The organism is Hydrogenophaga sp. (genome assembly GCF_019635465.1).
Lineage (GTDB): Bacteria > Pseudomonadota > Gammaproteobacteria > Burkholderiales > Burkholderiaceae_C > Hydrogenophaga.
In genome coordinates this window covers 1-55273 of the sequence record NZ_JAHBZK010000022.1, presented here as the reverse complement: position 1 = coordinate 55273, position 55273 = coordinate 1, and the positions used below count along the sequence as shown (strand labels likewise).

The window sequence follows — 55273 nt, the reverse complement described above, 5'->3', positions numbered from 1 at the left end:
CTTCGCGCTTTCTCGTCGGCGGATCACCTTCGTTGGAGGCCCAGTTGTGCAATCTCGCCGACGAGATCGCCTACAACGCACATGACATCGACGACGGCGTGCGCTCCGGTCTCATCACCCTCGAACAACTTGAAGCCGTCGATCTGTTTGAATCCCATCGGTGCGAGGCCTTGCACGAGCATCCCTCGCTGGTGGGGCGGCGCCTGTTGTTCGAGGCCATTCGCCGCATGTTGAGCGCTCAGGTGTATGACGTGATCGATGCCACCCGCACGCGATTGGCTGTAGAAGGCGTCCAGACGCTGGATGAGGTGCGCCAGGCGCCTGTGCTGGTCACCTTCTCCGATGACATGCGCGCCAGGAGTCAGGCTCTCAAGTCCTTCCTCTTTCGCAATCTGTACCGGCATCCTCAGGTCATGGAAACCACAGGCCGCGCACGCCAGATCATTGGTGATTTGTTTCAGCGTTATCTGGAAGAACCGGGTGAGCTTCCAGCGGCTTACCAACGCCCAGCAGGACAACCGCGCGCGGTCGCCGACTACATCGCCGGCATGACAGACCGCTTCGCGATCCGTGAGCATGAGCGCTTGTTTGGCGAGGTGATGTTCCCATGACTGGCATGGCCAGTCCGCGCCGAATTGCAGCCTTGGTCGTGCTGGTCGGCGTGACCTGTGCGCTGCACATTGGCAAATTGCCACCGGCGGTTCGCGCCTTGCAGGTCGATCTGCACATTTCCCTGATCCAGGCCGGATTCCTTCTGTCGCTGGTGCAGTTGGCCGGCATGTTCCTGGGGCTGGTCGTCGGGCTAGGCGCCGACCGCTATGGTCCACGCCGCGTCAGCCTGGTGGGTTTGCTCATCATGTCGCTGGGCAGCGCCTGGGGCGGGCTTGCACATTCCACCGAATCGCTGCTGATCTCGCGGGCAGTCGAAGGTCTGGGGTTCTTGCTGGCGGTACTGCCCGCACCCGCGTTGATCCGTTTGCACGTACGGCACGACGATCACCTCCTGGTCAAGGCGTTGGGCTGGTGGGGGGCCTACATGCCTTTGGGTACAGCCCTGGCCTTGCTGCTGGCTGCGCCAGTGATCGACGCCTGGGGCTGGCGTGCCGTGTGGTTTGGGCTCGCCGCACTGTCCCTTGTCGCCGCATGTCTGATGGCGTGGGGAGTGCCCTCGACGTCTGCGGGTGAAAGGGGCGGCGCTGCGCTGTGGCCGCGACTGCGCAAGACCTTGTCGACCACCGGACCCTGGCTGGTCGCGGTTGCGTTCTTGCTTTACTCCGGGCAGTGGCTGGCCGTGGTGGGGTTCCTTCCCACCATATTCGTTGACGCCGGCTTGGGCGGTGTCGCAGCGGCGTGGCTCAGTGCACTGGCTGCCGCGGTGAACATGGTCGGCAACATCGGGGCAGGCCGCTTGGTGGCGCACGGTGTCCGGCCACTTGTGTTGCTGAGGGTGGCTTACGCTTGCATGTTGGTGGGGGCGGTGCTGGCCTTCGCGCCAGGTGGGCCGTTCCTGGTGCGGTACCTGGGTGTGCTGGCGTTCTCGGGCGTGGGGGGGCTGATTCCCGGTACCTTGTTCGGTTTGGCCGTGCGTCTGGCGCCGGGCGACGACACCGTGTCGACCACCGTCGGCTGGATGCAGCAGCTCTCGGCGCTCGGTCAGTTTTCAGGGCCACCCATCGTGGCGTGGTTGGCCACGCGGGTCGGCGGGTGGCAGTGGAGTTGGGTGGTGACCGGGGCGTCCAGCCTGCTGGGTCTGTGGGTCGCTCAGCGGATCCATGCGGCCCTGGCGGTGCACGCCAAGCGCTGACGCAACGATTGCCCTCATGGCCCGCCTGCCTCGTCTGACCTTGCCCAATGTGGCACATCTCGTCTCACAGCGAGGCAATGGGCGCCAGGCCATCGTCCTGGACAACGAGGATCGCGAAGCGCTGGTGGGCTTGATATTGCAGCAAGCGAAAGGGCTGGGCGTGGCACTGCACGCCTGGGCCTTGCTCGAAGATCGTTTGCTGCTGTTGGCGACGCCCACGACCCCAGACGGTGTGCCGAAGATGATGCAGGCCATCGGTCGAAGTTACGTCCGCCGCTTCAATCAGCGGCACCAGCGCCGGGGCACCTTATGGGAAGGGCGATACCGTTCCACGGTGGTGCAGGCTGAGCGCCACATGATCGATTGCATGGCATATGTCGAGTGGCAGCCGGTGCGCGCAGGCTTGGCGGCAGAAGCAAGGGACTACGCCTGGTCCAGTCACCGGCAGTTGGTGGGGCTGGAGCAAAGCCGTGGATTGAGCCCGCCTGCCGCCTACTGGGCGCTGGGCAACACCCCATTCGCGCGAGAAGAAGCCTATCGGGAGCGGGTTCGCGCAGGCCTGCCGCAAGCGCTCGAACGGCAGATTGCCGATGCGGTCGAACACGGATGGGCCTTGGGCGATGAGGCTTTTCTCCAGGCACTGCAGCGCGTCACACCACGGCGTCCGACCCGCGCGCGCCGTGGTCGCCCGCCGGCGCAGACCCCCGAGACAGTCAGCCGTTGATCGCTGCTGTCACGCCTCCATTCGCGGGTGCGGGCGTGCCTTCGATTTGATGTGTCCCTATTAAAGGGTTTTCCGTTTGTACTCCGTATTTAAATGGGGTCAGAACCCATTTAAAATGCTTGGCACGCATGGTGCAATGCAATAAGCTCGCACTCCCCCTCGACAGTCAGGCCCTAGACAGAAGGACGCACCATGAACACGGTCGCCGAGCAGCAGCATCTCCAGCAACACGGTCTGTACGACCCCGCCAACGAACACGACGCCTGTGGCGTCGGCTTCGTCGCCCACATCAAGGGCGAGAAGTCCCATGCCATCGTCGAGCAGGCCCTCAAGATCCTGGAGAACCTCGACCACCGTGGCGCCGTCGGCGCCGACAAGCTGATGGGCGACGGTGCAGGCTTGCTGATCCAGATGCCCGATGCGTTGTACCGCGAGGAGATGGCAGCACAAGGCGTGACGCTGCCGCCCGCCGGTGAGTACGGCGTCGGCATGATCTTCATGCCCAAAGAGCACGCCAGCCGACTGGCTTGCGAGCAGGAAATGGAGCGCGCCGTGGCGGCCGAGGGCCAGGTGCTGCTGGGCTGGCGCGACGTGCCGGTCAACCTCGACATGCCGATGTCGCCGACGGTGCGCGCCAAAGAGCCCATCATCCGCCAGGTGTTCATTGGCCGCGGCAATGACGTGATCGTGCAGGACGCCCTGGAGCGCAAGCTCTACGTGATTCGCAAAACCGCCAGCGCGGCCATTCAGCGACTCAAGCTCACGCACTCCAAGGAGTACTACGTGGTGAGCATGAGCAGCCGCACCGTGGTCTACAAGGGCTTGCTGCTGGCCGATCAGGTCGGTACCTATTTCAAGGATCTGCAGGACCCGCGCTGCGTCTCGGCCCTGGGCCTGGTGCATCAGCGCTTCTCCACCAACACCTTCCCCGAGTGGCCGCTGGCGCACCCGTACCGCTATGTCGCCCACAACGGCGAGATCAACACGGTCAAAGGCAACTACAACTGGATGAAGGCGCGCGAAGGCGTCATGTCTTCTCCGGTGCTCGGCCCCGACCTGCAAAAGCTCTACCCCATCAGCTTTCCCACGCAGTCGGACACGGCGACTTTCGACAACTGCCTGGAGCTGCTGACCATGGCGGGTTACCCGCTGTCGCAGGCGGTGATGATGATGATCCCCGAGCCGTGGGAGCAGCACACCCTCATGGACCCGCGTCGTCGCGCGTTCTATGAGTACCACGCCGCCATGCTGGAGCCCTGGGATGGCCCAGCGTCCATCGTGTTCACCGACGGCCGCCAGATTGGCGCCACGCTCGACCGCAACGGCCTTCGCCCCTCGCGTTACTGCGTGACTGACGATGACCTGGTCATCATGGCGTCCGAGTCGGGCGTGCTGCCGGTGCCCGAGAACAAGATCGTGCGCAAGTGGCGTTTGCAGCCGGGCAAGATGTTCCTGATCGATCTGGAGCAGGGCCGCATGATCGATGACGAGGAGCTCAAGGCCAACCTCGCCAACAGCAAGCCCTACAAGCAGTGGATCGACAACCTGCGCATCCGCCTCGACGACGTCGAGCAGCCGGTGGCGGGCGAAGACGCGCGCGAACTGCCCATCGTCAGCACCGAGCCGCAAGGCGCGGGTGTCGAGCGCGTATCGCCCGAACTGCTCGACATGCAGCAAGCCTTCGGGTACTCGCAAGAAGACATCAAGTTCCTGCTCAGCCCCATGGCCGCCAACGGCGAAGAGGGCATTGGCTCCATGGGCAACGACAGCCCACTGGCCGTGCTGTCGGACAAGAACAAGGCGCTCTACAACTACTTCAAGCAGCTGTTCGCGCAGGTCACGAACCCGCCGATCGATCCGATCCGCGAGGCCATCGTGATGTCGCTGGTGTCCTTCATCGGACCCAAGCCCAACCTGCTCGACATCAACCAGGTCAACCCGCCGATGCGCCTGGAAGTGAGCCAGCCCGTGCTCGACTTCCGCGACATGGCCAAGCTGCGCAACATCGAATCGGTGACGCAGGGCAAGTTCCGCAGCGTCACGCTCGACATCACCTACCCGGTGAGCTGGGGCCGCGAAGGCGTGGAGGCCAAGCTGGCCTCGCTCTGTGCGGCCGCCGTCGACGCCATCAAGGGTGGCAAGAACATCCTCATCGTGAGCGATCGCGGTGTGGGCCCCGGTCAGGTGGCCATTCCCGCCTTGCTGGCACTGTCCGCCATTCACCAGCACCTGGTCCGCGAAGGCCTGCGCACCAGCGCCGGTCTGGTGGTTGAAACCGGTACCGCGCGCGAAGTGCACCACTTCGCGGTGCTGGCGGGTTATGGCGCAGAAGCCGTCCACCCCTATCTGGCGATGGAAACCCTGACCGCCATCCACAAGGACATGCCCGGCGCGCTCAGCGCCGACAAGGCGATCTACAACTACATCAAGGCGATCGGCAAGGGCCTCTCCAAGATCATGTCCAAGATGGGCGTGAGCACCTACATGAGCTACTGCGGTGCCCAGCTCTTTGAAGCGATCGGCCTCAACACCGACACCGTGGCCAAGTACTTCACCGGCACTGCCAGCCGGGTCGAGGGCATTGGCGTGTTCGAGATCGCCGAAGAGGCCATCCGCATGCACAGGGCAGCCTTTGGCGACGACCCGGTGCTGGCGGGCATGCTCGACGCCGGTGGCGAGTACGCCTGGCGCACGCGCGGCGAAGAGCACATGTGGACGCCGGATGCCATTGCCAAGCTGCAACACAGCACGCGCGCCAACAACTGGAACACCTACAAGGAATACGCCCAGATCATCAACGACCAGAGCCGTCGTCACATGACGCTGCGCGGCCTGTTCGAGTTCAAGCTCGACCCGGCCAAGGCGATTGCGTTGGACGAAGTTGAGCCCGCCAAGGAGATCGTCAAGCGCTTCGCCACCGGCGCAATGTCGCTGGGATCCATCTCCACCGAGGCGCACGCCACGCTGGCAGTGGCCATGAACCGCATCGGCGGCAAGAGCAACACCGGCGAAGGTGGTGAAGACGAGAACCGTTACCGCAACGAACTCAAGGGCATCAAGATCACCAAGGGTGAGACGCTCAAGTCCATCATTGGCGACAACGTGGTCGAGGTCGACCTGCCGCTCGAAGACGGTGACAGCCTGCGTTCGAAGATCAAGCAAGTGGCCTCCGGCCGTTTCGGTGTCACGGCCGAATACCTGCAAAGCGCCGACCAGGTGCAGATCAAGATGGCCCAGGGCGCGAAGCCGGGCGAGGGCGGTCAGCTGCCCGGCGGCAAGGTGTCGGAGTACATCGGCAAGCTGCGTTACAGCGTGCCCGGTGTGGGCCTCATCAGCCCGCCGCCGCACCACGACATCTACTCCATCGAAGACCTGGCCCAGCTGATTCACGATCTCAAGAACGTGGCACCGCACGCCAGCATCAGCGTCAAACTGGTGTCCGAAGTGGGCGTGGGCACCATCGCCACCGGCGTGGCCAAGTGCAAGGCCGATCACGTGGTGATCGCCGGCCACGACGGCGGCACCGGCGCATCGCCCTGGTCGTCCATCAAGCACGCGGGCAGCCCCTGGGAGATCGGCCTGGCCGAGACCCAGCAGACCCTGGTGCTCAACCGCCTGCGCAGCCGCATCCGTGTGCAGGCCGATGGTCAGATGAAGACCGGCCGCGACGTCGTCATCGGTGCGCTGCTGGGGGCCGACGAATTCGGCTTTGCCACCGCGCCGCTGGTGGTCGAGGGTTGCATCATGATGCGCAAGTGCCACCTCAACACCTGCCCGGTCGGCGTGGCCACGCAGGACCCCGCGTTGCGCAAGAAGTTCTCGGGCAAGCCCGAGCACGTGGTGAACTACTTCTTCTTCATCGCCGAAGAGGTGCGCCAGATCATGGCCCAGCTCGGCATGCGCAAGTTCGACGAGCTTATCGGCCGCGCCGACCTGCTCGACATGCGCGCCGGCATCGAGCACTGGAAAGCGCGCGGACTGGACTTCAGCCGCCTGCTGGCCACGCCGGCCATGCCGGCCGACGTGCCGCGCCTGCACACCGAAACGCAGGAGCACGGCCTGGAGAAGGCCCTTGACCAGGTGTTGATCGAGAAGTGCCGCCCGGCCATCGACAAGGCCCAGCGTGTGCAGTTCATCGAGGTGGCGCGCAACGTCAACCGCTCGGTGGGCGCCATGTTGTCGGGTGAGCTGACCAAGCACCACCCCGAAGGTCTGCCCGACGACACCATCCGCATCCAGCTCGAAGGCACGGGTGGGCAGTCGTTTGGCGCCTTCCTGGCGCGCGGTATCACGCTGTACCTGATTGGTGACGCCAACGACTACACCGGCAAGGGGCTGTCCGGCGGCCGTGTGGTGGTGCGCCCCAGCATCGACTTCCGCGGCGAACCCACCAAGAACATCATCGTGGGCAACACGGTGTTGTACGGCGCCACCACCGGCGAAGCCTTCTTCTCCGGCGTGGCCGGCGAGCGTTTCGCGGTGCGCCTGTCCGGTGCCACCGCGGTCGTGGAAGGTACGGGTGACCACGGCTGCGAATACATGACCGGCGGCACGGTGGCGGTGCTCGGCAAGACCGGGCGCAACTTCGCGGCCGGCATGAGCGGCGGCGTGGCCTATGTCTACGACGAGGATGGCCAGTTCGCCAAGCGCTGCAACACGGCAATGGTGGGTCTGGAGCCGGTGCTGCCGGCCAAGGTGCAGGAGACGTCCGTCGACCGCGCCACCTGGCACCGTGGGCAGACCGACGAAGCCCAGCTCAAGAAACTGCTGGAAGACCACAACCGCTGGACCGGCAGCAAGCGCGCGCGTGAGTTGCTGGATAACTGGGAGCAGGCCCGCACCAAGTTCATCAAGGTGTTCCCGACGGAGTACAAGCGCGCGCTGGCCGAAATCCACGCCCGCCAGACCGCCTCCGATGCCACGACCAAGGCCAAAGGCTCGGCCAAGAAGGCCGCGGTCGCGCCCGCCAAATAACCAGACCCACGACATCGAAGGAAGCACACCATGGGAAAAGTCACCGGCTTCATGGAATTCGAGCGCCTGGAAGAGGGCTACGCGCCCGTCAAGGACCGCCTCAAGCACTACAAAGAGTTCGTGGTCGGGCTCGATGACGCGCAGGCCAAGGTCCAGGGCGCGCGCTGCATGGACTGCGGCACGCCGTTCTGCAACAGCGGCTGCCCGGTCAACAACATCATTCCGGACTTCAACGACCTCGTGTACCAAGGCGACTGGAAGAACGCGAGCGCCGTGCTGCACAGCACCAACAACTTTCCCGACTTCACCGGCCGCATCTGCCCCGCACCCTGCGAGGCCGCCTGCACGCTCAACGTCAACGACGATGCGGTCGGCATCAAGTCGATCGAGCACGCCATCATCGACAAGGCCTGGGCCGAAGGCTGGGTGCAGCCGCTGCCGCCCAAACACAAGACGGGCAAGAAGGTCGCCGTTGTCGGCTCCGGCCCGGCCGGCATGGCGGCGGCTCAGCAGCTCGCGCGTGCCGGTCACGACGTGACGGTGTTCGAGAAGAATGACCGCATCGGCGGCCTGCTGCGCTACGGCATTCCCGACTTCAAGATGGAGAAGTCGCACATCGACCGTCGCGTGGCGCAGATGGAGGCCGAGGGGGTGACGTTTCGCACCGGCGTGCTGGTGGGCGCCATGCCCACGGGCAGCAAGGTGACGAACTGGGCCAAGGAGACGGTCAGCGCCGATCAGCTCAAGGCCGACTTCGATGCCGTGGTGCTGACCGGAGGCTCCGAGCAAAGCCGCGACCTGCCGGTGCCGGGGCGCGACCTCGAGGGCATTCATTTCGCAATGGAGTTCCTGCCGCAACAGAACAAGATCAACGCCGGCGACAAGCTCAAGGGCCAGCTGCGCGCCGACGGCAAGCACGTGATCGTGATCGGCGGTGGCGACACCGGCTCCGACTGCGTGGGCACCAGCAACCGCCACGGCGCGGTCAGCGTCACGCAGTTCGAAGTGATGCCCCAGCCGCCCGAGCAGGAGAACAAGCCCCTGGTGTGGCCCTACTGGCCGCTCAAGCTGCGCACCAGCTCCAGCCACGACGAGGGCTGCACGCGCGAGTTCGCCATCTCAACCAAAGAGTTCCTGGGCAAGAACGGCAAGGTCACCGGTCTCAAGACCGTGCATGTCGAATTCAAGGACGGCAAGTTCGTCGAGGTCCCCGGTTCCGAGAAGGAATACCAGGCCGACCTCGTGCTGCTGGCGATGGGCTTCGTGAACCCGGTGGCGACCGTTCTGGATGCCTTTGGCGTCGACAAGGACCCGCGTGGCAACGCCAAGGCCAGCACCGACTTCACTGGCGGCTACGCCACCAACGTGCCCAAGGTGTTTGCCGCTGGCGACATGCGCCGTGGCCAATCCCTGGTGGTGTGGGCGATCCGTGAGGGCCGCCAGGCCGCTCGCGCGGTCGACGAGTTCCTGATGGGTTTCTCCGACCTGCCGCGCTGAAACGTCGGCGGGCGCCGTCCGGTCGCGCGCAGCGACCGTCCGCGCGGCGCCCGACATTGGATTACCGCAACGTAAGGAAGTGCGGGGGTGGGCAAACCCCCGATTCCCGTATCATGCGGCGGCCGGGTTCTGCCCGGCCTTTTGTTTCATGAGTGCCGACCCGTCTCCCCCTCTTGTCGAACTGCGCGATCTCACCTTCGGCTACGGTGAGCGGGTCATCCTCGACAAGGTGTCGCTCACCGTCCCCCGTGGCAAGGTCACGGCGCTCATGGGCGCCTCCGGTGGTGGCAAGACCACGGTGCTGCGCCTCATTGGCGGGCAGATCCGCGCACAGAGCGGGCAGACCCTGTTCGATGGCAACGACGTCACCGCCATGGACCAGCGCACGCTGTACGCGGCACGACGGCGCATGGGCATGCTGTTCCAGTTCGGCGCGCTGTTCACCGACATGAGCGTGTTCGACAACGTGGCCTTCCCCCTGCGCGAACACACCCACCTGCCCGAGTCCCTGGTGCGCGACATCGTGCTGATGAAGCTCAACGCCGTGGGTTTGCGCGGTGCGCGCGGGCTCATGCCCAGCGAACTCTCTGGTGGCATGGCGCGGCGCGTGGCATTGGCCCGCGCCATCGCGCTCGACCCCGAGCTGGTGATGTACGACGAACCCTTTGCCGGGCTGGACCCCATCTCGCTGGGCACCGCGGCGCGCTTGATCCGCGAGCTCAACGATGCGATGGGCCTGACCAGCATCGTGGTGTCGCACGACCTCGACGAAACCTTTGGCATTGCCGATCAGGTGATCGTGCTGGCCAACGGCGGCATTGCCGCTCAGGGCACGCCCGACGAAGTGCGCCACAGCACCGATCCGCTGGTGGCGCAGTTCGTCAACGCCCGGCCCGACGGTCCGGTGCGCTTCCATCACCCCGCGCCGTCGCTGGCCGAGGACTTCGGTGGCGGAGGCCGGCGATGAACCCCCTGCATCCCACCCGCGTCGGCGCGGCCGTGCGGCGTCACCTGACGGCGCTGGGATACGGCGCCCGGCTGTTCATGCGGCTGGTGGCCCTGGTTGGCGTGGCCATGCGGCGCTTTGGTCTGGTGCGCGACCAGATCCACTTTCTGGGCAACCACTCCCTGTCGATCATCGGCGTCTCGGGCCTGTTTGTGGGCTTCGTGCTGGGTTTGCAGGGCTACTACACCCTGCAGCGCTATGGCGCGACCGATGCGCTGGGGCTGCTGGTGGCACTGTCCCTGGTGCGCGAACTCGGCCCGGTGGTCAGTGCCCTGCTTTACGCCGGTCGGGCGGGCACCTCGCTCACGGCCGAGATCGGTCTCATGAAGGCGGGCGAGCAGCTCAGCGCCATGGAGATGATGGCGGTCGACCCGGTGCGGCGCGTGCTCGCGCCGCGGTTCTGGGCGGGTGTCATCACCATGCCGCTGTTGGCAGCGGTGTTCAGTGCGGTGGGCATCATGGGTGGCTGGTTGGTCGGCGTGGGCCTCATCGGTCTCGACAGCGGCGCCTTCTGGAGCCAGATGCAGGGCGGTGTTGACGTCTGGGCCGATGTGGGCAATGGGGTGCTCAAGAGCGTCGTCTTCGGATTCGCCGTGACCTTCATTGCCCTGTTGCAGGGTTACCTGGCGCATGCCACGCCCGAGGGCGTGTCCCGGGCCACCACACGCACGGTGGTCATGGCATCGCTGACGGTGCTGGGCCTCGACTTTGTGCTGACCGCCATGATGTTCAGCATCTGAACCGGATTCGGAGAACCACCATGACTACCTCCAAGAACGACTTCTGGGTGGGCCTGTTCGTCCTGATCGGCGGCGCGGCCATCCTGTTCCTGGCCTTGCAGTCGGCCAACCTGCTGAGCTTGAACTTCGAGCCGACCTACCGGGTGACTGCGCGCTTTGACAACGCCGGCGGGCTCAAGCCGGGCGCAGCGGTGCGCAGCGCCGGCGTCGTGGTGGGTCGGGTCGAAAAAATTGCGTTTGACGACCAGACCTTTCAGGCCAGCATTTCCCTGTCCCTGGAAAAGCGTTACGGCTTTCCCAAGGACAGCTCGATGAAGATCCTCACCAGCGGCTTGCTGGGTGACCAGTACATCGGGATCGAACCCGGCGGAGACCCTGCCAACCTTGCGGACGGCGCGGTGGTGACGCAGACGCAGTCGGCGCTGGTGCTGGAAAATCTCATCGGCCAGTTTCTGTTCAGCAAGGCGGCCGAGGGCGGTGACAAGCCGGCCGGCGAGAAGGCGCCCTGAGCGCGTCGGGCCATCGAAGGGACGTATTCATGCTGTCGAATCAACAACCGTGCGCGCTACGAATGCCCGCGGCCATTCTGGTGACGGCCGCTTTGCTGGCTGGATGTGCCACCGGGCCCGATGCCAACCCGCGCGACCCGCTCGAGCCGTTCAACCGCGGCGTGCAGAAGTTCAACGATGCCGCCGACGAAGCCGTGTTCAAGCCGGTGGCCACCGCGTATGTGAATGTGGCGCCCAGCCCGCTGCGCACCGGGGTCAACAACTTCTTTGGCAACCTGGGTGACCTGTGGTCAGCGGTCAACGCCGGCTTTCAGTTGCGTCCTCGCGAAACCACCGAGAACCTGCTGCGTTTCAGCATCAACACGGTGCTGGGCTTCGGGGGGGTGCTCGACATTGCCAGCGAAGCCGGCATTCCGCGCACGCGCATCGACTTCGGTCAGACGATGGGCCGCTGGGGTGTTCCGTCGGGTCCCTACCTTGTGCTGCCGATATTCGGGCCCTCCACCGTGCGCGATACCGGCGGCTTGGTGGTGGATGCCGTGGGTGACCCGGTGGGCTACGTCGACCACGTGCCAACCCGAAACAGCCTGTACGCGCTTCGCGCGGTCGATACCCGTGCCCAGTTGCTGCGTGCTTCCAACCTGCTGGAGGGGGCGGCGCTGGACAAATACAGCTTCACGCGCGACTTCTACCTCAACCGCCGTCAGCGCCAGATCGACGACATGATCGACAAGGGCATCGGTCTCGGCGATGGGGAATAGCGAGTAAGTGAGCGCAAACCCACGATACGAATCGCTACCTTTCCACCGGAACCCGACACAGTCCCTGCGCCTCCGAGGCCTAGGATGTCCCCCGTTGGGTGGCACCACCTGGAGAAACCAATGAAACAACTTCTGTCCCGCCGTACCTGGTTTGCTTCGCTGGCGCTGATGCTGGCCGCCTGGACGCTCCCGGCTGCGGCCGCCGAGGCGCCCGACGCCATGGTCAAACGCCTGTCCACCGAGGTGCTGGACACCATCAAGGCCGATCCGGCCATCCAGGCCGGCGATGTCAACAAGATCGTGGCGCTGGTCGACGCGAAGATCATGCCCAACGTCAACTTCACGCGCATGACGGCGTCGGCGGTCGGGCGCTACTGGCGTCAGGCCACGCCGGAGCAGCAAGAGCGTCTGCAAACCGAGTTCAAGTCCTTGCTGGTGCGCACCTACTCGGGCGCGCTTGGCGAGGTCAAGGACCAGACCCTGAGCTTCAAGCCCATGCGCATGCGGCCCGAAGACACCGAGGTGGTGGTGCGCAGCGAAGTGCGCGGCAAGGGCGAGCCCATTCAGCTCGACTACCGCCTCGAGAAATCGGGCGACGCCTGGAAGATCTACGACCTCAACGTGCTGGGCGTGTGGCTGGTGGAGACCTACCGCACCCAGTTCGCACAGGAGATCGGTGCCAAGGGCATCGACGGGCTCATCGCGTCGCTGGCCCAGCGCAACAAGGGTGGCGCCACCGCCAAGGCCAATTGATGGCTGCGCCGCACCTGCCCGCGCGCCTGATGCTCGACGACGCCGCGGCAACGCTGGCGTCGTTGCGGCAGGCGCTGGCGCTGGAGCAGGGCGCGCAGGTCTGCGTGGCGGCGGGTGAATTGAAGCAGTTCGATTCCTCGGCCGTGGCTGTGTTGCTTGAGCTGCGCCGGGACCTTCAGGCCCAGGGCCGTACCCTGACCGTGAGCGATTGGCCCCCCCGATTGCGCGACCTGGTGCAGGTCTACGGCGTGGAGTCACTGCTGGGCGCCTGAGCGCATCACAGCCCTGCGGCCCGTGGGGGCGGGCCCCCGCCGTAAAATCCCCGGTTCGCCGCCGCCCCGGATGTCCCGTGGGCTGCGCGCGCTTCAGCGGTGTTGCTGCGCATGCCTGCCGTCTCATTCCAGAACGTTTCCAAGACCTACACCACCGCCCGTGGCCCCCTTCACGCCCTGCGATCGGTGTCGTTCGACATCGAGCCGGGCGAGTTCTTTGGCCTGCTGGGTCCCAACGGTGCCGGCAAGACCACGCTCATCAGCATCCTGGCCGGGCTGGCGCGGGCCAGCGAGGGCCGTGTCATGGTGCACGGCCACGACGTGGTGAGCGACTACCAGGCGGCACGCCGTCAATTGGGGGTGGTGCCGCAAGAGTTGGTGTTCGACCCGTTCTTCAATGTGCGCGAGACCTTGCGCATCCAGTCGGGCTACTTCGGCATCAAGCACAACGACGACTGGATCGATGAACTCCTGGCCGGACTGGGCCTGGCCGACAAGGGAAGCGCCAACATGCGCCAGCTCTCGGGTGGCATGAAGCGGCGCGTGCTGATTGCGCAGGCCTTGGTGCACAAGCCCTCCGTCATCGTGCTGGACGAACCGACGGCGGGGGTGGATGTGGAGCTGCGGCAGACCCTGTGGCAGTTTGTCTCCGGTCTCAACAAGCGTCTGGGCAGCACCGTGTTGCTGACCACGCACTACCTCGAAGAGGCCGAAGCCCTCTGCAGCCGCATCGCCATGCTCAAGCATGGCCAGGTGGTGGCGCTGGAGTCCACGTCCGAACTGTTGGCGCGGGCCGCCTCCAACGTGTTGCGCTTCAAGACGGACGCGGCGCTGCCGGCCGATCTGGCCGCGCAGGCGCGCATCACCGGCCGAGTGGTGCAGATGCCGGCGCTGGACGCACACGCGGTCGAGCATGTGCTGTCGCGCCTGCGCGAGGTGGGTGTCATGCCCGAGGACATCGAGGTGCGTAAAGCCGATCTGGAAGATGTGTTCCTCGACCTCACCGGCAGTGGCCCCCAGCGGCTGCCCCAGGCCCAGGGCACGGAGGTGACGCCATGACCGGCTGGCAGACCCTGTTCTACAAGGAGATCCTGCGCTTCTGGAAGGTGGCCTTCCAGACCGTGGCAGCGCCTGTGATGACCGCGCTGCTGTACCTGTTGATCTTTGCCCATGTGCTGGAAGACCGGGTACAGGTCTACGACTCGGTGAACTACACGGCCTTCCTGCTGCCTGGCCTGGTGATGATGAGCGTGCTGCAGAACGCGTTTGCCAACAGCAGCTCGTCACTGATCCAGAGCAAGATCATGGGCAATGTGGTGTTCCTGCTGCTCACACCCCTGTCTCATCGTGCCTGGTTCGTGGCCTATGTCGGGTCGTCGGTGGTGCGCGGGCTGGTGGTTGGCGCCGGCGTGATGGTCGTGGCCTGGTGGTTTGCCCGCCCGACATTGGTGGCGCCGTTGTGGATCCTGGTGTTTGCCTTCATGGGGGCGGCCTTGCTGGGCACGCTGGGGTTGATCGCGGGCCTGTGGGCCGAGAAGTTCGACCAGATGGCGGCGTTCCAGAACTTCATCATCATGCCCATGACTTTTCTGTCGGGCGTGTTCTATTCCATCCATTCGCTGCCTGAATTCTGGCAACGGGTCAGCCACCTCAATCCCTTCTTCTACATGATCGACGGCTTTCGCTATGGCTTCTTTGGTCGCAGCGACGTGTCACCTTGGCTGAGCCTTGCGCTCGTGGGTGTGGCCCTGGCCTTCGTGAGCGCGATCGCCCTGCACCTGCTGCGCACGGGTTACAAAGTCCGCCATTGATTCCTTAGCGACGGCGGGCTGTCTCGCCGTCCGAGTACCACCTTGCCCATGACTGCCGAAGAACTGCAATCCTTGATCGCCGCTGGTCTGCCCTGCGACCATGTCGACGTGACCGGCGACGGCCGCCATTGGTCGGCCGTCATCGTGTCGACCGCTTTTGAAGGCAAGCGCGCGATCCAGCGCCACCAGGCGGTGTACGCCACCCTGGGCCAGCGCATGCACACGGACGAGGTGCACGCCTTGTCGATGAAGACCCTCACGCCGGCCGAGTGGGCCGCGCAGAACTGATCACCCATGGACAAGCTTCTCATTCGTGGTGGCCGCCCGCTCAGCGGTGAAGTCACGATCTCCGGTGCCAAGAACGCGGCCCTTCCCGAGCTGTGTGCGGCCTTGCTGACCGAAGACACGGTCATGCTGACCAACGTACCGCGCCTGCGCGACGTGGCCACCATGCGCCAGTTGCTCAGCCACATGGGTGTGCACACCGAGACGCATGGCGAGCGCGGTGGCATGTCCTTGCGTGCGCCGCACGGGCTCAAGCCCGAGGCGCCCTACGACCTGGTCAAGACCATGCGGGCCTCAGTGCTTGTGCTCGGCCCCTTGCTGGCGCGTTTCGGCAAGGCCAAGGTGTCGCTGCCCGGTGGCTGTGCCATCGGCTCACGCCCGGTGGACCAGCACATCAAGGGCATGCAGGCCATGGGCGCCGAGATCGTTGTCGATCACGGCTACATGGTGGCGACCCTGCCCAAAGGCCGCAAAAGGCTGCACGGCGCGCGCATCGCCACCGACATGGTCACCGTGACCGGCACCGAAAACTTCCTGATGGCCGCGGCCCTGGCCGAAGGCGAGACGCTGCTCGAAAACGCGGCCCAGGAGCCGGAGGTCACCGATCTGGCCGAAATGCTCATCAAGATGGGCGCACGGATCGAAGGCCATGGCACCAGCCGCATCCATGTGCAAGGCGTGGAGCGCCTGAACGGCTGTGCGCACGACGTGGTGGCCGATCGCATCGAAGCCGGCACCTTCCTGTGTGCGGTCGCCGCTGCGGGCGGCGATGTGCTGCTGCGACAGGCCCGTGCCGACCACCTGGACGCCGTCATCGACAAGCTCACCGAGGCGGGTGCCGAGGTCGAGGCGGGCGCCAATGCCGCGGGCCCGTTCATCCGCGTGCGCGCCAACCGACGCATGAAGGCGCAGTCGTTCCGCACCACCGAGTACCCGGGGTTTCCGACCGACATGCAGGCCCAGTTCATGACGGTCAACTGCGTGGCCGAAGGGGCCAGCAAGGTCACCGAGACCATCTTCGAGAACCGCTTCATGCACGTGAACGAACTGGTTCGCCTGGGCGCGCGCATCCAGACCGAAGGCAAGGTGGCGATGGTCGAGGGCGTGCCGCGCCTGTCGGGTGCCACCGTCATGGCCACCGATCTGCGCGCCTCCGCCAGCCTGGTCATTGCGGGCCTGGTGGCCGAGGGTGAAACCACCGTCGACCGCATCTACCACCTCGACCGCGGCTACGACCAGATGGAAGTGAAATTGCGCGCCCTGGGCGCCGACATCGAGCGGATCAAATGAGCCCGACCATCACATTGGCCCTGTCCAAAGGGCGCATCTTCGACGAGACCCTGCCACTGCTGGCCGCGGCCGGCATCGAGGTGCTGGAAGACCCGGAGAAGTCGCGAAAGCTGATCCTGCCGACCAACCAGCCCGACGTGCGTGTGGTGCTGGTGCGCGCCACCGACGTGCCCACCTATGTCGAGCACGGTGGCGCCGATCTGGGCGTGACAGGCAAGGACACGCTCATCGAGCACGGTGGCCAGGGCTTGTACCAACCGCTCGACCTGAACATTGCCCGCTGCCGCGTCAGCGTGGCCGTGCGTGCCGACTTCGACTACGCCTCTGCGGTGCGCCAGGGTTCGCGCCTGCGGGTGGCCACCAAGTACACCAGCATCGCGCGCGACTTCTTCGCGGCCAAGGGCGTGCACGTGGACCTGATCAAGCTCTACGGCAGCATGGAACTGGCGCCGTTGACCGGTCTGGCCGATGCCATCGTCGATCTCGTGTCCACCGGCAACACGCTCAAAGCCAACCAGTTGGTCGAGGTCGAGCGCATCATGGACATCAGCTCCCGCCTGGTGGTCAACCAGGCGGCCCTCAAGCTCAAACAGGCGCGCCTGCGCCCATTGCTCGACGCCTTTGCCAAGGCCGTTACGCCCATCCCTGCATGAACCCAGTTGCCACGCCCCTTCGCCTGTCCACCGCCCAGCCCGACTTCGAGGCGCGCTTTGCCGAGCGCTTGCACTGGTCGAGCGAGACGGACCATGCGATCGAACAGCGGGTGGCGGACATCCTGGCCGACGTGAAGCAGCGCGGCGATGCGGCGGTGCTGGACTACACCGCCCGCTTCGACGGCCTGCAGGCTGCCAGCATGGGCGAACTCGAACTCACGCAGGCGGACTTCAAGTCGGCGTTTGATGCCTTGCCCGCTGCGCAGCGCGAGGCGTTGCAAAACGCCGCTGCGCGCGTTCGCCGCTACCACGAGGCGCAGAAAAAGGCGAATGGCGAAAGCTGGAGCTACCGCGACGAGGACGGCACCCTGCTGGGCCAGAAGGTCACGCCGCTGGACCGCGTGGGCATCTATGTGCCGGGCGGCAAGGCGGCCTATCCGTCCAGTTTGATCATGAATGCCGTGCCGGCACACGTGGCCGGCGTGCCCGAGATCATCATGGTGGTGCCAACGCCGGTGCGTGGCAGCGTGGCCACGGGCGGTGTGGAAGGTGGTGGCGCTTCGGCCACGTCCACGCGGGGCGAGCGCAACGAGCTGGTTCTCGCTGCCGCCTACGTGGCCGGTGTCACGCGCGCCTTCACCATCGGCGGCGCCCAGGCCGTGGCGGCGCTGGCCTACGGCACCGCCACCGTGCCCAAGGTTGACAAGATCACCGGCCCGGGCAACGCGTACGTCGCCAGCGCCAAGAAGCGCGTGTTCGGCACCGTGGGCATCGACATGATCGCCGGCCCGAGCGAGATCCTGGTGCTGGCCGATGGCAGCACACCGGCCGAGTGGGTGGCGATGGACCTGTTCAGCCAGGCCGAACACGACGAACTCGCGCAAAGCATCCTGCTGTGCCCCGACGCGGCTTACATCGATGCGGTGCAGGCGGCCATCGAGCGGCTGCTGCCCACCATGCCGCGTGCGGCCATCATCGCCAAGAGCCTGAGCGACCGCGGCGCGTTGATCCACACGCGCGACATGGCAGAGGCTTGCGCCATCAGCAACCGCATCGCCCCCGAGCACCTGGAGGTGTCGAGCGCCGAGCCGCACCGCTGGGAGCCGCTGCTCAAGCACGCGGGCGCCATCTTTCTGGGCGCCTACACGAGCGAAAGCCTGGGCGACTATTGCGCCGGCCCCAATCACGTGCTGCCTACCAGTGGCACCGCGCGTTTTTCCTCGCCGCTGGGTGTCTACGATTTCCAGAAACGCAGCAGCCTGATCGAGGTCAGTGCCGCTGGCGCCCAGGCGCTGGGCGCCGTGGCGGCCGAACTGGCCTACGGTGAAGGCCTGCAGGCCCACGCCCGCGCCGCAGAACTGCGCTTGAACGATGTGCCACCGATGCGAGGTGCCGCATGAACCGCCCGATGAACACCAACCCCATGGCCCGCATTCGCCAGGACGTGCAGTCCATGCACGCCTACGCCATCCAGGACGCGACCGGCATGGTCAAGCTCGACGCGATGGAGAACCCCTTCGCGCTGCCTCTGCCTTTGCAGGCCGAGCTGGGCCGTCGCCTGGGCGCCGTGGCCATCAACCGCTACCCGGGTGCGCGGGTCGAAGACCTCAAGCGGGCGCTGGAGCGGCACATCCAGTTGCCGGCTGGTCATGCCCTGATGCTGGGCAATGGCTCCGACGAACTGATCTCCTTGCTGGCGATGGGCTGCGACCTGCCCGGCGCCACCATCCTGGCGCCGCTGCCGGGCTTCGTGATGTACGCCATGAGCGCCCAGTTGCAAGGGTTGCGCTTCGAGGGCGTGCCGCTCACGGCCGACTTCGAGCTTGACGAGGCGGCCATGCTGGCGGCCATGCGCGCGCACCAGCCAGCCATCACCTACCTGGCCTACCCGAACAACCCCACCGCCAACCTGTGGGACGCGGCCACTGTGCGCCGCCTGATCGCCGAGGCGGCAACCTTTGGCGGGCTGGTCGTGATCGATGAGGCGTACCAGCCTTTTTCCAGCCGCACCTGGCTGGACGAGATGCGCGCACATCCCGAGGCCAACGCCCACGTGCTGCTCATGCGCACGCTGTCCAAGTTCGGTCTGGCGGGTGTTCGCATCGGCTATCTCGTCGGGCCGCAGGCCCTGGTGCAGGAGTTCGACAAGCTGCGCCCGCCCTACAACGTGAGCGTGCTAAACGCCGAGTGCGCCCTGTTTGCGCTCGAGCACGCGGCGGAATTTGCCGAGCAGGCGGCCACGATTCGCGATCAGCGCGAACAACTCATCGGGGCCCTGGCGGCCATGCCCGGCGTGACGCCGTTCCCCAGCCAGGCCAACATGGTGCTGGTGCGCGTACCCGACGCGAAGAAGGCCTTTGACGCGCTCAAGGCCCAGCGGGTGCTCGTGAAGAATGTTTCTACAATGCACCCGCTGCTGGCGCAATGCCTGCGGCTCACCGTCGGCACGCCCGACGAAAACGCCCAGCTGCTTCGAGCCCTGCAGTCCGCCCTATGACCACCACGCTGCCCGCCTTCCCGAATCCGGGCCCCGATGACCGCGCCGCCCAGGTGCAGCGCAACACCAGCGAAACCCGCATTGGTGTGCGCATCAACCTCGACGGCACCGGCGTGTCGGTCCTGTCCACCGGCATTGGATTCTTCGACCACATGCTCGACCAGATCGCCCGCCATGGCCTGATCGATCTGGAGATCAAGGCCGAGGGTGATCTGCACATCGACGGGCACCACACGGTGGAAGACGTGGGCATCACCCTGGGCCAGGCATTTGCCAAGGCCGTAGGCGACAAGAAGGGCATTCGCCGCTACGGGCACGCCTACGTGCCGCTGGACGAAGCGCTGTCGCGGGTGGTGATCGACTTCTCCGGGCGACCAGGCCTGCACATGCGCGTGCCGTTCAAGGCCGGCATGATCGGCGCCTTCGACACCCAGCTCACCTATGAGTTTTTCCAGGGGTTCGTGAACCACGCCGCCGTCACGCTGCACATCGACAACCTGCACGGTGAGAACGCGCACCACCAGGCCGAGACGGTGTTCAAGGCGTTTGCTCGCGCGGTTCGCATGGCGCTTGAGCGCGATCCGCGCCTGGGCGACGTGATTCCCTCCACCAAGGGTTCGCTCTGAGCCATTTCTCGGGTTTCTTGCGATGACATCCCGGACCGTCGCGGTGGTCGACTATGAAAGCGGCAATCTGCGCTCGGTGTCGCAGGCGGTCATGCACGCCGCGCGCGACACCGACGTCAAGGTCGTCGTTACCCAGCGCTGCGAAGACATTCTGGCCGCCGAGCGTGTGGTGTTGCCGGGGCAGGGCCACATGGCCGACTGCATGCGTGCCCTGGCCGACGCCGGCCTCAAGGACGCCGTGCTGCAAGCGTGCGCACACAAGCCATTGTTTGGCGTTTGCGTGGGCATGCAGATGTTGCTCGATCGCAGCGAAGAGGGGCCGACGGACGGACTGGGCCTGATTCCTGGAGAGGTGCGCCGCTTCCAGCTCGAAGGTCGACTGCAGCCCGACGGCAGCCGCTTCAAGGTGCCCCAGATGGGCTGGAACCGGGTGTTTCACGAGTTGGGCCGCCCGGTGCACCCGGTGTGGGCAGGTGTACCCGAGGGCGCCTACTTCTACTTCGTGCACAGCTACTACGCTGCGCCCGCCCGGGCCGAACATGTGGTGGGCGAGTGCGACTATGGTGGGCGCTTTGCAGCCGCCGTGGCCCGCGATAACATTTTTGCGACCCAGTTCCACCCCGAGAAAAGCGCCGATCAAGGCCTGGCGCTCTATCGAAACTTCCTCAACTGGCGTCCCTGACGCCCGCCACGCGCCTGACAACACCATGCTGCTGATTCCCGCCATCGACCTCAAGGACGGCCACTGCGTTCGCCTCAAGCAAGGTGACATGGAGCAATCCACGGTCTTCAGCGAAGACCCGGCCGCCATGGCCCGCAGCTGGGTCGACAAAGGTGCACGCCGTGTGCACCTCGTCGATCTCAACGGTGCGTTTGCCGGCAAACCGAAGAACGAGCAGGCCATTCGCGCCATCCTCAAGGAGATTGGCAGCGAAGTCGATGTGCAGCTCGGTGGCGGCATTCGCGATCTCGACACGATCGAGCGCTACCTGGATGCAGGCCTGCGCTACGTGATCATCGGCACCGCCGCGGTCAAGAACCCGGGCTTTCTGCAGGACGCCTGCACCGCCTTTGGCGGCCACATCATCGTGGGCCTCGACGCCAAGGACGGCAAGGTGGCCACCGATGGCTGGAGCAAGCTCACCGGCCACGAAGTGGTCGACCTCGCGCGCAAGTTCGAGGACTATGGCGTCGAGTCCATCATCTACACCGACATCGGGCGCGACGGCATGCTCACGGGCATCAATATCGACGCCACCGTCAAGCTGGCGCAGTCGCTGAGCATCCCGGTGATTGCTTCGGGCGGTTTGTCCAACCTCGACGACATCCGCAACCTCTGCGCTGTCGAAGACGAAGGCGTCGAGGGGGTGATCTGCGGTCGCTCGATCTACAGCGGCGATCTCGACTTCGAGGCGGCCCAGAAGCTCGCCGACGACTTGAACGGGTAGGCCGTCGTGCTGGCCAAGCGAATCATTCCATGCCTCGATGTCACGGGTGGCCGTGTGGTCAAGGGCGTCAACTTCGTCGAGCTGCGCGATGCAGGCGATCCGGTCGAGATCGCGGCCCGCTACAACGAGCAGGGTGCCGACGAGCTCACCTTCCTGGACATCACGGCCACCAGCGACGACCGTGACCTGATCCTGCCCATCATCGAAGCGGTAGCCTCCCAGGTGTTCATCCCCCTGACCGTGGGTGGCGGCGTGCGCACGGTCGAAGACGTTCGCCGCCTGCTCAACGCGGGCGCCGACAAGACCAGCTTCAATTCCGCGGCAATCGCCAACCCCCCGGTCATTCGTGCAGCCTCCGACAAGTACGGGTCGCAGTGCATCGTGGTGGCCATCGACGCCAAGCGGCGTCAGGGCGACGACCTGGCCCAACGCGGTGAGGGCTGGGATGTGTACAGCCATGGCGGGCGCAAGAACACCGGCCTGGACGCGGTGACATGGGCGCGCCAGATGGCCGATTTCGGCGCGGGCGAGATCCTGCTCACCAGCATGGACCGCGACGGCACCAAGGCCGGGTTCGATCTGGCGCTCACGCGTGCGGTGGCCGATGCGGTGGCCGTGCCGGTCATTGCCTCGGGCGGTGTGGGCACACTCGACCACCTGGCCGATGGCATTCAGCAAGGGGGCGCTGACGCGGTGCTGGCGGCCAGCATCTTCCACTACGGCGAGTACACCGTGGCCCAGGCCAAGGCGCGCATGGCCGAGCGTGGCATTGCGGTGCGGCTGTGATGAACTGGCTCGACGACGTCAAATGGGACGACCAGGGCCTGGTCCCCGTGATCGCGCAAGAGGCCAGCAGCGGTGATGTGCTGATGTTCGCCTGGATGAACCGCGAGGCCTTGCAAAAGACGGCCGAGCTCGGGCGGGCGGTGTACTTCAGCCGCTCGCGCGGCAAGCTCTGGTTCAAGGGCGAGGAGTCCGGTCACGTGCAGACGGTGCACGACATTCGGCTTGATTGCGACAACGACGTGGTGCTGCTCAAGGTGACGCAACTCGGTCATGAGCCAGGCATTGCCTGTCACACGGGCCGGCACAGTTGTTTCTTCCAGCGCTACCAGGATGGCGCCTGGCACGCGGTGGAGCCGGTGCTCAAAGACCCCGAATCCATCTACAAGTGACGCCATGACTCAAGCCGACGACCTGGCCCGCCTGGCCGCTGTGATCGACTCCCGCCAGCCAGCCAACGGGGGGGACCCCGAAAAGAGCTATGTGGCGCGGCTCTTGCACAAAGGCAACGACGCCATCCTCAAGAAAGTTGGCGAAGAGGCCACCGAGATGGTGATGGCCGCCAAGGACCTGGAGCACGGCGGCGATCCGCAGAAGCTGGTCAACGAAACCGCCGATCTGTGGTTCCATTGCCTGATCGCCCTGGCGCACCACGGGCTCGGCCCCGCCGAGGTGGTGGCCGAACTGGTGCGACGAGAGGGTCTGAGCGGGCTGGAAGAGAAAGCCCTGCGCAAGGTGCGTGAGCGCGAAGCCAAGGAGTGAGTCATGAGCGATGTCATCGATGTGGAAACCACTGACAGTGAGCAGGCGCAGTCGCTCAAGAGCGTCGGCTGGCTCAGCTACCTCCTGCACCTGATCGTGGCCGTAGGCGCGGTGCTGCCATCGGCCCAGCCCAGCGTCGCGCTGCTCATCGTCGCCCTGGTGATCGATCTGGTCAAACGCGGCGACGCCGAAGGTACCTGGCAGGCCAGCCACTTCAGCTGGCGCATCCGCACCGTGATCTGGGCCGCCATCCTGTACCTCGTCACTGCCCCCTTGTGGTTCCTGCTGGTCTTGCCGGGCTGGATTGCCTGGGGCCTGATCTCGATCTGGTTTCTCTACCGCATCGTGCGGGGCATGGTCAGCATGAACGACAACCGCCCCATGCCGCGTTGACCCCCCCATTGCCTTCACCATGAGCGCTCACGACCCCAACTGCATTTTCTGCAAGATCATCGCCGGCCAGATTCCGTCGAAGAAGGTCTATGAAGACGACGATCTGTTCGTCTTTCACGACATCAACCCCTGGGCGCCGGTGCACTTTCTCATGGTGCCCAAGGCGCACATTGCGTCGATGGCGCAGGTCGGTCCGGAGCACGAACGCTTGATGGGGCGGCTGATGACCCTGGCCCCCCGGCTTGCTGCGGAGCAAGGGTGCAACCCCTATCCCGACGGCGGATTTCGCATCGTGTGCAACACAGGCGCCGAGGGCGGACAGGAAGTGCACCACCTTCATGTGCATGTCATGGGCGGTCCGCGTCCCTGGCTGCGTGGCTGATCAACGGGGCAGGGCAATGCGCAGTGTTCATAAGTGAACCCTTTGCCGGCCTTAGAATCCCAGCATTGCGCCTTCGCGCACCCCCCATCCTCCGGAGATTGACATGGGTACGTTTTCCATCTGGCACTGGCTGATCGTGCTGCTGATCGTGGTGATGGTCTTTGGCACCAAGAAGCTCAAGAACATCGGTTCTGACCTTGGTGGCGCCGTCAAAGGCTTCAAAGACGGCATGAAAGAGGGCGGCCAGAGCGAAGAAGCCGCCGCGCCTGCGCCCCAGGTCACGCAAAACGCGTCGGCCGACAAGGGCACCATCGACGTCGAGGCCAAGCAAAAGAGCTGAGGCGTCAAGCCACAGCGTCTTCTTTGCCGACATCTGCGGGGCTGGTTCACAGCCCCGTCCTGTCTCTGCCAAGGCTGACACATGATCGATCTGGGCATCTCCAAGCTGGCGCTCATCGGCGCGGTGGCGCTGATCGTCATCGGCCCTGAGAAGTTGCCTCGCGTGGCCCGCACCGTCGGGACGCTGCTGGGCAAGGCGCAGCGCTACGTCAACGACGTCAAGGCCGAAGTCAATCGGTCCATGGAGCTCGAAGAGCTCAAAAAGATGAAGGATTCGATGGAGAACGCTGCGCGCGATGTGCAGTCTTCCGTCGAATCCGGTGCCAGCGATTTCGAGAAATCGTGGTCCGATGCCACAGCAGGGCTGGATGGTGCGGACGCTGCGCTGCAGTCACTGGGTGAGCCGGTTTATCCGGTCTACAAGCACCCCAAGAAAAACTTCCGTCTGAAGCAAAAGGCCGTGCCGCAATGGTTCAAGGCCCGTACCGGCGTTCGCACGCGCACCCAGTCGGGTGCCGCGCGGGTGGCGCGCTTCCGGCCTCGCCCATCCGGTAGGTCCTGATGTCTGACAAGTCCGAATCGGTCGACGAACTCGCCGGTACCGAACAACCCTTCGTGCAGCACCTGATGGAGCTGCGCGATCGCATGATCTACAGCATCATCGGTCTGGCCGTCTGCATGGCGGTGCTGGCCGTCTGGCCAGGTCCCAGCGGGCTGATCGACCTGATCGCCATCCCCATCCGGGCGCACATGCCGCCCGACGCGCGCCTGATTGCCGTGGGGGTGTTCTCGCCGTTCTTCGTGCCTTTGAAGGTGCTGGCCATGGCCGCAGTGCTGCTGTCACTGCCTTGGTGGATGTATCAGGTGTGGTCGTTTGTCGCGCCTGGCCTCTACAGCCACGAGAAGCGCTTCGCCATTCCGTTGATCGTCGTCGGCAGCCTGCTGGCCTATGCGGGCATCGCGTTCGTGCAGTTGTTCGTGCTCGACAAGATGTTCGGGTTCATCCAGAAATTCACGCCCGCCAGCGTGGCTGCAACGCCCGACATCGCTTCCTACGTGGAGGCCATCCTTGGCCTGTACCTGGCCTTCGGTCTGGCCTTCCAGGTGCCGATCGTTGTGGTGCTGCTGGTCAAGATGGGCATGGTGACGGTCGACAAGCTCAAGAGCTTTCGCGGCTACTTCATCGTCGTGGCTTTCATCGTCGCCGCCGTGGTCACGCCGCCTGATGTGATCTCGCAGCTCGCCCTGGCGCTGCCCATGTGCCTGCTCTACGAACTGGGCATCTGGGGCGCGCAGGCCTTCGTCAAGAGCACCCGTGCCGACGACGAAGCAGAGAACGCCGAGGAGAAGGCTTCGAGCTGAACGGCCGAGCCGATCAGCGCCGATTCACCGCCTGACGCGCCAGATTGCGGCGACCTGCCGTCACGGTGACTTTGAGGGACTCGGTTCGCCGCAACACGTCGAGTTCGGCGGTTTCTCCCGGCGCCAGTGCGGCCACTGCGGACAACAGCTGGGGCACATCCTTGACTTCACGCCCCTTGACGCGGGTGATGACGTCACCCGGGCGGATGCCGGCCTGGGCGGCGGGCCCGTTTTGCAGCACGCCCGTGATGATGACGCCCTGTTTGGTACCCACGCCGAAGCTCTCGGCCAGTTCCGGCGTGAGGTCCTGCGGCTCCACACCGATCCAGCCGCGGGTCACCTGACCGTCCTTGACGATCGCTTCCATCACGCTGCGCGCGGTGGAGGTCGGAATGGCAAAGCCGATGCCCATCGATCCGCCCGAGCGCGAGTAGATGGCGGTGTTGATGCCCATCAGGTGGCCGTTGACGTCGACCAGAGCGCCGCCAGAGTTGCCCGGATTGATCGCGGCATCGGTCTGGATGAAGTTCTCGAACGTGTTGATGCCGAGCTGGGTGCGACCCAGCGCACTGACGATACCGCTGGTGACGGTCTGTCCGACGCCAAAGGGGTTGCCAATGGCCAGCACCGGATCGCCAATTTGCAGTGCGTCGGAATTGCCCAGGGTGATCACCGGCAGATCGGTGAGTTCGATCTTGAGCACCGCCAGATCGGTCTCGGGGTCCGTGCCGATCACCTTGGCCGCGGTCTGGCGACCGTCGTTGAGGATCACCTGGATCTCGTCGGCCTCTTCGACCACGTGGTTGTTGGTGAGCAGGTAGCCGGCCGGACTGAGGATCACGCCGGAGCCGAGGCCCGTCTGCGGCTGATTGTTGAGTTGGTCGCCGAAGAAGAAGCGAAACCAGGGGTCCGTGCTGTTGGGGTTGTCGGCCGGGGCCTTGCTGGTGTTGATGCTGACCACCGCAGGGGAAGCCGCCTTGGCCGCAGCGCGCAGGCTCACCGTGCCCGGGTCGACCACGGGGTTGCTGGTTGGCGAGGCCTCGAAGACCGGTACCACCGAGGGCAGCGCACGCCGGCCCAGCCATTGAGGCTGCAAGGTGGCCACCACGAAAAACACCGCGACCAGCACGGTGACAGTTTGGGCGAAGACGAGCCAGAGGCGTTTCATTCAGAGACGGCGCGAATCAAAAAGAGCGATTGTCCAGCATTCACTACCGTCCAAGGTGGCTGTCAGAATCGCGGTTTTCAAGTTCGACAGCTGCCATGAGCTCCACGCGCGACGCACTCGGTCTGACCCTGGACCGTCTGCTGCAACCCAGCCAGTTCAAGGACTACGGCCCCAATGGCCTGCAGGTGGAGGGCAAGGCCCGGATTGCCCGATTGGTCAGCGGTGTGACGGCAAGCCTGGCGCTGATCGATGCCGCCATCGAGGCGCAGGCGGACGCCATCCTGGTGCACCATGGCCTCTTCTGGCGTGGCCAGGACGGCCGGGTGACGGGCTGGATGCGGCAGCGCCTGGGCAAGCTGATGGCGCACGACATCAACCTGTTTGCCTACCACTTGCCGTTGGACGCCCACCCCGCGTTGGGCAACAACGCGCAACTGGCGCGGGTGCTGGGGCTGGACCTGGAAGCCGACGCGCGCTTTGGGGACCAATCACTTGGCTTCATAGGTCAGCGCGGGTTTGATGGCGCCCAGCAATTGGCGGCGCATGTGCAAACCGTGCTGGGCCGCGAAGTGACACTGGTGCCGGGCGATGGACGACCCTTGCGACGCATCGGCCTGTGCACGGGCGGTGCCCAGGGTTATTTCGAAGCCGCCATTGCCGCGGGCGTCGATGCCTTCATCACCGGCGAGATTTCCGAGCCTCAGGCCCACTACGCGCGCGAATCCGGGGTGGCCTACCTCGCGTGCGGTCACCACGCCACCGAGCGCTATGGGGCGCCTGCGGTGGGCGCTCAGGTGGCCGCCGAGCTGGGCATCGCGCACCATTTCATCGATATTCCGAATCCCGCATGACCGCCAGACCCATCGTGTTGAGCATGGGCGACCCGTCGGGCATCGGCCCGGAAATCGCCATGCGGGCCATGCGCGAGCGCCCAACCTGGCGGGAGAAGGTGATCCTTCTGGGCGACACCGGTAGCTTGCGCAGGGCGGCGGCGCTGGGCCAAACGGATGTGGCCAGTGCGTTGGCCGCGCTGCCACTCGCTGAACTGGGCGACTTCGACCAGTGGCGTGAGAAGCCACGGGGGGCGGTGGGTGTGCTTCAGCTGGGTGACCCACTGCCGGTGCTGACCTGGGGGCGGGTGGACCCTCGCGCCGGTGCGGCCGCCGCCCGCGCAGTGCGTGCGGGCGCCAATGCCGTGCTGCAAGGTGTGGCGCGGGCCCTGGTGACCGCTCCCCTCCACAAGGAAGCCCTGCACGCGGCCGGTGAGCCTTTCCCGGGCCATACCGAGTTGCTGCAGGCCATGGCCGCTCATCATCTGGGGCGGCCGGTGGATGAGGTGCCCGTGCGCATGATGCTCAGCGCGCCTGACCTGGCGACGGTGCTGGTCAGCATTCATGTGTCTTTGCGCGCGGCGATCGATGCGGTGACACGGCAGTCTGTGCTGGAGACCATCCGGATCACCCACGCACATTTGCGCCGCACGGGCATTGCGCAGCCGCGCATCGCCGTGGCGGGCTTGAATCCCCACGCGGGCGAGGGCGGACTGTTTGGCGTTGAGGAGATCGAACACATCGCACCGGCGGTGCAGGATGCCCAGTCAGAAGGCCTGACGGTCAGCGGACCGTTCCCGCCGGACACGGTGTTCATGCGAACTCGGCAGGGCGCCTTCGACGTGGTGATAGCGATGTACCACGACCAGGGACTCATCCCGGTGAAGTTGTTGGGTGTCGAGCATGGGGTGAACACCACGCTCGGGCTGCCGCTGATTCGCACCAGCCCGGATCACGGCACGGCGTTTGACATTGCCGGGCGCGGCGTAGCCAGCGCCGCCAGCCTGATCGCCGCACTGGAGGCCGCCGACGCGGCCAGCGCACTCAGCGCTTGAGACTGTCGCGGATTTCGCGCAGCAGCACGATGTCCTCGGGCGGTGCTGCCGGCGCTGGTGGCGCCGCAGGCGCTTCCCGCTTGAGCCGATTGATCTGCTTCACCATCATGAAGATGATGAACGCCAGAATGGCGAAATTGATGGCGACCGTCAGGAAGTTGCCATAGGCCAGAACGGGCACGCCGGCCGCTTTCATCGCCGCCAGTGTGCGGGCCGTGCCCTCCGGCGCCGTTCCCAGGACCACAAACAGGTTGCTGAAATCGAGCTTGCCGAAGACGAGGCCCACGATCGGCATGATCACGTCCTCGACCAGCGATCCGACGATCTTGCCGAAGGCGCCGCCGATGATCACGCCGACCGCAAGGTCGATGACGTTGCCCTTGACGGCGAACTCCTTGAACTCCTGCATCATGCCCATGCCTGTGCTCCTCGGTTGGTTGGGGTGGCGGCGATTCTCACACGTGCCGCGATGCCAGGCGCGGGTTGTGGCGCGGCACACCTATAGCCCACTGCGGTGCACGGAACCCAGCAGTGGACGCATTTCGGTCCAGTACAATGCCGGGTTGTCCCTGAGTACCCATCATCCTCGATACCGAGAAAGACACCCCCATGAGTGAAGCAACTGCCAACAGCGGTCAAGCCGCTGGGGCCGACAACGGCAAAGGCGCTGTGGACGGCAGCCGCCGAACCTGGCTCATCACCTCTTGCGCCATGGGCGGCGTGGGCGCCGCTGCAGTGGCCGTGCCCTTTGTGAGCTCATTCCAGCCGTCCGAGCGCGCGCGTGCGGCAGGTGCCGCGGTCCAGGTCGACGTTTCCAACATTCCGCTGGGCGAGAAGATCGTGGTCGAGTGGCGCGGCAAGCCGGTCTGGATTTTCCATCGCTCGCCTGAGCAGCTGGCCACGCTGGAGAAGGACGAGGCGCAGCTGGCCGACCCCAATTCCCAGCGCACCAACGTGCCGACCCCTGAGTACGCCAAGAACCGCTATCGCTCGATCAAACCCGAGTACCTGGTTGCCATCGGCATTTGCACCCACCTCGGCTGCTCGCCCGGCGACAAGTTCACGCCCGGTCCCCAGCCGTCGTTGCCCGATACCTGGCCCGGTGGCTTCCTGTGTGCCTGCCACGGCTCGACCTTCGACATGGCTGGTCGCGTCTTCCAGAACAAGCCTGCCCCCGACAACCTCGAAATCCCGCCGCACTACTACGCGTCGGAGACCGTCCTGGTGGTCGGTGAAGACAAGCCGGCCTGAGGCCGCCGCAGCGAACCACTGAGGAACTTCGAGGCACCCCATGGCTGAATTCAAAGAAATCTCCCCCGACGCACCGGCCAGCCAGAAGCTGTTGAACTGGGTCGACAACCGGTTCCCGCTGACCAAGCTCTACAACGAGCACATGGCCGAGTACTACGCGCCGAAGAACTTCAACTTCTGGTACTTCTTCGGCTCGTTGGCCATGCTGGTGCTGGTGATCCAGATCGTCACTGGCATCTTCCTGGTCATGCACTACAAACCCGATGCAACGGTGGCGTTTGCGTCGGTCGAGTACATCATGCGCGACGTGCCATGGGGCTGGCTGATCCGTTACATGCACTCCACCGGCGCATCGGCGTTCTTCGTCGTGGTGTACCTGCACATGTTCCGTGGCCTGCTCTACGGCAGCTACCGCAAACCGCGCGAACTGGTCTGGATCTTCGGTTGCGCGATCTTCCTGTGCCTGATGGCCGAAGCCTTCATGGGCTACCTGCTTCCCTGGGGCCAGATGTCCTACTGGGGCGCGCAGGTGATCGTGAACCTGTTCTCTGCCATTCCGTTCATCGGTCCTGATCTGGCCTTGCTCATCCGCGGTGACTATGTGGTGGGTGATGCAACGCTCAACCGCTTCTTCAGCTTCCACGTGATTGCCGTGCCGCTGGTGCTGCTGGGGTTGGTGGTTGCTCACCTGATCGCGCTGCACGAAGTGGGCTCGAACAACCCCGATGGCGTCGAGATCAAGGCCACCAAGGACGCGTCCGGCAAGCCGGTGGATGGCATCCCCTTCCACCCCTACTACACGATTCACGACATCCTGGGCGTGGCCGTGTTCCTGATGGTCTTCTCTGCGATCGTGTTCTTCGCACCCGAATTCGGTGGCTACTTCCTCGAATACAACAACTTCATTCCGGCCGATCCGCTGACCACACCGCTGCACATTGCCCCGGTCTGGTACTTCACGCCGTTCTATTCCATGCTGCGTGCCATCACCGCCGAGATGATGTACGTGCTGGTGGCGTGTGTGATCCTGGGTGCGTTGCTGGGCGTGCTCAAGGCCAAGGTGGGCGGTGCCGTCAAAGGCGGCATCGTGGTGGCCGCAGTCGCTGTCAGCGCCGCCATGATGTCGATCGACGCCAAGTTCTGGGGCGTGGTGGTGATGGGCGGTGCCGTCATCATCCTGTTCTTCCTGCCCTGGCTGGACCAGAGCCCGGTGAAGTCGATCCGCTACCGCCCAAGCTGGAACAAGTGGCTGTACACCGTGTTCGTGATCAACTTCTTTGTGCTGGCTTACCTGGGCATTCAACCGCCGTCCCCGGTGGGTGAGCGCGTTTCGCAGGCTGGCACCCTGTTCTACTTCGGCTTCTTCCTGCTGATGCCGTGGTGGAGCCGACTGGGCGAGTTCAAGCCTGTGCCCAGCCGCGTGACCTTCCAGCCGCACTGACACCGAGCGAACTCTGGAGAAAAACTGACATGAAGAAGATCCTGCTGAGTCTCGCGTTGTGCCTGGGAGTGGTGGGCGGTGCCTGGGCCTCCGGTGACGGCATCCCTCTGGATCGCGCTCCCAAGCGCACCAACGACATGGCGGCCCTGCAAAACGGGGCCAAGCTCTTTGTCAACTACTGCCTGAGCTGCCACTCCGCCGCGTTCATGCGCTTCAACCGCCTGCGCGACATCGGATTGACCGACAAGCAAATTGCCGAGAACCTGACCTTCACCACCGACAAGATCGGTGACACGATGAAGGCCGCCATCGACCCGCACCTGGCCAAGGCCTGGTTCGGCAAGAACCCCCCCGACCTGACGCTGATCGCCCGCTCGCGATCAAGCCACGCCGGCACGGGCGCTGACTACGTCTACACGCTGTTGCGCAGCTACTACCGCGACGAGTCCAAGCCGACCGGCTGGAACAACGCGGCGTTTCCCAATATCGGCATGCCGCATCCCCTGTGGGAGCTGCAAGGCGAGCGCGAGCCCATCCACCGCAAGGTTGAAAGCCATGGCCACGAGGTCGAGGTCATTGCCGGTTGGGAACAGGTCAAGCCGGGCACCATGACGCAGGCCGAGTACGACCAGAACGTCGGTGACCTGGTGGCATTCCTTCAATGGATGGGCGAGCCAGCCGCCAACAACCGTGTGCGTATCGGCGTGTGGGTGCTGTTGTTCCTCGCTGTGTTCACGGTGGTCGCGTGGCGCTTGAACGCCGCCTACTGGAAAGACATCAAGTAACACCCCCCTCGGTTCTGGGGCGCCTGGCGCCCTTGAGTCCGTCCACAGTGGCTGGCAGTGCCGACAGGCACAATGGCTGGCCACTGTTTTCTGTTTCAGGAGACGCCAACCATGATGGTTTTGTACTCGGGCACGACCTGTCCCTATTCGCATCGCTGCCGCTTCGTGCTGTTCGAGAAGGGCATGGATTTCGAGATCCGCGATGTGGACTTGTACAACAAGCCCGAAGACATCAGCGTGATGAACCCTTACGGGCAGGTGCCGATCCTGGTCGAGCGCGACCTCATCCTGTACGAGTCGAACATCATCAACGAGTACATCGACGAGCGCTTCCCCCATCCCCAGCTCATGCCGGGTGACCCGGTCGATCGCGCGCGCGTGCGCCTGTTCCTGCTCAACTTCGAAAAGGAACTGTTCACCCACGTCTCGGTGCTCGAGTCGCGGAGCAGCAAAGGCAACGAGAAGGCGCTGGAGAAAGCGCGCTCGCACATCCGGGATCGCCTGACCCAGTTGGCCCCGGTGTTCATGAAGAACAAGTACATGCTGGGTGACAACTTCTCGATGTTGGACGTCGCCATTGCGCCGCTGCTGTGGCGTCTGGACTTTTACGGCATCGAGTTGAGCAAGAACGCCGCACCGCTGCTCAAGTACGCTGAGCGCATCTTCTCTCGCCCCGCGTATATCGAAGCGCTGACGCCTTCCGAGAAGGTGATGCGCAAGTAAGCGCGAAACGTCTCGCTCGCCATGAGCCGACAGGAATCCCCCGTTCCATCGACGCGCCCGTACCTGATCCGGGCGCTTTACGAGTGGTGCAGTGAGAACGGCTTCTCGCCCTATATCGCTGTCCATGTGGACGCCTCGGTCCAGGTGCCACTTGAGTACGTCAAGAACGGGGAGATCGTGCTCAATGTGAGCATGGATGCCACCAACGGCTTGCGTCTGGGTAATGAATTCATCGAGTTCAAGGCGCGTTTTGGCGGCGTGGCCCGCGACATCGTGGTGCCGGTGACCCATGTGATCGCGATCTATGCACGTGAAAACGGCCAGGGCATGGCCTTCCCCGCGCCGTCTCCAACACCCGAAGCGCCACCTGTTGTGGACAGCACGCCTGCGCCCTTGCGCTCGGTACCTTCCGACTCGCCTTCGCCCTCAGACGATGGGGGCGGGCGACCGGGCGGCGGCGGCCGGCCACAGCTCAAACGGATCAAGTAGCGCCAAAGTTCGCCCGTCTGGCGCGCCATGTGCGGCGGCGCGCAGACCATCTCGCTAAAATGCTTCGCCCCGCCGCTTTAGCTCAGTTGGTAGAGCAATCGCCTTGTAAGCGATAGGTCGTCTGTTCGAGTCAGACAAGCGGCACCATCCACGCCAGTCTGCGCCACGCTCATCGTCCGACGGTTTGGACCTTTATGCGGATTGCGCTAACCTGCGCCCCGTTTGCGTGCAATGCGTCACACATCGCGGGCACCAACTGGCGCAGTTTGGCGGCGGCGGCCGCATGACTTACCAACAGGCACCATTCCCCGTCACCGATCGGGCCGGCCAGAACCTGTTGGCGCAGCCCCGGTGGCAACATCGGGCGCACCAGTTCCAGGCACCGACGTGACGCATCGGCACGCTCGCGCAATTGAGCCAGGGCGGGCGCTGCTCCCACGGCCTCTTGCAGACTGAAACAACCGGGTGTTCTGGGCACTGCCATCGTGCGATTGTCCTCGACGCCGCCAGTGCGCTGTCGGCGTGCCGGCAGAAAGGACCGAGTCGTGCACATCATCATCACCGACGCCTGGATGGCGCGGCGCCAGGCCATCCACCTCAACGGTTGGAAGCTCATCGCCGCCGCTGTGCTGTCGGTGCTGATGCTCATGCTGGGTGCCGTCGCTACCTACCACTGGGTATTCCTTGAAGGTATTCGCCAAGGCTGGCCCGGCTTCACCTCGGTCGGACGCATTGTTCACAAGGACGACACGGGGGACCGCGATGCCTACCTCCGTGCCAACATTGACGCCATGGCCCGCAAATTGGGTGAGATGCAGGCGCGCCTGATGCAGGTGGAGTCGCTGGGCGAGCGCGTTTCAGGCCTAGCAGGTCTGGAACCCGCCAAAGGGCGGCCGCCGTTGCCTGGCTCAGGTGGGGTTCTGGTGGCCAATCGGTCGCTGACTCTGGAAGAGCTTTCCAAGGAGATGGACGCGCTCGACGAGCACAGCGACGCGGGCATCGACTGGCTGACGGCCATCGAGTCGCGACTGTTTGATCAACGCATCCAACGCTCTCTGGTTCCGACGCAGAAGCCGGTGGAAGGCGTCCGCGTTGGATCGCCGTTTGGCTTCAGGATCGACCCGATCACGGGGCAGAAGGCTTTGCATACCGGGCTGGACTTTCCGGCCGACGTGGGCACACCCATTCTGGCGGCGGCAGGTGGCGTGGTGATTGCGCAAGAGTTCCATGCGGGCTATGGGAACCTCGTCGAAATCGATCATGGCAACGACCTGGTCACACGTTATGCCCACACCTCTCGCGTGTTCGTCAAAAAGGGCGACATCGTCAAGCGCGGCCAGAAGATCGCTGAGGTAGGTTCTACCGGGCGCTCCACCGGCCCGCACCTCCACTTCGAGGTCTGGGTGGCTGGTGTGGCCCAAAACCCCCAGAAGTTTCTCAAGGCGGGCGAGGCGCTGGCCCAGCACCAGCCCCAGACCAAATCCACCAGTCGCTGAGCACCAAGGCCCGACGGCTAAAATGCCCGCTTTGCGCTTGAAAGCCGTGCGCGCGCCGGCATCTTGAGGCCAGGTGCCATGGCGGCCCGCCCCGGGGCGCCGCACCGCTCACCCAGATTCACCAATGCCACCATGGTCCGCCGCTTGGCGTGGCCAACGGCGCTCCAACATGGCCACCAACTTCCTCACCAAGCTCTTCGGCAGTCGCAACGATCGGCTGCTCAAGCAGTACCGCAAGACCGTCGACCGCATCAACGCGCTGGAGCCCCAGTTCGAAAAGCTCAACGACGACGAGCTGCGTGCGAAGACCGAGGATTTCAAGCAGCGACTGGCGGGCGGCGAGACGCTCGATGCGCTGCTTCCCGAAGCGTTCGCGACGGTGCGCGAGGCAAGCAAGCGCGTCATGAAGATGCGCCACTTCGATGTGCAGATGCTGGGCGGCATCGCACTGCACAGCGGCAAGATCGCCGAGATGCGAACCGGCGAAGGCAAGACGCTGACGGCCACGCTGCCGGTGTATCTCAATGCCCTGGCCGGCAAGGGCGTTCACGTGGTGACGGTCAACGACTACCTCGCCAACCGCGACGCGCAGTGGATGGGCCGCATCTACAACTTCCTCGGTCTGAGCGTGGGTGTGAACCTGCCACAGATGCAGCGCGAAGAAAAGCAGGCCGCCTACCGCTCCGACATCACGTACGGCACCAACAACGAATACGGCTTCGACTACCTTCGCGACAACATGGTCTATGAGGCGGTGGACCGTGTTCAGCGTGGCTTGAACTTTGCCATCGTCGACGAAGTGGACTCGATCCTGATCGACGAAGCCCGCACGCCATTGATCATCAGCGGGCAGGCAGAGGACCAGACCTCTGTCTACCTGGCCATCAATGCACTGGTACCCCACCTGACCCGACAAGAGGGCGAGGCAGATCCGCGCACCGGCGAGGGTGTGATCAAGCCGGGCGATTTCACGCTCGACGAAAAGGCGCGCAACATCCACATGACGGAGCAAGGCCATGAGCACGCCGAGCAATTGCTCGTCAAGGCCGGGTTGCTGGCCGAGGGTGCTTCGCTGTATGACCCCGCCAACATTGCCTTGCTGCACCACTTGGTGACCTCGCTCAAGGCGCATCACCTGTACCACCGCGACCAGCACTACGTGAACCAGGGCGGCGAAATCGTCATCGTTGACGAATTCACGGGCCGCCTGATGTCGGGGCGTCGCTGGAGCGATGGCCTGCACCAGGCCGTTGAAGCCAAGGAAGGCGTGGCCATCCAGCCCGAGAACCAGACCCTCGCATCTATCACCTTCCAGAACTACTTCCGTCTCTACGGCAAGCTCTCCGGCATGACCGGTACGGCCGACACCGAGGCCTACGAGTTCCAGGAGATCTACGGTCTCGAGACCGTGGTCATTCCACCCAACCGACCGAGCAAGCGCCAGGACCAACTCGATCGCGTCTACAAGACCACCAAGGAAAAGTACGACGCAGCCATTGCCGACATTCAGGAATGCCACGAGCGTGGTCAACCTGTGCTGGTGGGCACTTCGTCGATCGAGAACTCGGAAATCATTGCGCAGTTGCTGACCGCCAGGAAGTTGCCTCACCAGGTGCTCAATGCCAAACAACATGCGCGCGAGGCAGACATCATTGCGCAGGCCGGGCAGCCCGGGGCGATCACGATCGCGACCAACATGGCCGGTCGCGGCACCGACATCGTGCTGGGCGGCAACCTCGAGAAGATGGTCGAGGCGGTGATTAACGATCCGGCGCTCGACGAGGCGACCAAGTCGGCTCGCGCCGATGCGCTGCGTGCCCAGTGGCAGGCCGACCATGAGAAGGTGGTTGGGCTGGGTGGCCTGCGCATCATCGCCACCGAGCGCCACGAAAGCCGCCGTATCGACAATCAGCTCCGCGGGCGCTCGGGCCGTCAGGGTGATCCTGGCTCTTCGCGCTTCTACCTGAGCCTGGACGACCAGTTGATGCGCATCTTTGCGGGCGACCGGGTGCGCGCAATCATGGACCGGTTGAAGATGCCCGAAGGCGAGGCCATCGAAGCAGGCATCGTCACGCGTAGCATCGAGAGCGCACAACGCAAGGTCGAAGCGCGCAACTTCGACATCCGCAAACAATTGCTGGAGTACGACGACGTTGCCAACGACCAGCGCAAGGTGATTTACCAGCAGCGCAACGACATCCTCGACGCCAGCGACCTGCGGGCGCAGATCGATTCACTGCGCGAAGGCGCGGTCACCGATCTCGTGCACCAGTTCGTGCCCGAAGGCAGTGTTGAAGAGCAGTGGGACCTGCCCTCGCTGGAGCGGGGCTTGCGCGAAGAATGGTCGATCGAGGCGCCTGTGACCACTTGGGTCAGCGAAGCGGAATCCATCGACGTCGATGACATCGTTGAGCGCGTCATCGGCGCTGCGAAGACTGTCTTTGACGGCAAGGTTGCGTTGGTGGGCGATGAGCATTTCACCGCCTTCGAGCGGGTGGTGCTGCTGCAGACCATCGATGCCCAATGGCGCGAACACCTGGCCGCACTCGACTACCTGCGCCAGGGCATTCACCTGCGTGGCTATGCGCAAAAGCAACCCAAGCAAGAGTACAAGCGCGAGGCCTTCCTGCTGTTCGGTCAGTTGCTCGATGCGGTCAAGAACGATGTCACTCGGGTGCTCATGAACGTGCGCGTGCAATCGGCAGAGCAGATCTCCGAGGCTGCCGAGCAGATGGAAGAGCGCGCAGAGGCCATCAGCAACGTGACCTATACCGCCCCCACCGAGTCCGGCGAGGCGCAGACCGTGGCGGGTGCAGCGTCTTCTTCGCAGGGGGCCGGCGATGTACCGCGTGTCGGGCGCAACGATCCGTGTCCTTGCGGCAGTGGCAAGAAGTACAAACATTGCCATGGCAAGCTCGACTGAGCGCTGACGAATCTGCGGAGACACAACCATGCCTGTTGAGCTTGCCGCTCCCATCGAGACGGACCTCCTGCCCATCGGGGGCGTGCGTATCGGCGTTGCCGAAGCCGGTATTCGCAAAGCCAATCGAAAGGACCTGACGGTCTTTCTGCTGGACGAGGGCTGTGCTGTCGGGGCCGTCTTCACGCGCAATCGTTATGCCGCGGCCCCAGTGCAGGTGTGCCGGGAACATCTGGCCAGCGAACAACCCATTCGTGCCATGGTGATCAACACCGGCAACGCCAATGCGGGGACTGGCACCAGCGGGCTGGCCAACGCGCGTCAGACTTGTTCTGCCCTGGCCCGCTCGCTCAATCTGCACCATGAGCAGGTGCTGCCGTTTTCAACCGGCGTGATCATGGAGCCATTGCCCATGGACCGGTTGCTGGGTGGGCTGCCCGCAGCACTGACCCATGCCGCGCAGCCACAGCACGACAGTGGCACCCATTGGTTGGCCGCTGCGCAAGGCATCATGACCACCGACACTTTGCCCAAGGCGGCCAGCGTTGCGGGAACAGTGGATGGCAAGCCAGTTCGTGCAACGGGCATTGCCAAGGGCGCCGGCATGATCCGGCCCAACATGGCCACGATGCTGGGATTCCTGGCGACCGATGCCGCGGTTTCCCCGAAGGCCGCATCCGATCTTGCTCGTCGACTGGCCGATGTGTCGTTCAACCGGATCACGGTGGACGGCGACACCAGCACCAACGATTCGTTTGTGGTGGTGGCAACAGGGCGCGCGGGCAACAATCCCATTGAAGACATCGATTCGCCGGCAGGCAAGGCGCTGGTGTCGCTGCTCGCGCCCCTGGCGCAGCACCTTGCGCACGCGATTGTTCGCGATGGCGAAGGTGCCACCAAGTTCATTGCGATCGAAGTCTCGGGTGGGCGCGATGCTGCGGAATGCCTGAAGGTGGCCTACGCGGTGGCGCATTCACCCTTGGTCAAGACAGCCTTCTTCGCCAGCGACCCCAACCTGGGGCGCATCCTCGCCGCGGTGGGCTACGCGGGGGTGGATGACCTCGACATTGTCGGCATTGACCTCTGGCTGGGTGATGTGCATGTGGTGGCCCAAGGTGGTCGCCACCCAGACTACCGCGAGGAGGATGGCCAGCGCGTGATGAAGCCGTCCCAGATCCACGTGCACATCGGACTCGGGCGTGGCAACGCCTCTGAGACTGTGTGGACATGCGACTTCAGCCACGAGTACGTGACCATCAATGCTGACTACCGCTCATGAACCCTTCTTTTGAGCGTCTGCTCCAGCGTGCAGAAGCACTGATCGATCGCATTGAAGCAGTCCTGCCGCGACCACTTGGCGCACCCGATTGGGCGGCATCGACGGCATTTCGCTACCGCAAGCGCAGCAGCGGCCACGGCACCCTGGAGCCCGTGCGTCACGTGGCAGGCATCGCACTGGAAGACCTCAAGGAGATCGATGGTCAAAAGGAGCGTATCCAGCGCAACACCGAGCACTTTGTGAAAGGCCTGCCGGCCAACAATGTGTTGCTGACAGGGGCGCGCGGCACTGGCAAATCGTCCTTGGTCAAGGCTTGCCTGAACACCTATGCCGACCAAGGCCTGCGACTGATCGAAGTCGACAAGGCGGACCTGGTCGACTTGCCGGACATCGTGGATGTGGTCGCGGACAGGCCGGAGCGATTCATCGTTTACTGCGACGACCTCAGTTTCGAAGACGGCGAGCCGGGCTACAAGGCACTCAAGTCCATTCTCGATGGCTCGGTGTCGGCCACGGGCGCCAACGTGCTGATCTATGCGACCAGCAATCGCCGACACCTGCTGCCCGAGTACATGAAAGAGAACCTCACGTACACGCATACAGCCGATGGCGAGGTGCACCCAGGCGAGGTCGTTGAAGAAAAAATCTCCCTGTCTGAGCGCTTTGGTCTGTGGATCAGCTTCTACCCCTTCAGTCAGGACGAATACCTCACCATCGTGGCGCAGTGGTTGTTGTCGTTTGGTGTGTCCGCAGGCGACATTGAGGCGGCGCGTCCGCAGGCGCTGGTCTGGGCACTCGAGCGCGGATCACGCAGCGGTCGGGTGGCCTATCAGTTCGCACGCGATTTCGCTGGATCCCATTCGGCACTGGCATGAGTGACGGCGTGTTGGTGGTGGATGGTGGGCGGGCGGCGGCGCAGCCGCATCGACCCGCCACAGAGGTTGCCGTCGGTATCCTCATTGACGAACAAGGTCGCTATCTGTTGACGACCCGCCCAACCGGCAAGGCCTATGCGGGCTACTGGGAGTTCCCGGGTGGCAAGGTCGAGTCAGGTGAGACGGTGGAGCAGGCACTGCGGCGGGAGTTGCAGGAAGAGGTGGGCGTGACCATCGGACAGGCGCAGATCTGGCGCACCCAACTGGTGGACTACCCGCATGCGCTGGTTCACCTGAACTTCTGCAAGGTGTACGACTGGACGGGAGCGCTGCAGATGCACGAAGGCCAGCAATTCGTGTGGACGTCGTTGCCGGTTCTGTGCGAACCGGTGCTGCCGGGCACGGTGCCTGTGCTGACCTGGCTGGCAGAAGAAGCCGCAGGCGGCTGACGCGCTGTCAGCTCTGCTCGAAGTCCGGATCGCTCTGGCCTTCTTGCTCAGGCATTGCGTACCGCTCGCTCGCCCAGGCGCCGAAGTCGTGTTGCTTGCACCGCTCACTGCAGAATGGGCGCCATCGGTTGCTGGAGTCGAACACGCTGTCCCCGCCACACGCAGGGCATCGGACGACGCGCTGACTCGGCTTGTTCACAGCGTCATGCGCAGAGCGTGAGTTCAAAGCTGCCGTCCTCGCCAGCGGGGTGCAATCGCTGATCGTCACCAAGGCGCATCAGACGCACGGAAAACATCAACCGGTTGCCGCTGATTTCAGGTACCAGATCGTATTGAGGATCGATTCGCAGGCGAAGCAGCTGAAAGCTGCGTCCTTGTGGCAGGTTTTGCTGGTACTGGCCGCCAACAGCGACCACCTTCTGAGGTGTGCCGGTATCGCGCATCATCTTCAGCAACAACAGCACCGCATCGGCCAGCGGCGACAGGGCTTGCGACCAATGGCTCAGGTCGGCCTGGCGTTGTTCGCTGGGTGCATGCTGCCAATGGCTGTAGGCGGGCAAGTCGAACTCGCAGGTGCCACCGGGAATGCCGATGCGGCTGCGGATCGCCATCAACCAGTCGTTCTCCGTCAGCGCATGGCCAGGCTTGCCTGGCGTTTCGGCGATGCGAGAGAAACAGGTGTCAAGCTGTCCGATCACTGCGTCGAGGGCGTCCTCGGATATGGCAGGATTGCCTCGGTAGGCGGCCAACGACTGCTTCTGCCGATCGAGATCCTTGAGCACATCGGATTTCATGTCTGCGCGAGAGGCGACGTCCATGATCTCGAACAGCGTCTGAATCGCAAAATGGTGGTCCAGCGCGTGTTCGCGCGGCACGAGCAATGCGAGTCGCTTGAACAGTTGCTCGAGCCGCAGGTAAGTGCGAATGCGCTCGTTGAATGGGTATTCGTAAAGAATCACAGGCTTGATCGACGCATGCAGGCGGGGCGGTAGGCCCCGACGATCATAGCCCGAAGCGGGAAGACAGTCGGTCGACCAACCGGTGCAGGCGGTCAAGTTCGTCGGCATCGTTGTCGATCACCGCGTCTGCGGCGCCTACTCGCCGGGTGCGCGATGCCTGTTCACGCATGACCGACAGAATGGTGTCGTCGCTCCAGCCGCTGCGTGCTCGCACGCGCCGCAGCTGCGTGGCCTCGCTGCAGTCGACCACCACCACACGGTCCAGGCGGTGGCGCCATCGAGGTGACTCCACCAGGAGTGGCACATCGAACAGGATGCATGGCGAACGAGATGCCGCGGCCTTGGCGTCGACAGCAGCGGCAACCAGCGGATGAATGATGCTTTCGAGCCTTTGGCGAGACGTCGGATCGGCGAACACCAGCTCACGCATGCGGCCTCGGTCCAGGGCGCCTTGTTCATTGATGAACCTGTCGCCAAACGACTCGCGAATCGCTTGGATTGCAATGCCGCCGGCAGCCGTGCTCTCGCGGGAGATCGCATCGGCGTCGATCACGTTGGCGCCTCTTTCTCGCCATCGAGCGGCCACGGTGCTTTTGCCGCTGCCGATGCCGCCCGTCAGGCCAACCCGCCAGGGGCGCGAAAGGCTCACAGGCCGACGACCTTCAGGATGGCCGTGGGTCCAAAGATCATTGCGGTCAAGCCACCCAAGGCGAGGAAGGGGCCGAAGGGCACATAGTTGCCTTCACGAAGCTGGCCAACCAGCTTGATGCCGATGCCAACGATGGCTCCGATCACCGAAGCCATGAGGATGATGGGCACCAGGCCTTGCCAACCGAACCAGGCCCCGAACGCGGCGAACAGCTTGAAGTCGCCGTACCCCATGCCCTCTTTTCCGGTGAGTAGCTTGAAGACCCAATAGATGGTCCAAAGCGACAGGTAGCCCGCTACTGCACCCCACAACGCATCCGCGAGTCCGACCGGTGTGAAGTGAAGACCCGCCGCTACCAGGCCCGCCCACACCAATGGCAAGGTGATGTCGTCGGGGAGCAGGGTGGTGTCCCAGTCAATACAAGCCAACGCGAGCACGGCTGCGGCAAACCCGCACCATGTCAGCGCAGACGGACCGATACCCCATTGCCATCCGATCCAGGCGAAAAGGCCACCGGTCACCAGCTCGACCATTGGATAGCGTGCGCTGATGGGGGCCTTGCACTCACTGCATTTGCCACGCAGTGCAAGGTAGCTGAACACCGGAATGTTCTCGTACCAGGTGATGCGATGCCCGCAATGCGGGCACGCCGATCGCGGCACGACCAGGTTGTAGGTGTCCACGCCGGCAGTTGTCGGTTCGGTGCCTTGGAGCTGAGCACACTCTGCCGCCCATTGGCGCTCGAGCATCTTGGGCAAGCGATGGATCACGACGTTGAGGAAGCTGCCCACGAGCAACCCGAACACGCCGAGAACCGCCGCGGCGAGCACGCCCGCGGGCAAGTCCACCATCAGACCACCTGACCGAGCTTGAAGATGGGAAGGTACATCGAGACGACAATGCCGCCGATCACCGTGCCCAGCACCACGATGATGATGGGCTCCATGAGGCTGGAGATGCCAGCGACCATGTCGTCCACCTCGGCCTCATAGAAGTCAGCGGCCTTGCCCAGCATGTGATCGATCGAACCTGACTCTTCGCCGATCGCGCACATCTGCAGCACCATCGATGGAAAGATGTTCGCGTTGGTCATGGCCGCGGTCAGACTGGTGCCGGTCGACACTTCCTGCTGAATCTTTTCGGTCGCGATCGCATACACGGAATTGCCGGAGGCCCCGCCCACTGAGTCAAGCGCCTCTACCAAGGGCACGCCTGCACCGAACATGGTGGCAAGGGTTCGCGTCCACCGTGCGATGACCGATTTCTCAATCATGTCGCCAAAAATAGGGAGCTTGAGCAGCAGTCGGTCCATGAACCGCTGCACCTTTTCGTTGCGCTTCCACGCCTGCATGAAGAAGTAGAAGCCCCCCCCCAATCCGCCAAAGATGAGCCACCAATACTCGACAAAAAACTCGCTCATGCCGATGACGAATAGCGTGGGCGCAGGCAGGTCGGCACCGAAGGACGAGAAAACCTGCTTGAAAGACGGAATCACGAAGATCATGATCACTGCCACGACCACGAAGGCGACGATGATCACGGCCGTTGGGTACATCAGCGCCGACTTGATCTTCGATTTGAGAGCCTCGGTCTTCTCCATGTAAGTGGCCAACCGATCCAGCAGATCTTCCAGAATACCGGCCGCTTCACCCGCTTCGACCAGGTTGCAATACAGGCTGTCGAAGTACATGGGGTACTTGCGAAACGCGGTGCTCAGCGACGTACCAGTTTCGACGTCGGCCCGAATGTCGCCGAGCAGGCGAGTGACATTGGGGTTGGGGTTCCCTCGGCCAACGATGTCGAACGCCTGAAGCAAAGGAACGCCCGCCTTCATCATGGTGGCGAACTGCCGCGTGAAGATCGCGATGTCCTTGGGCTTGATGCGCTTGCCCGAACTGGTGCGCCGTTTCTTGATCTTGACCGGGATGATTCCCTGGCGACGCAGGGTGGCTGTGACCTGATTTTCGCCCTGAGCGCGCGTTTCGCCGCGAACGGCCTTGCCATTGCGGTCCTTGCCTTCCCACTCAAAGACGAAGTCCTTGGCGCGTTTGCTTTTGCTAGCGGCGGTTGCCATGCGAAATCCTCAGGATTCGTGATGTCTGTGCGGGGATCACTCGTTGGTCACGCTGAGCACCTCTTCGAGAGAGGTCAGTCCCAGCTTGACCTTGAGCAAGCCGGATTCGCGCAAAGAGCGAATACCTTCCTTGCTTGCCTGCTGTGCAATGTCCATCGCAGAGCCCCCCCGCAAAATGATCCGCTGGATCTCTTCGGATATGGGCATCACCTGATAGATACCGACACGGCCCTTGTAGCCGTTGTTGCACGATCCGCAGCCCACTGGTTTGTACGGTGTCCAGGTCCCGTCCAGTTCTTCGGCCTGATAGCCGGCTTCCAGGAGGGACTTGCGCGGCACATCGAGGGGCGCTTTGCAGTTGGGGCACAGCCGTCGAGCCAGTCGCTGCGCCGTAATAAGGATGACGCTGGACGCAATGTTGAACGTGGGAATGCCCATGTTCATCATCCGGGTCAGTGTCGTGGGCGCGTCATTGGTGTGCAGGGTCGACATCACCATGTGGCCGGTCTGCGCAGCCTTGATGGCAATGTCCGCCGTTTCCAGATCACGAATTTCGCCGACCATGATCACGTCAGGATCCTGCCGGAGGAAGGCCTTCAGAGCGACCGCGAACGTCAACCCAGCCTTCTCGTTCATGTTGACCTGGTTGACGCCAGGCAGGTTGATCTCGGACGGATCTTCCGCCGTCGATATGTTCACGCCAGGTTTGTTCAGGATGTTCAGGCAGGTATACAGGGACACCGTTTTGCCGGAACCGGTTGGCCCGGTCACCAACACCATGCCGTAGGGACGCTGAATGGCGTCAAGCAGGCGCTCCTTCTCCTCCGGCTCGTAGCCCAGTGCGTCGATGCCCAGCTTGGCTTGGCTGGGATCGAGGATACGGATCACGATCTTCTCGCCAAACAGTGTCGGCAAGGTGCTCACGCGGAAATCGATCACCCGGTCGGGGCCGACCTTGAGCTTCATGCGCCCGTCCTGGGGCACGCGCTTCTCGGAAATGTCCATGCGCGAAATCACCTTGATCCGCGAGGCCAGTTTCTCCTTAATGGCGACCGGAGGTGATGCAATTTCGCGCAGCTCTCCGTCAATGCGAAAGCGCACCCGGTAGTTGTGTTCGTACGGTTCAAAGTGCAGGTCGGACGCGCGCATGTTGAATGCGTCGATCAGCATCTTGTGGAGAAACTTGACGACCGGTGCGTCGTCTACCTCCGCCGTCTTTTCCGGGCTGTCGGTAACCGCCGCTTCGGTAGCGAGCTCATCGAACTCCACGTCGCCGACGATGTTCTCCATCGCTTCGGTGACTGATTTGGTCAGCGTGTCGACCAGTCGGTTGAGCTTGTCGAACTCTGCGATGACCCAATCCACGCCCATTTGCGTGGCGAACTTGATCTTGTCTGCGGCTTGTTGATCCGATGGGTCGGCCGTCGCGACAATCAATCGGTTGTTGCGCTTGCTGAGCACAACGATCCGGAAGTCTGCACAGATCTTGGGGTCCAGCAGACCTGTCGGCAGGCGTTGCGTGTCGACTGCGTCGATGTCGAGCAGCGGCGCGGCAAAGGCCGTGGACATGGTGTGCGCCAAGTCCGCTGGCGACACGGCGCCCGACTCGGTGAGCTCTGCGATGAAGCTTGTGCGACTGCTTTGGGCCTTTCTGTAAAGGTCCTCGGCGGCCTTTTGCCCCAATTTGCCCGCAGACACAAGCGCACGTCCCAAGCCGGGGAGTGCCATGGACGGACTTTCCTGATTGACCGTATCGACTGACGCCATATTTGCGTAATCTAACGGAAATCAACAACTTGGACGTGCTTATTGACGCCAGTTATCCGGAAAAATGCGGGTCACGTCAGATGGCGTTGTATCCATGACGCGCTATGGGTCCTGGATGGTGCGGTCAGACCATCGAGAAGATGGTCGGGGTGAGAGGATTCGAACCTCCGGCCTCTACGTCCCGAACGTAGCGCTCTACCAGGCTAAGCTACACCCCGATTTGGATCGCAATTCCCGCTGAGACAGGGCTGGCTGTCTCAGCATTTCACTTGACCCAGGTCAGGAACGACGTCCGAGCAGCGAAGCCGCCAATTGTAGCAAAGCGGCTTGGTGTGGGTTCGTGGGCAGAGCGGCCGCGGCATCAATGGCGCGCTGAGCTTCGCCTTCAGCTGCCTTGCGCGCCGCATCCAGCGCGCCAGTGTCGTTGATGATCTTCAGGATTTCAGCGAGGTTGTCCGCATTGCCATGAACGATGGCGTCGGTCAGCACGGTTTTCTGCGACTCGCTGGCTTGGCGCATGGCGCAGATGATGGGCAGTGTGACCTTTCCTTCGCGCAGATCGTCGCCCAGGTTCTTGCCCAACTCCTGGGCGTCACCTTCATAGTCAAGGACGTCGTCAATCACCTGAAACGCGGTCCCCAGCGCTTGACCGTAGGTTGCACAGGTTGCCTCCAAGGAGGCGTCTGCGCCTGCGAGTATCGGTGCGAGTCGAGCGCTGGCTTCGAACAGTTTGGCGGTCTTGGATCGGATGACGCGAAGGTAGGCATGCTCGTCCAGTGAAGGGTCGTGCATGTTCATGAGTTGCAGCACTTCGCCCTCGGCGATGACGTTGGTTGCGTCAGACAGGATTTCCATGACGCGCATGTTGTTCACATCAACCATCATCTGGAAGGCGCGCGAGTAGAGGAAGTCGCCTACCAGAACGCTAGCGGCGTTGCCAAACGCCTGGTTGGCGGTTGCTCTGCCTCTTCGCAATGTGGATTCGTCCACGACATCGTCGTGCAGCAACGTGGCTGTGTGAATGAACTCAACGACTGCCGCCAGAGTGACCCGGCGGGGGTCATCGCATGAAAGCGCACCGCACATCATCAAGAGCAACGCGGGGCGCAACCGCTTGCCACCTGCGGAGATGATGTATTGAGCCACCTCTTGAACCAGAGGAACGTCGGTCGTCAGGCGAGACCGAATCTCCTCGTCTACGCGCGTCATGTCGGCGAGAACGAGGTCGAGAGGTTGAGACATTTAGTAAGCTGAGATCGAGAGGGCGGTCGCAGGGGCGACGGTGAATTATAGGAAGGGCACCCGTATACGGGCCGGACCAAGCAGGCCGGGTGGATTGTTGACCAGATCGAAGCTGGCTATAATGCGCAGTTCGGCGGAAATCCGTCCGTCGGTGCCTGGGCATTTGCCCCAGGTTAACTTCGAGAGGAAACCTATGTACGCGGTCATAAAAACCGGTGGCAAGCAGTATCGCGTTGCTGCCGGCGACAAGATCAAAGTAGAACAGATTGCTGCGGACGTGGGCCAGGAACTCGTGTTTGATCAGGTTCTGGCGGTCGGCAACGGCGCTGAACTGAAGGTTGGCACGCCCTTGGTCTCCGGCGCATCGGTCACGGTGAAGGTTGTGGCGCATGGCCGTCACGACAAGGTCCGCATCTTCAAGATGCGTCGTCGCAAGCATTATCAGAAGCGCCAGGGTCATCGGCAGAATTTCACCGAGATCGAAGTGGCTTCGATTTCGGCATAAGGAGCAGGCAAGATGGCACAGAAAAAAGGCGGCGGCTCCACGCGCAACGGCCGCGACTCCAAGCCCAAGATGCTGGGTGTCAAGGCTTTCGGCGGTGAACTCGTGTCAGCTGGTTCGATCATTGTTCGCCAGCGTGGTACCCGATTCCACCCGGGCAACAATGTTGGTGTGGGCAAGGACCATACCCTGTTCGCGACGGTTGATGGTCACGTGAACTTTGCTGTCAAAGGAGCTCTCGGGCGCCATGTGGTCAACGTGACGCCGGTTTGATCCGCACGTCCAACTGACCCCAAGAGGCCCGCGCGTGCGGGCCTTTTTCTTGAACCTTTCGCCCAGACGGGCCAGTGCAGACCATGAAGTTCGTTGACGAAGCCACCATCGATGTCGCCGCTGGCGACGGCGGCAACGGCTGCGCGTCGTTCCGGCACGAGAAGTTCAAGGAGTTCGGCGGCCCCGACGGGGGTGACGGGGGGCGTGGCGGACACGTCTTTGCCCTAGCGGATGCGGGTCTGAATACGTTGGTCGACTTTCGCTACACGCGCCGTTTCGAGGCCCAGCGCGGCGAACACGGCAAGGGCTCCGACATGTTCGGGGTCAAGGGCGACGATGTGGTGCTGAAGATGCCGGTGGGCACTGTTGTCACTGACGCGGAAACTGGCGAGGTGGTGTGCGAGCTGTTGCGCCCGGGCGAGCAGGTCATGATCGCCAAAGGTGGGGACGGTGGTTTTGGCAATCTGCACTACAAGAGTTCGACCAACCGTGCTCCACGGCAGAAGACACCGGGGTGGCCCGGCGAGCGCAAATCGTTGCGACTCGAACTCAAGGTATTGGCCGACGTTGGGTTGCTGGGCATGCCGAATGCAGGCAAGTCCACCCTGATCGCGGCGATCTCCAACGCACGACCCAAGATCGCGGACTACCCTTTCACGACGCTTCATCCCAACCTGGGAGTGGTTCGTGTTGGGCCTGAGAAGAGCTTCGTGGTCGCAGACGTTCCTGGCTTGATCGAGGGCGCGTCGGAAGGTGCGGGGCTTGGGCACCAGTTCCTGCGCCATCTGCAGCGCACCCGCTTGTTGCTGCATTTGGTCGACGCGGCGCCCTTCGATGAAGGCGTGGACCCGGTGGTGCAAGTGCGAGCGATTGCTGGCGAGTTGAAGAAGTTCGACCAGGCGCTGTTCGAGAAGCCTCGGTGGCTGGTGCTCAACAAGGTCGACATGCTGCCCGAGGAGGAGCGAGCCGAAAGGATCAAGGCCATTGTTCGGCGCTTGCGATACAAGGGGCCGGTGTTTCAAATTTCGGCCTTGACGCGCGAAGGGTGTGAACTACTTGTGCAGAAGGTGTTCGAGCATATCGATGGCGTGCGGCGGGCGCAGGAAGGGCCGATTGAAATTGACCCTCGCTTTGAAGCCCCTTCCTCTGACAAGTAAGGCCAGCCTGTCATGCCAGTCATGTCTGAAATGAGCAGTGACGACGCAGCCAGGCTGTTGCGCGAAGCCCGGCGCATCGTCGTCAAGGTCGGCTCAAGCCTGGTAACCAACGAGGGGCGGGGGCTCGACGAGGCAGCCATTCGGCAATGGAGTCAGCAGCTCGCTGCACTTGTGCAACAAGGGCGCGAACTCGTCATGGTCAGCAGCGGCGCTGTGGCCGAAGGCATGAAACGCCTGGGATGGCGCCAGCGCCCGAAAGAGATCAATGAGTTGCAGGCGGCCGCTGCGGTGGGACAAATGGGTCTGGTCCAGATGTACGAGACCCAGCTTCGGGACTGCGGTGTTGGCAGTGCGCAAGTCTTGCTGACGCACGCCGATCTTGCCGATCGCGAGCGCTACCTCAACGCCAAGTCCACACTGTTGACTTTGTTGCATCTTGGCGTGGTGCCGGTCATCAACGAAAACGACACCGTCGTCAACGATGAAATCAAGTTCGGCGACAACGACACCTTGGGCGCTCTGGTGGCCAACCTGGTCGAGGCCGACGTTCTGATCATCCTGACGGATCAAAAGGGTCTGTACACCGCCGATCCACGTCGCGATCCTTCGGCCCAATTCGTGCATCTGGCGCGCGCTGGCGATGCTGCACTGGAAGCCATGGCCGGCGGGGCAGGATCGGGGATTGGCAAGGGTGGCATGCTTACCAAGATCCTGGCTGCCAGGCGCGCTGCTGCCTCGGGTGCGTCCACGGTGATCGCCTGGGGGCGCGAGCCGGACGTGCTGCTGCGCTTGTGCGCGGGTGAGTCAATCGGTACCGCGCTGATTGCGCAGACGGCCAAACACACGGCGCGCAAACGGTGGATGTCGGATCACCTGCAGCTTCGCGGGGCAGTGCGCGTGGACGATGGCGCTGTTGGAAAGATCGTGCGCGAAGGCAAGAGCCTGCTGCCCATTGGCATGACGTCGGTCGAGGGAGATTTCTCTCGCGGGGACGTGATTGCCGTGCGTGACTCGGCAGGTGCCGAAATCGCGCGTGGTCTGGCGAACTACGCCAGCTCCGAAGCCCGTTTGCTGTGCCGCAAATCGTCTGCGGACTTCGAGCGCTTGCTGGGCTATGCGGCCGAGCCCGAGATGATCCATCGCGACAACCTTGTGCTCAGTCGCTGAGCTCAGCGCCTATCGCGTCTGATCGGTCCTGCCCCGTTTGAGGGATTCCAGCAGCCAAGCCACATTGCGCGCAGGCGCCTTGTTGTCGCAAACGCCGGCTTGCGCCATCTGCATGGCCCTTCTCGTCGGCCCGCGGTATTCCAGCGGTTGCCAGGTCTGGTCGCCGGACGTTCGCCATTTCGACGCCCCCGTGTCCCAGCGCGCGTACAGCTTGACCTCACCGGTCTGGCATCGGACGCCTTCGAACAGTGCATTGACAGCGCCACTGCTGCTACGGGCCACGAAGACATAGCGAACCACGCCATCCGGAGCGAAGGTGATGGTCGAGGGGTCAATGGCAAACGTCATTGACCCCTGACCCTCGAGGCGAAAGGTCGACAGGCCATCCAGCGACCAAGCAGGGGGTGCCACCTGCGCCTCTTCCCATGGGGGTGGGTCGTCGACCTGTGAAAAGGCTGATGTGCCCAGTGTGGCCAGTAGTGAGCCGATGAGTGCCGCGCGCAGGGCTGTGTGGACAGTCATTTCGCCAGATTGCTTTGCTGAGGTAGGTGCACGGGCTGGGGGTCTGGGTCGAAGCTGGCGCCAGGTGGCAATTCAAGCCCAACCGGGGCGCCCGTGATTTGCAAGGGCGGCACGGCTCGCTGGAATGCCTCATTGCGGGGCGGTCGATGGCGGTGCCCTTGAGAACGCGGCAAGTAGCGGGCCAGTTCGGTCAACGCCATCTCGTAGACGCCGCGCTTGAACTCCACGACCACATCGAGCGGCACCCAGTAGTCGTTCCACCGCCAAGCATCGAACTCGGGATGGTTGGTTGCGCGAAGGTTCAGGTGCCAATCCTGCGCGGTCAGGCGCAACAGGTACCAGATTTGTTTCTGTCCTTTGTAGTGACCGCGTGCATCTCGGCGGATGAATCGGTCTGGCACTTCATAGCGCAACCAGTCGCGGGTACGGGCCACGATGTTCACGTGTTCGGGCAGCAGACCGACCTCTTCATGCAACTCCCGGTACATCGCCTGCTCGGGCGTTTCGCCTCTGTCGATGCCGCCTTGCGGAAACTGCCATGAGTGCGAGCGAATGCGCTTGCCCCAGAACACCTGGTTTTTCTGGTTGAGCAGAATGATGCCGACATTGGGTCTGAAACCCTCTCTGTCAAGCATAATCACCCTCGATTTTTGAACTGTGGTCATTATGCATCGCACCCTTCGCGACGCGAAGTGATCGCCCACCGTTCAGGCCAGTGCCAGGCCTAGGGAATTACCCGCGGGCAGTCTGGAAATCCCCCCTTTTCAACGTCATCTCGCCGCGCCTCTACAGCGCGCCCGCTCCATGAAAGCCAGTCAGTTTCTCATCACCACGCTCAAGGAAGCGCCTGCCGATGCCGAGGTGGTGAGCCATCGTTTGATGACGCGAGCCGGCATGGTGCGCAAGTTGGGGGCCGGCATCTACAACTACATGCCCATGGGCCTGCGCGTCATCCGCAAGATCGAAGCGATCGTGCGCGAGGAGATGAACCGTGCGGGTGCGGTCGAGATGACCATGCCGGTGGTGCAACCGGCCGAGCTCTGGCAGGAGACCGGGCGCTTCTCCAAGATGGGCCCGGAGCTGCTGCGCATCAAGGATCGCCACGACCGCGATTTCGTCGTGCAACCCACCAGCGAAGAGGTCGTCACCGACGTGGCGCGCCAGGAGCTGCGCAGCTACAAATTGCTGCCTCGAAACCTGTACCAGATCCAGACCAAGTTCCGCGACGAGCGCCGTCCGCGTTTCGGCTTGATGCGCGGGCGCGAGTTCATCATGAAGGACGCGTACAGCTTCGACCGCGACGAGGCCGGCGCCAAGCGCAGCTACGAGGTCATGGCGCAGGCCTACCGTCGCATCTTTGACCGCTTCGGCTTGCGCTATCGCGCCGTTGCAGCCGACAGCGGCGCCATCGGCGGAGACTTGAGCGAAGAGTTCCAGGTGATCGCGGCGACTGGCGAGGACGCGATCGTCTATTGCCCCGACAGCGGCTATGCGGCCAACATGGAAAAGGCCGAGGCGCTTGCGCCTGCAGGGCCTCGCCCTGCGCCCGCGAACGCCTTGGCGCGCACGCCCACGCCGGGGCGCAGCACTTGTGCCGACGTGGCATCGCTGCTCGGGGTACCGCTGGCCACCACGGTGAAGTCCATTGTCTTGGCCACCGACGAGCTGGACGATGCGGGCGAGGTGGCGAAGAGCCAGGTCTGGCTGTTGCTGCTGCGTGGCGATCACGACATGAATGAAGTCAAGGTCGGCAAGGTGCCCGGGCTGGACAAGGGCTTCCGGTTTGCCACCGTGCCCGAAATCGAAGCCCATTTCGGTTGCAAGCCGGGCTACCTGGGGCCCATCGGACTGAAGCAACCGCTGCAACTGGTGGTTGACCGCGAGGTCGCCGTGATGGCCGACTGGATCTGTGGTGGCAACGAGGTCGATGTGCACCTGACCGGGGTGAACTGGGGCCGGGACCTGCCCGAGCCCGCCGTGGTCGCTGACCTGCGCAATGTGGTCGAGGGCGATGCATCGCCCGATGGCCAAGGCGTGCTGGCCATTGAGCGCGGCATCGAAGTGGGGCACGTGTTCTACCTCGGTACCAAGTACAGCCGAGCCATGAACGCAACATTCCTTGATGAGGACGGCAAGCCCAAGCATTTCGAGATGGGCTGCTACGGCATCGGCATCACCCGCCTGCCAGCGGCAGCCATCGAGCAGAACCACGACGAGCGCGGCATCATCTGGCCGGACGCCATTGCGCCGTTCACGGTGGTGGTGTGCCCGATCGGCATGGACCGCAGCCCAGAAGTGAAGCAGGCGGCAGAAAATCTCTACTCCCAACTGCTGGCCGAAGGTGTGGATGTGATGCTTGATGACCGTGGAGAACGACCCGGGGCGATGTTCGCCGACTGGGAGCTCATCGGCGTCCCGCACCGCGTCACCATCGGCGACCGCGGTCTCAAGGCGGGCGAGGTTGAGTACCAGCACCGCCGCGATGCCGCGGCCACAGCGGTGAAGCTGTCCGACATCGTGGCCCATGTCAGGGGCCGCCTGCAGGCATGAGTCTGCGATGCTGGACGCGTCGCGAAGGCCTGCTGGGGCTGGCATCGCTGGGTGCGTCCTGTCTGCCGCTGCAGGCCCACGCGGGTGGTCAGCTTGAGGAACCCATGGCAGACGCGGTGCGCGGCGCTTTGCGTCGCGCCATCGAGTCGGCTGGACCGCCCAATCACGATCTGTTGCCCGCTGGCTCGCGCGAACGCTTTACGCGCTGGAGTCGCGACGTCGGGCCACGCCTGGCCAATCAGAAGCGGCATCCGCTGGAGCGGGCCGAATTCCTGGAAACCGTCTGGTACTACGCGGTCCGGCAAGGACTGGACCCGACGATGGTCATGGGGGTCGTGCAGGTTGAAAGCGCGTTCCGCAAGTACGCGATCTCCTCGGTGGGCGCGATCGGCTACATGCAGGTCATGCCGTTCTGGGCGCGCCTCATCGGCAATGGCGACCCGGGGCTGCTGTTCCAGCTCAATGCCAACATCAGCTTCGGCTGCGTGATCCTGCGTCACTACCTTGACCGCGAGCGCGGCGACACCTTCATGGCCCTGGGGCGCTACAACGGCAGTCGCGGGCGTCCCGCCTACCCGAACGCGGTCTACGCCGCGATGCGCCGTTGGGCGCATCCGGACGCCTGACGCGGCCTATTGCAGAAAGCCGATGCGCGATTTGCCCGGACCGCTGCGGGGCAGGTCGTCGGCTTCAAGCGTGTAGCGCGCATCCAGGCGCGCGTTGCCAAAGCCTGTGACGAGCGCGCGCCGCATCTCCCGCGGCGGCATGACGGCCAGTGCGTCGAGCACATCGGCCGCCGCGTCGGGCTCGAAACGCTGACCCCAGTCGTGCTCGCTGCGGATGCTTCGGTACAGGTTGGCCGCGATCTTGCGCGCCGCCTCCAGCGACGGTGGCTGGATCTCGTACACGTTCATGCGGTTGAGGATGGGCTCGGGGATGCTGCGCTCGTCGTTGGCCGTTGTCACCCAGATCACCTGGCTGGCGTCGATGGGCACCTCGGCGAATTCGTCAATGAAGCTCAGGGCCGTGTCGTGCTCGAGCAGGCTGTAGAGCGCGCCCAGCGGGTCGTACTGCGCGTCGGCACTGGCCTTGTCGATCTCGTCCACGACGATCACCGGGTTGGCATATTGCCCATCGACCAGGGCCTCGAACACCTTGCCCGGGCGGGCGCCTTTCCACTGTGACGACGAACCCGACAGCAGCCAGCCGGCAGTCATGCTGCTCATGGGCACGAGGTTCATGCTGGTGCCCAGAAGATCGGCAATCTGGCGCGCGAAGTGGGTCTTGCCCACGCCGGGCGGGCCCAGCAACAGCATCGGGGTGACCTCCAGGCCATCGCGGCTGTCCTGGCTGAGCGCCACATGACGCTTCACGTCGTCCAGTGCTTCACCAAAGTTGGGCATGAGCTCGTACAACGGTGCCATGTCGGGCACGCCGGAGGGCTTGACGGCAAAGCGCTGTGGGCCACGCTCCAGCATTCGCTGCCAGGTGGTGCGCAGGCATTCGTGTTCGCGGTCGTTGCCTGCTGCCTGCAGCTTGGCGAGCTTGCGCTCGACGTCCTCAGGCTTGAACACACTGCGCATCTGGGCGATGGGCAGTCCCATGGGGGGTGAAGTCACGAGGCTGCGCGAGCTGCTCATGGGGTTCTCCTTCATGCGGGGACGACGGTTTCATTCAAGCACATCGTGTGCCTGGCTTGATCGCCGAAAAAGCCCGGGAATTCCCCGCTGGCGTTCACTTTCGCGCAGCGTGTGCCAAAAAGCACGAAGCCGCCCATTGGGCGGCTTCGTGGGGTGCGCAGACGGGGCTCAGTCCTGCGGGGACAGTACCTGCTGCAACTCACCCGACTGGTACATCTCCATCATGATGTCCGAGCCACCGACGAATTCGCCCTTGACGTAGAGCTGCGGGATCGTCGGCCAGTTGCTGTATTCCTTGATGCCCTGGCGGATGGCGTCGTCCTCGAGCACGTTGACGGT

At 63.8% G+C, this 55273-nt stretch carries 61 protein-coding genes and 2 tRNA genes (1 of these 63 cut by a window edge); 48 read left to right on the top strand and 15 right to left on the bottom strand.

The genetic code is table 11. The features are described from left to right. The 29 genes from KF871_RS17825 to tatC all read left to right on the top strand — a co-directional run. Positions 1–611 carry the 3' portion of a deoxyguanosinetriphosphate triphosphohydrolase gene (locus tag KF871_RS17825; RefSeq protein ID WP_291145784.1) on the top strand. The gene continues 565 nt to the left of window position 1, outside the view, so 611 of the gene's 1176 nt are visible here — the last part of the coding sequence; the start codon falls outside the window, past its left edge; the stop codon is at positions 609–611. Beyond that, positions 608–1804, top strand: a complete 1197-nt coding sequence (locus KF871_RS17820; protein ID WP_291145703.1) for a CynX/NimT family MFS transporter — start codon at positions 608–610, stop codon at positions 1802–1804. The genes KF871_RS17825 and KF871_RS17820 overlap by 4 nt, the downstream gene beginning before the upstream one ends. Positions 1805–1820: 16 nt before the next feature. Next, complete coding sequence (locus tag KF871_RS17815) at positions 1821–2528, top strand: transposase (protein WP_291145698.1); 708 nt, start codon at positions 1821–1823, stop codon at positions 2526–2528. A gap of 192 nt (positions 2529–2720) precedes the next feature. Further along, entirely contained in the window at positions 2721–7502 is a 4782-nt protein-coding gene (locus tag KF871_RS17810; protein ID WP_291145695.1) for a glutamate synthase-related protein, read from the top strand. Between the two features lie 30 nt (positions 7503–7532). Then, on the top strand, positions 7533–8999 hold the full coding sequence (locus tag KF871_RS17805; RefSeq protein ID WP_291145692.1) for a glutamate synthase subunit beta: 1467 nt from the start codon (positions 7533–7535) through the stop codon (positions 8997–8999). 148 nt (positions 9000–9147) lie between these two features. Then, positions 9148–9966 carry an ABC transporter ATP-binding protein gene (locus KF871_RS17800; protein WP_291145689.1) on the top strand — a complete coding sequence of 273 codons (819 nt, stop codon included), beginning with the start codon at positions 9148–9150 and terminating at the stop codon, positions 9964–9966. Continuing rightward, the gene (mlaE, locus tag KF871_RS17795) at positions 9963–10745 is read left to right on the top strand and encodes a lipid asymmetry maintenance ABC transporter permease subunit MlaE (protein ID WP_291145686.1); all 783 of its coding nucleotides are present in this window, start codon (positions 9963–9965) and stop codon (positions 10743–10745) included. The genes KF871_RS17800 and mlaE overlap by 4 nt, the downstream gene beginning before the upstream one ends. Before the next feature lie 20 nt (positions 10746–10765). Beyond that, positions 10766–11254, top strand: a complete 489-nt coding sequence (gene mlaD, locus KF871_RS17790; protein ID WP_291145684.1) for an outer membrane lipid asymmetry maintenance protein MlaD — start codon at positions 10766–10768, stop codon at positions 11252–11254. A gap of 62 nt (positions 11255–11316) precedes the next feature. After that, the gene (locus KF871_RS17785; protein ID WP_291145681.1) at positions 11317–12015 is read left to right on the top strand and encodes a VacJ family lipoprotein; all 699 of its coding nucleotides are present in this window, start codon (positions 11317–11319) and stop codon (positions 12013–12015) included. Positions 12016–12183: 168 nt separating this feature from the next. Further along, the gene (locus tag KF871_RS17780) at positions 12184–12768 is read left to right on the top strand and encodes a phospholipid-binding protein MlaC (protein ID WP_291145781.1); all 585 of its coding nucleotides are present in this window, start codon (positions 12184–12186) and stop codon (positions 12766–12768) included. Next, the gene (locus KF871_RS17775) at positions 12768–13040 is read left to right on the top strand and encodes an STAS domain-containing protein (protein ID WP_291145677.1); all 273 of its coding nucleotides are present in this window, start codon (positions 12768–12770) and stop codon (positions 13038–13040) included. The genes KF871_RS17780 and KF871_RS17775 overlap by 1 nt, the downstream gene beginning before the upstream one ends. A gap of 111 nt (positions 13041–13151) precedes the next feature. Further along, positions 13152–14099: an ABC transporter ATP-binding protein gene (locus tag KF871_RS17770; RefSeq protein ID WP_291145674.1), complete on the top strand. Its 948-nt coding sequence runs from the start codon at positions 13152–13154 to the stop codon at positions 14097–14099. Further along, positions 14096–14851, top strand: a complete 756-nt coding sequence (locus KF871_RS17765; RefSeq protein ID WP_291145671.1) for an ABC transporter permease — start codon at positions 14096–14098, stop codon at positions 14849–14851. Before KF871_RS17770 ends, KF871_RS17765 begins: the two co-directional genes overlap by 4 nt. Positions 14852–14899: 48 nt before the next feature. Next, positions 14900–15139, top strand: a complete 240-nt coding sequence (locus tag KF871_RS17760; RefSeq protein WP_291145668.1) for a BolA family protein — start codon at positions 14900–14902, stop codon at positions 15137–15139. 6 nt (positions 15140–15145) lie between these two features. After that, on the top strand, positions 15146–16426 hold the full coding sequence (murA, locus tag KF871_RS17755; RefSeq protein WP_291145665.1) for a UDP-N-acetylglucosamine 1-carboxyvinyltransferase: 1281 nt from the start codon (positions 15146–15148) through the stop codon (positions 16424–16426). Continuing rightward, on the top strand, positions 16423–17079 hold the full coding sequence (hisG, locus tag KF871_RS17750; protein WP_291145662.1) for an ATP phosphoribosyltransferase: 657 nt from the start codon (positions 16423–16425) through the stop codon (positions 17077–17079). The genes murA and hisG overlap by 4 nt, the downstream gene beginning before the upstream one ends. Then, positions 17076–18479, top strand: a complete 1404-nt coding sequence (hisD, locus tag KF871_RS17745; RefSeq protein ID WP_291145659.1) for a histidinol dehydrogenase — start codon at positions 17076–17078, stop codon at positions 18477–18479. Before hisG ends, hisD begins: the two co-directional genes overlap by 4 nt. 8 nt (positions 18480–18487) lie before the next feature. Then, complete coding sequence (gene hisC / locus KF871_RS17740) at positions 18488–19576, top strand: histidinol-phosphate transaminase (RefSeq protein ID WP_291145656.1); 1089 nt, start codon at positions 18488–18490, stop codon at positions 19574–19576. After that, entirely contained in the window at positions 19573–20202 is a 630-nt protein-coding gene (hisB, locus tag KF871_RS17735) for an imidazoleglycerol-phosphate dehydratase HisB (RefSeq protein ID WP_291145653.1), read from the top strand. The genes hisC and hisB overlap by 4 nt, the downstream gene beginning before the upstream one ends. A gap of 22 nt (positions 20203–20224) precedes the next feature. Beyond that, positions 20225–20884 carry an imidazole glycerol phosphate synthase subunit HisH gene (gene hisH, locus KF871_RS17730; protein ID WP_291145650.1) on the top strand — a complete coding sequence of 220 codons (660 nt, stop codon included), beginning with the start codon at positions 20225–20227 and terminating at the stop codon, positions 20882–20884. Between the two features lie 25 nt (positions 20885–20909). Continuing rightward, the gene (gene hisA, locus KF871_RS17725; RefSeq protein ID WP_291145647.1) at positions 20910–21650 is read left to right on the top strand and encodes a 1-(5-phosphoribosyl)-5-[(5-phosphoribosylamino)methylideneamino]imidazole-4-carboxamide isomerase; all 741 of its coding nucleotides are present in this window, start codon (positions 20910–20912) and stop codon (positions 21648–21650) included. A gap of 6 nt (positions 21651–21656) precedes the next feature. Continuing rightward, complete coding sequence (gene hisF / locus KF871_RS17720) at positions 21657–22436, top strand: imidazole glycerol phosphate synthase subunit HisF (RefSeq protein ID WP_291145644.1); 780 nt, start codon at positions 21657–21659, stop codon at positions 22434–22436. Beyond that, positions 22436–22825 (top strand): phosphoribosyl-AMP cyclohydrolase, encoded by a 390-nt coding sequence (gene hisI / locus KF871_RS17715; RefSeq protein WP_291145641.1) that lies wholly within the window; start codon positions 22436–22438, stop codon positions 22823–22825. Before hisF ends, hisI begins: the two co-directional genes overlap by 1 nt. Before the next feature lie 4 nt (positions 22826–22829). After that, positions 22830–23195 (top strand): phosphoribosyl-ATP diphosphatase, encoded by a 366-nt coding sequence (locus KF871_RS17710; RefSeq protein WP_291145639.1) that lies wholly within the window; start codon positions 22830–22832, stop codon positions 23193–23195. A gap of 3 nt (positions 23196–23198) precedes the next feature. After that, positions 23199–23588, top strand: a complete 390-nt coding sequence (locus tag KF871_RS17705) for a hypothetical protein (RefSeq protein ID WP_291145636.1) — start codon at positions 23199–23201, stop codon at positions 23586–23588. Between the two features lie 19 nt (positions 23589–23607). Next, positions 23608–23970 (top strand): histidine triad nucleotide-binding protein, encoded by a 363-nt coding sequence (locus KF871_RS17700; RefSeq protein ID WP_291145633.1) that lies wholly within the window; start codon positions 23608–23610, stop codon positions 23968–23970. A 103-nt stretch (positions 23971–24073) separates the two neighbouring features. Further along, the gene (gene tatA / locus KF871_RS17695) at positions 24074–24310 is read left to right on the top strand and encodes a Sec-independent protein translocase subunit TatA (RefSeq protein WP_291145630.1); all 237 of its coding nucleotides are present in this window, start codon (positions 24074–24076) and stop codon (positions 24308–24310) included. An 81-nt stretch (positions 24311–24391) separates the two neighbouring features. Continuing rightward, complete coding sequence (gene tatB, locus KF871_RS17690; protein ID WP_291145627.1) at positions 24392–24871, top strand: Sec-independent protein translocase protein TatB; 480 nt, start codon at positions 24392–24394, stop codon at positions 24869–24871. Continuing rightward, positions 24871–25671: a twin-arginine translocase subunit TatC gene (gene tatC, locus KF871_RS17685; protein ID WP_291145625.1), complete on the top strand. Its 801-nt coding sequence runs from the start codon at positions 24871–24873 to the stop codon at positions 25669–25671. The genes tatB and tatC overlap by 1 nt, the downstream gene beginning before the upstream one ends. A gap of 13 nt (positions 25672–25684) precedes the next feature. On the opposite strand, the gene KF871_RS17680 is transcribed toward tatC, so the two are convergent. Beyond that, the gene (locus KF871_RS17680) at positions 25685–26839 is read right to left on the bottom strand and encodes a Do family serine endopeptidase (protein ID WP_291145623.1); all 1155 of its coding nucleotides are present in this window, start codon (positions 26837–26839) and stop codon (positions 25685–25687) included. 95 nt (positions 26840–26934) lie between these two features. On the opposite strand from KF871_RS17680, the gene KF871_RS17675 reads away from it, so the two are divergent. Continuing rightward, a complete protein-coding gene (locus tag KF871_RS17675) occupies positions 26935–27690 on the top strand; it encodes a Nif3-like dinuclear metal center hexameric protein (RefSeq protein WP_291145620.1) in 756 nt (251 codons plus the stop codon). After that, on the top strand, positions 27687–28724 hold the full coding sequence (gene pdxA, locus KF871_RS17670; RefSeq protein WP_291145618.1) for a 4-hydroxythreonine-4-phosphate dehydrogenase PdxA: 1038 nt from the start codon (positions 27687–27689) through the stop codon (positions 28722–28724). Before KF871_RS17675 ends, pdxA begins: the two co-directional genes overlap by 4 nt. Here pdxA and mscL read toward each other — a convergent pair. Continuing rightward, on the bottom strand, positions 28714–29142 hold the full coding sequence (mscL, locus tag KF871_RS17665; protein ID WP_291145778.1) for a large conductance mechanosensitive channel protein MscL: 429 nt from the start codon (positions 29140–29142) through the stop codon (positions 28714–28716). The two genes, pdxA and mscL, sit on opposite strands and share 11 nt — an antisense overlap. 191 nt (positions 29143–29333) lie before the next feature. Here mscL and petA point away from each other — a divergent pair, with 191 nt between their 5' ends. The 6 genes from petA (at position 29334) to KF871_RS17635 (ending at position 33560) form a co-directional block, all read left to right on the top strand. After that, positions 29334–29975 carry a ubiquinol-cytochrome c reductase iron-sulfur subunit gene (gene petA / locus KF871_RS17660; protein WP_291145616.1) on the top strand — a complete coding sequence of 214 codons (642 nt, stop codon included), beginning with the start codon at positions 29334–29336 and terminating at the stop codon, positions 29973–29975. Between the two features lie 40 nt (positions 29976–30015). After that, on the top strand, positions 30016–31416 hold the full coding sequence (locus KF871_RS17655) for a cytochrome bc complex cytochrome b subunit (RefSeq protein WP_291145613.1): 1401 nt from the start codon (positions 30016–30018) through the stop codon (positions 31414–31416). A gap of 29 nt (positions 31417–31445) precedes the next feature. Beyond that, positions 31446–32201, top strand: a complete 756-nt coding sequence (locus KF871_RS17650; RefSeq protein ID WP_291145610.1) for a cytochrome c1 — start codon at positions 31446–31448, stop codon at positions 32199–32201. Positions 32202–32312: 111 nt separating this feature from the next. Further along, a complete protein-coding gene (locus tag KF871_RS17645) occupies positions 32313–32924 on the top strand; it encodes a glutathione S-transferase N-terminal domain-containing protein (RefSeq protein WP_291145607.1) in 612 nt (203 codons plus the stop codon). 21 nt (positions 32925–32945) lie between these two features. Then, entirely contained in the window at positions 32946–33413 is a 468-nt protein-coding gene (locus KF871_RS17640; protein WP_291145605.1) for a ClpXP protease specificity-enhancing factor, read from the top strand. 71 nt (positions 33414–33484) lie between these two features. Next, positions 33485–33560: transfer RNA gene (locus KF871_RS17635), tRNA-Thr, on the top strand. Between the two features lie 22 nt (positions 33561–33582). On the opposite strand, the gene KF871_RS17630 is transcribed toward KF871_RS17635, so the two are convergent. Then, a complete protein-coding gene (locus KF871_RS17630) occupies positions 33583–34062 on the bottom strand; it encodes a DciA family protein (protein WP_291145601.1) in 480 nt (159 codons plus the stop codon). Between KF871_RS17630 and KF871_RS17625 the strand changes: the two genes are divergently transcribed. The 5 genes from KF871_RS17625 to KF871_RS17605 all read left to right on the top strand — a co-directional run bounded on the left by KF871_RS17625 (position 33959) and on the right by KF871_RS17605 (position 40432). Then, positions 33959–34909 (top strand): M23 family metallopeptidase, encoded by a 951-nt coding sequence (locus tag KF871_RS17625; RefSeq protein ID WP_291145599.1) that lies wholly within the window; start codon positions 33959–33961, stop codon positions 34907–34909. The two genes, KF871_RS17630 and KF871_RS17625, sit on opposite strands and share 104 nt — an antisense overlap. Before the next feature lie 169 nt (positions 34910–35078). Next, the gene (gene secA, locus KF871_RS17620) at positions 35079–37832 is read left to right on the top strand and encodes a preprotein translocase subunit SecA (RefSeq protein WP_291145597.1); all 2754 of its coding nucleotides are present in this window, start codon (positions 35079–35081) and stop codon (positions 37830–37832) included. Positions 37833–37860: 28 nt separating this feature from the next. Then, entirely contained in the window at positions 37861–39108 is a 1248-nt protein-coding gene (argJ, locus tag KF871_RS17615; protein WP_291145595.1) for a bifunctional glutamate N-acetyltransferase/amino-acid acetyltransferase ArgJ, read from the top strand. Then, positions 39105–39983 (top strand): ATP-binding protein, encoded by an 879-nt coding sequence (locus tag KF871_RS17610; protein ID WP_291145592.1) that lies wholly within the window; start codon positions 39105–39107, stop codon positions 39981–39983. The genes argJ and KF871_RS17610 overlap by 4 nt, the downstream gene beginning before the upstream one ends. Continuing rightward, complete coding sequence (locus tag KF871_RS17605; protein WP_291145591.1) at positions 39980–40432, top strand: (deoxy)nucleoside triphosphate pyrophosphohydrolase; 453 nt, start codon at positions 39980–39982, stop codon at positions 40430–40432. The genes KF871_RS17610 and KF871_RS17605 overlap by 4 nt, the downstream gene beginning before the upstream one ends. Positions 40433–40439: 7 nt before the next feature. Here the strand turns inward: KF871_RS17605 and KF871_RS17600 are convergent, their stop codons facing one another. The 8 genes from KF871_RS17600 to KF871_RS17565 form a co-directional block, all read right to left on the bottom strand. After that, complete coding sequence (locus tag KF871_RS17600; RefSeq protein ID WP_291145588.1) at positions 40440–40631, bottom strand: DNA gyrase inhibitor YacG; 192 nt, start codon at positions 40629–40631, stop codon at positions 40440–40442. A gap of 4 nt (positions 40632–40635) precedes the next feature. Next, the gene (gene zapD, locus KF871_RS17595) at positions 40636–41391 is read right to left on the bottom strand and encodes a cell division protein ZapD (RefSeq protein ID WP_291145586.1); all 756 of its coding nucleotides are present in this window, start codon (positions 41389–41391) and stop codon (positions 40636–40638) included. Between the two features lie 43 nt (positions 41392–41434). Next, entirely contained in the window at positions 41435–42040 is a 606-nt protein-coding gene (gene coaE / locus KF871_RS17590; protein WP_291145583.1) for a dephospho-CoA kinase, read from the bottom strand. Beyond that, positions 42037–42891, bottom strand: coding sequence for an A24 family peptidase (locus KF871_RS17585; RefSeq protein WP_291145579.1), 855 nt, complete (start codon positions 42889–42891; stop codon positions 42037–42039). The genes coaE and KF871_RS17585 overlap by 4 nt, the downstream gene beginning before the upstream one ends. Then, positions 42891–44114, bottom strand: a complete 1224-nt coding sequence (locus KF871_RS17580; RefSeq protein WP_291145577.1) for a type II secretion system F family protein — start codon at positions 44112–44114, stop codon at positions 42891–42893. Before KF871_RS17580 ends, KF871_RS17585 begins: the two co-directional genes overlap by 1 nt. Before the next feature lie 36 nt (positions 44115–44150). Continuing rightward, entirely contained in the window at positions 44151–45881 is a 1731-nt protein-coding gene (gene pilB, locus KF871_RS17575) for a type IV-A pilus assembly ATPase PilB (RefSeq protein WP_291145575.1), read from the bottom strand. A gap of 141 nt (positions 45882–46022) precedes the next feature. After that, positions 46023–46099: transfer RNA gene (locus KF871_RS17570), tRNA-Pro, on the bottom strand. Positions 46100–46160: 61 nt separating this feature from the next. Beyond that, the gene (locus KF871_RS17565; RefSeq protein ID WP_291145572.1) at positions 46161–47123 is read right to left on the bottom strand and encodes a polyprenyl synthetase family protein; all 963 of its coding nucleotides are present in this window, start codon (positions 47121–47123) and stop codon (positions 46161–46163) included. A gap of 193 nt (positions 47124–47316) precedes the next feature. On the opposite strand from KF871_RS17565, the gene rplU reads away from it, so the two are divergent. From rplU to proB, 4 genes are all read left to right on the top strand, one after another. Continuing rightward, positions 47317–47628 (top strand): 50S ribosomal protein L21, encoded by a 312-nt coding sequence (gene rplU, locus KF871_RS17560; RefSeq protein ID WP_291145569.1) that lies wholly within the window; start codon positions 47317–47319, stop codon positions 47626–47628. Positions 47629–47640: 12 nt separating this feature from the next. Beyond that, positions 47641–47898 (top strand): 50S ribosomal protein L27, encoded by a 258-nt coding sequence (gene rpmA / locus KF871_RS17555; RefSeq protein WP_291145567.1) that lies wholly within the window; start codon positions 47641–47643, stop codon positions 47896–47898. Between the two features lie 83 nt (positions 47899–47981). After that, complete coding sequence (gene cgtA, locus KF871_RS17550; protein WP_291145563.1) at positions 47982–49055, top strand: Obg family GTPase CgtA; 1074 nt, start codon at positions 47982–47984, stop codon at positions 49053–49055. A gap of 30 nt (positions 49056–49085) precedes the next feature. Next, positions 49086–50222 (top strand): glutamate 5-kinase, encoded by a 1137-nt coding sequence (gene proB, locus KF871_RS17545; RefSeq protein ID WP_291145561.1) that lies wholly within the window; start codon positions 49086–49088, stop codon positions 50220–50222. A gap of 9 nt (positions 50223–50231) precedes the next feature. Here proB and KF871_RS17540 read toward each other — a convergent pair whose 3' ends face one another. Beyond that, a complete protein-coding gene (locus tag KF871_RS17540) occupies positions 50232–50744 on the bottom strand; it encodes a CNP1-like family protein (protein ID WP_291145558.1) in 513 nt (170 codons plus the stop codon). Continuing rightward, positions 50741–51379 (bottom strand): RNA pyrophosphohydrolase, encoded by a 639-nt coding sequence (locus tag KF871_RS17535; RefSeq protein WP_291145555.1) that lies wholly within the window; start codon positions 51377–51379, stop codon positions 50741–50743. Before KF871_RS17535 ends, KF871_RS17540 begins: the two co-directional genes overlap by 4 nt. 169 nt (positions 51380–51548) lie before the next feature. Here KF871_RS17535 and KF871_RS17530 point away from each other — a divergent pair, with 169 nt between their 5' ends. Then, positions 51549–53294 (top strand): proline--tRNA ligase, encoded by a 1746-nt coding sequence (locus KF871_RS17530; RefSeq protein WP_291145552.1) that lies wholly within the window; start codon positions 51549–51551, stop codon positions 53292–53294. Next, positions 53291–53920 (top strand): lytic transglycosylase domain-containing protein, encoded by a 630-nt coding sequence (locus tag KF871_RS17525; RefSeq protein ID WP_291145549.1) that lies wholly within the window; start codon positions 53291–53293, stop codon positions 53918–53920. The genes KF871_RS17530 and KF871_RS17525 overlap by 4 nt, the downstream gene beginning before the upstream one ends. A 6-nt stretch (positions 53921–53926) precedes the next feature. On the opposite strand, the gene KF871_RS17520 is transcribed toward KF871_RS17525, so the two are convergent. Together KF871_RS17520 and KF871_RS17515 are read right to left on the bottom strand one after the other, a co-directional pair. Beyond that, entirely contained in the window at positions 53927–54934 is a 1008-nt protein-coding gene (locus KF871_RS17520; RefSeq protein WP_291145546.1) for an AAA family ATPase, read from the bottom strand. A 168-nt stretch (positions 54935–55102) separates the two neighbouring features. Continuing rightward, positions 55103–55273 (bottom strand): glutaredoxin (locus tag KF871_RS17515; RefSeq protein ID WP_291145775.1); only part of this gene is annotated, 171 nt, incomplete at its 5' end.

Coding starts and splice junctions, on each gene's coding strand:
- secA (WP_291145597.1), top strand. CDS start 35,079: ATGGCCACCAACTTCCTCACCAAGCTCTTCGGCAGTCGCAACGATCGG.
- tatB (WP_291145627.1), top strand. CDS start 24,392: ATGATCGATCTGGGCATCTCCAAGCTGGCGCTCATCGGCGCGGTGGCG.
- hisG (WP_291145662.1), top strand. CDS start 16,423: ATGAGCCCGACCATCACATTGGCCCTGTCCAAAGGGCGCATCTTCGAC.
- KF871_RS17805 (WP_291145692.1), top strand. CDS start 7,533: ATGGGAAAAGTCACCGGCTTCATGGAATTCGAGCGCCTGGAAGAGGGC.
- KF871_RS17710 (WP_291145639.1), top strand. CDS start 22,830: ATGACTCAAGCCGACGACCTGGCCCGCCTGGCCGCTGTGATCGACTCC.
- KF871_RS17520 (WP_291145546.1), bottom strand. CDS start 54,934: ATGAGCAGCTCGCGCAGCCTCGTGACTTCACCCCCCATGGGACTGCCC.
- KF871_RS17540 (WP_291145558.1), bottom strand. CDS start 50,744: ATGACTGTCCACACAGCCCTGCGCGCGGCACTCATCGGCTCACTACTG.
- KF871_RS17780 (WP_291145781.1), top strand. CDS start 12,184: ATGCTGGCCGCCTGGACGCTCCCGGCTGCGGCCGCCGAGGCGCCCGAC.
- mlaD (WP_291145684.1), top strand. CDS start 10,766: ATGACTACCTCCAAGAACGACTTCTGGGTGGGCCTGTTCGTCCTGATC.
- hisA (WP_291145647.1), top strand. CDS start 20,910: ATGCTGCTGATTCCCGCCATCGACCTCAAGGACGGCCACTGCGTTCGC.
- tatC (WP_291145625.1), top strand. CDS start 24,871: ATGTCTGACAAGTCCGAATCGGTCGACGAACTCGCCGGTACCGAACAA.
- hisI (WP_291145641.1), top strand. CDS start 22,436: ATGAACTGGCTCGACGACGTCAAATGGGACGACCAGGGCCTGGTCCCC.
- hisB (WP_291145653.1), top strand. CDS start 19,573: ATGACCACCACGCTGCCCGCCTTCCCGAATCCGGGCCCCGATGACCGC.
- argJ (WP_291145595.1), top strand. CDS start 37,861: ATGCCTGTTGAGCTTGCCGCTCCCATCGAGACGGACCTCCTGCCCATC.
- KF871_RS17610 (WP_291145592.1), top strand. CDS start 39,105: ATGAACCCTTCTTTTGAGCGTCTGCTCCAGCGTGCAGAAGCACTGATC.
- KF871_RS17565 (WP_291145572.1), bottom strand. CDS start 47,123: ATGTCTCAACCTCTCGACCTCGTTCTCGCCGACATGACGCGCGTAGAC.
- murA (WP_291145665.1), top strand. CDS start 15,146: ATGGACAAGCTTCTCATTCGTGGTGGCCGCCCGCTCAGCGGTGAAGTC.
- KF871_RS17775 (WP_291145677.1), top strand. CDS start 12,768: ATGGCTGCGCCGCACCTGCCCGCGCGCCTGATGCTCGACGACGCCGCG.
- KF871_RS17810 (WP_291145695.1), top strand. CDS start 2,721: ATGAACACGGTCGCCGAGCAGCAGCATCTCCAGCAACACGGTCTGTAC.
- KF871_RS17785 (WP_291145681.1), top strand. CDS start 11,317: ATGCCCGCGGCCATTCTGGTGACGGCCGCTTTGCTGGCTGGATGTGCC.
- mlaE (WP_291145686.1), top strand. CDS start 9,963: ATGAACCCCCTGCATCCCACCCGCGTCGGCGCGGCCGTGCGGCGTCAC.
- cgtA (WP_291145563.1), top strand. CDS start 47,982: ATGAAGTTCGTTGACGAAGCCACCATCGATGTCGCCGCTGGCGACGGC.
- KF871_RS17700 (WP_291145633.1), top strand. CDS start 23,608: ATGAGCGCTCACGACCCCAACTGCATTTTCTGCAAGATCATCGCCGGC.
- KF871_RS17680 (WP_291145623.1), bottom strand. CDS start 26,839: ATGAAACGCCTCTGGCTCGTCTTCGCCCAAACTGTCACCGTGCTGGTC.
- KF871_RS17675 (WP_291145620.1), top strand. CDS start 26,935: ATGAGCTCCACGCGCGACGCACTCGGTCTGACCCTGGACCGTCTGCTG.
- petA (WP_291145616.1), top strand. CDS start 29,334: ATGAGTGAAGCAACTGCCAACAGCGGTCAAGCCGCTGGGGCCGACAAC.
- KF871_RS17705 (WP_291145636.1), top strand. CDS start 23,199: ATGAGCGATGTCATCGATGTGGAAACCACTGACAGTGAGCAGGCGCAG.
- proB (WP_291145561.1), top strand. CDS start 49,086: ATGAGCAGTGACGACGCAGCCAGGCTGTTGCGCGAAGCCCGGCGCATC.
- KF871_RS17650 (WP_291145610.1), top strand. CDS start 31,446: ATGAAGAAGATCCTGCTGAGTCTCGCGTTGTGCCTGGGAGTGGTGGGC.
- pdxA (WP_291145618.1), top strand. CDS start 27,687: ATGACCGCCAGACCCATCGTGTTGAGCATGGGCGACCCGTCGGGCATC.
- hisH (WP_291145650.1), top strand. CDS start 20,225: ATGACATCCCGGACCGTCGCGGTGGTCGACTATGAAAGCGGCAATCTG.
- KF871_RS17605 (WP_291145591.1), top strand. CDS start 39,980: ATGAGTGACGGCGTGTTGGTGGTGGATGGTGGGCGGGCGGCGGCGCAG.
- mscL (WP_291145778.1), bottom strand. CDS start 29,142: ATGGGCATGATGCAGGAGTTCAAGGAGTTCGCCGTCAAGGGCAACGTC.
- rpmA (WP_291145567.1), top strand. CDS start 47,641: ATGGCACAGAAAAAAGGCGGCGGCTCCACGCGCAACGGCCGCGACTCC.
- hisD (WP_291145659.1), top strand. CDS start 17,076: ATGAACCCAGTTGCCACGCCCCTTCGCCTGTCCACCGCCCAGCCCGAC.
- KF871_RS17800 (WP_291145689.1), top strand. CDS start 9,148: ATGAGTGCCGACCCGTCTCCCCCTCTTGTCGAACTGCGCGATCTCACC.
- KF871_RS17535 (WP_291145555.1), bottom strand. CDS start 51,379: ATGCTTGACAGAGAGGGTTTCAGACCCAATGTCGGCATCATTCTGCTC.
- KF871_RS17760 (WP_291145668.1), top strand. CDS start 14,900: ATGACTGCCGAAGAACTGCAATCCTTGATCGCCGCTGGTCTGCCCTGC.
- rplU (WP_291145569.1), top strand. CDS start 47,317: ATGTACGCGGTCATAAAAACCGGTGGCAAGCAGTATCGCGTTGCTGCC.
- KF871_RS17655 (WP_291145613.1), top strand. CDS start 30,016: ATGGCTGAATTCAAAGAAATCTCCCCCGACGCACCGGCCAGCCAGAAG.
- KF871_RS17645 (WP_291145607.1), top strand. CDS start 32,313: ATGATGGTTTTGTACTCGGGCACGACCTGTCCCTATTCGCATCGCTGC.
- pilB (WP_291145575.1), bottom strand. CDS start 45,881: ATGGCGTCAGTCGATACGGTCAATCAGGAAAGTCCGTCCATGGCACTC.
- KF871_RS17765 (WP_291145671.1), top strand. CDS start 14,096: ATGACCGGCTGGCAGACCCTGTTCTACAAGGAGATCCTGCGCTTCTGG.
- hisC (WP_291145656.1), top strand. CDS start 18,488: ATGAACACCAACCCCATGGCCCGCATTCGCCAGGACGTGCAGTCCATG.
- KF871_RS17530 (WP_291145552.1), top strand. CDS start 51,549: ATGAAAGCCAGTCAGTTTCTCATCACCACGCTCAAGGAAGCGCCTGCC.
- KF871_RS17630 (WP_291145601.1), bottom strand. CDS start 34,062: ATGAGCATCAGCACCGACAGCACAGCGGCGGCGATGAGCTTCCAACCG.
- KF871_RS17820 (WP_291145703.1), top strand. CDS start 608: ATGACTGGCATGGCCAGTCCGCGCCGAATTGCAGCCTTGGTCGTGCTG.
- KF871_RS17770 (WP_291145674.1), top strand. CDS start 13,152: ATGCCTGCCGTCTCATTCCAGAACGTTTCCAAGACCTACACCACCGCC.
- tatA (WP_291145630.1), top strand. CDS start 24,074: ATGGGTACGTTTTCCATCTGGCACTGGCTGATCGTGCTGCTGATCGTG.
- KF871_RS17525 (WP_291145549.1), top strand. CDS start 53,291: ATGAGTCTGCGATGCTGGACGCGTCGCGAAGGCCTGCTGGGGCTGGCA.
- KF871_RS17640 (WP_291145605.1), top strand. CDS start 32,946: ATGAGCCGACAGGAATCCCCCGTTCCATCGACGCGCCCGTACCTGATC.
- KF871_RS17580 (WP_291145577.1), bottom strand. CDS start 44,114: ATGGCAACCGCCGCTAGCAAAAGCAAACGCGCCAAGGACTTCGTCTTT.
- KF871_RS17585 (WP_291145579.1), bottom strand. CDS start 42,891: ATGGTGGACTTGCCCGCGGGCGTGCTCGCCGCGGCGGTTCTCGGCGTG.
- KF871_RS17815 (WP_291145698.1), top strand. CDS start 1,821: ATGGCCCGCCTGCCTCGTCTGACCTTGCCCAATGTGGCACATCTCGTC.